Below are 41,156 nucleotides of genomic sequence, written 5' to 3' on the forward strand. Positions count from 1 at the left end.
TAAATACAATAATACACTACAAAACATTTGTCCAACAAGCATCTTACTTGCGGGCGAATGCTGCGCACCAACCATTAACCAAGAGCATAGAATAAGAGTGAGAAAAACCCAAAGCTCTAAAAAACCCCATAAGAAGGAGGGGAGCCTCTTGGTACAGCCAAGTCATAACCCGAGAGACAGCCACTTTGATCCGTTTACTTACATGATGTTCGGCTCGCAAGTCCCGCCAATGCAGCAGCAACCGTACCAGCCGCCACAAGCATTCTATCAGAACGGCGGCTGGCAGGCAAGCAGTGGGCAACCGCAGATGCCGCCACCCGGTGCACCCATGCAACAACAGGCACCACATCCACCGGCAGGTTTTTTAAAGCCGTTTCTCGGACAGGATGGACATATTGACGTTGGGAAAATGATGAACGGTGCATCGCAGCTCGTCAATGTAATTAACCAGACTGCTCCAGCGATAAAGCAGCTGTCTCCTCTGCTTAACTTCTTTAAAAAATCATAAGCTGACCGCATAAATAAGGAAAGGACCGACAGGGTTCTTTCCTTATTACTGTATTTGGATCAGATAGGTTTCAAACGCAAAAAAAGAGATTATAGGAGTTTGTGGTAAGGAGGCGGAAGCAAGTGGCGCATTCCGCTGTTTATTGGGGCCTCTGCTCCCGCCTTGCTGCTGTAGGCAACGATATCAAGTCCAGCATGTTTGGCTTCAAGCATACCTAAAAATAAACCTGCAGCAGATTCACCGCCTTTTGTCGCCATTAATTCATTTAAATCGGTACGAAAGATGAGTGCATCTTTTTGCCCGATCTCTTTAAGGACTTGAATGAAAAACGCTTCTGTATCATTGGCTACCCGGCTGCCCGCCACAGCCTTCACTTTACTGTAATCATTCCGCTCTTGTACGGACTCAAGAGAAGATACGAAAATAAGCCGCTTAATCGGTCGAACCGTTTTAAGGAGCAGCGTAAGCTTTTCTTGTAGCGCGCGATTATACTCCGGATTAATCCGAAACGTGTCGGCAACGATAAGCGGTTTTCCTTCACATCGATCAAATCCTTTAGGGACATGGTGAAAAAGGGCATTGCGACCTAAATAAAGTTGGTTATCTTCTTCTTTTTCCTTTTCCTTTTTCGAAACCGCAGAGCTAATCGAGAGGACTTGATTGCCTGAATTCAGCATTGCTTCAGAGAGCGAAAAACCGGCAGCTGATAATCCGCCGAAAACCACAGTCTCCTGCATCCCCATCGCTCCTTCCTTCGATTCTACAGACCGCGCATTCAATTCACTTATTCATTAGACGTTATGCTTGATCGACCAAGATGATTCTTTTGATGCAAAGACAAAAGCCAATCTAAGTAATCGCTACGCAAGTGTAAGAAAATCCGGAGCAGAGGACAGTGCCCCGCTCCGGATTACATGATCACCTTTATTCAGAAAGCCCAAGTGCAATGCGCGCATAACGCGACATGCGTTCCTTCGTCCAAGGTGGATCCCAGACAAAATTAACTTCGACTTGATTGACTTCATCAATCTCACTAAGTGTACGTTTTACGTCATAGGATAGGGTCGCAGACAATGGACAACCCATGAACGTTAATGTCATCTCAATGATAACGTTATTCTCTTCATCTATATCGACACCATAGACGAGACCTAAATTAACGATATCGACACCTAATTCTGGATCGATAACATTTTCCAGTGCCTCAAGGATGCGATCTTTCAGTTCTTCATTGGTACTGTTTTCAGCCACCGTGATCCCCCTCCTTCCCTTTTCGGAATACATTTAGTATAACCGAATCGAGCACCTATTTCACCTCCAACGTTATAAATCAAGAGTCTTGAATAAACCAATACAATGAAATATGCTATATAATAGAGAAAATATTGTGCTATAGAGAAAGGAATTCGATTATGCATTTTACTGCTTCCTCAACGCCAAATCCAAACGCTATGAAATTCACCGCTGATCAGCCGCTATTTACCGATCGTATTGAAATTATAAAAAGTGACACACCCGCCTCTCCGATTTTAAATGGATTAATTCATATAGAGGGAATTGTCAGCTTGTTCGGCTATCATAACTTTTTAACGGTTTGTAAGACTCCGGACGCTGCATGGGACGGGCTATTGCCGAAAATCGAGAATCTATTGGCAGAAATCAGCAACCCGTTTTGAGATAACGAATATAAATGCCAGCCAGTATAAAGTTTTTCCTTCACCATGAAAACAACAAGCCTGCGCCGTGTCTCGGCGCAGGCTTGTTCCATTTATCGTTTGATTAAGCAAACGTAATGATATCGGACTCATTCTTAGCCACTTTACCACTTTTCTTTAAGACAACATGTTTCGCTGCATCAAGATTGGTAAAGATAATGGGTGTAACAAGGGAAGGAACTTTATTCTTAATGAGCGGAATATCAAAGGACATCAGTTTCTGACCTTTCACAACCGCATCTCCTTCGTTTACGTAATTGATAAATCCTTCTCCGCTCAATTTAACGGTATCCAAACCGACATGGATCAAAATTTCCAGACCATCGCTTCCGGTCAATCCAATGGCATGTTTGGTTGGGAATACGCCGCTTACTTTTCCGTCAACAGGCGATACAACTAGACCTTCATCCGGATCAATAGCAAAACCGTCACCCATCATCTTTTCAGAGAAAACCTTATCCGGAACATCGGTAATCGGAAGCAGCGTCCCTTGAATCGGTGCACAAACGGATTCGGCACCAACGGTCACCGTAGCCAATTCCACGGTTGATTCATCAGGGGCTTCATGTACATCATTTGGAAGCTCCGGAGCACCATGAGCAAGCTGTTGCCGCATTGAATCCGCAACAAATTCCACATCGGTACCAATAATAATCTGTAAATTCGTCTTGTTAAGCTTGATTACGCCATGTGCGCCATGCCGCTTGATTGCTGGGGCATCCGCAACACTCGAATCAACAACATTAAGCCGCAGCCGTGTTGTGCAGTGATCAATCGTTGTGATGTTTTGTTTTCCACCAATGTCATGAATCAATCGAGCGGCCATCACTTCGTACTTATCACCCGCATCAACCGCACTCATCGATTCTCCGCCATCTTCTATCAAATCATCATCTTCACGTCCAGGTGTCTTCAGATTGAACCATTTGATTGCGAAGTAAAAGACGACAAAATAGAGCGCAGCGAAGATCAAGCCGATAAAAAACAGCAGCAGCGGCTTCTGTGCAATCCGATAGTTGAGGATATAATCAATCGCACCTGCAGAGAATCCGAATCCATCATGAATCCCCAAAGAGTACGTGACCGCCATCGAAATCGCCGTTAACACTGCATGAAGGACATAAAGAACAGGCGCAAGGAACATGAACGAAAATTCAATCGGCTCAGTAACCCCGGTGACAAAGGAAGTCAGCGCAATCCCGGCCAGCATTCCGCTAACTGCCTTACGTTTCTCTTTTTTTGCCGCCGCAATCATGGCAAAGCACGCGGCCGGCAATCCGAACATCATGATCGGAAAATACCCGGAGAGCAGCAGCCCTGCTGACGGATCCCCATTGAGAAAACGGGTAATCTCTCCATGAAGTCCTTTATAAGTACCAAATTCAAACCAAACCAATGTATTGATTACATGATGCAGACCAAGCGGGAGCAGAAGCCGGTTCAGCAGACCATAGATTGCTGCACCGAAAACGCCGGCATCATAGATCCACGTTGCCAGATGAGACATACCCAGTTGCACGAATGGCCAGACATAGCCAAAAGCAAATCCAAGTACAAGCATGGCGCCGGACGTTACTATTGGAACAAAACGCCGTCCGCCGAAGAATGCAAGCCAGTCCGGTAATTTTATCGTATGATAGCGGTTATAGAGCATCCCGGCTACAATGCCTCCGAGTACGCCAAGATTAATCGTTTTATTCAATGAAGTCGCACAGGCACTCAGTACAAAAAAACCCATCGCCCCGGCAAGTGCGGCCGCGCCATTATTATCCTTGGCAAAACCTACTGCTATGCCAATCGCAAAAATTAGTGCGAGGTTGGTAAAAATTGCATTACCGGCAGCTGCAATAAACGGTATATTCAGCAGATCCGGCTGCCCCAAACGCAAGAGCAGTGCCGCTGCAGGCAGTGCCGCGATAGGAAGCATCAGTGACTTTCCTATTCTTTGCAGAAACCCTAACATGACTTTCTCCCCCATCATAAAAAGATTTATGAAATAAATGAAGACACTGAACAGGAACGGCAACGATCCTCCCTCGAAAATAATTTCCAACTACTATTCTGTCATTCTTACACAAATAGAGTATGATGTCTAGACAGCAGACACCATATGTCGTTAATAATAACATACTATGTAATATTTAATAACACCAAATTCTGCTATCCCATCTTTAACGCATCAAATGCGCCATTTTGCTTTGCATACGCGTGCATGCTCCACCTGACCAGCAAACGATAACCACAAAAAGAGTGGATCGGTTTTTTTGGAGCGATCGCATCACATTGCTTGAATTACTTTTGAGCAGTGCGATCTATAATCCGCACCTGGTTGCTCCATTTTTTCAATTCGTATGTAGATAAAATCCCTCAAGCGTTGGCCTGAGGGATTCTATTTTTTAGCGATCAAGGATATTGACATTATAGGTTTTCAACCATTCATTCATCTGCGCCATATGGGCAATCAACTGTGGACCGGACATCAGCTGCCCAAACCAAGGCGCCTTAAATGAATCGCCTTTCGAATCAATCAAGTCCTGAAGCTTCTGCTTGTCAACAAGTTCAAGCAAAGGCGAACTTGGTGTATCAATGACTTTTTGCAGCCATTCGGAAACGGCTTGCGTATACTTTGGATGATACGTTTTTGGATAAGGGCTTTTCTTACGATACAGTACATCATCAGGAAGATACCCCTTAAGTGCGGCACGCAGAATCCCTTTTTCATGACCGCCGAGCATTTTCATATCCCACGGCACGTTCCACAGATACTGCACGATTCGATGGTCGGCGAACGGCACGCGCACTTCTAAGCTCGCCCCCATACTCATGCGGTCTTTACGATCAAGAAGCGCCGTCATAAACCAATTCATATTGAGATAGAACAATTCGCGACGCTTGGCGTCAATTGCCGATTCACCCTCGAGCCGAGGTGTTTCGGCAATGGTTTCATTAAAGCGCTCCAGCTCGTATTCTTTTAAGTTGAGCCTGCTCCCCCATTTGCTGTTGAGCAAGTCTTGGCGGGCATCAATCGAACGCATCCACGGAAAGCCTTCCTTAGCAGACGTTTCCGGGCTGTGGAACCACGGATAGCCGCCAAAGATTTCATCGGCACACTCACCGGAAAGGGCAACCGTGAAATCTTTTCGGATTTGTTCACACAACCAAAGCAAAGAGGAATCCACATCCGCATAACCGGGCATATCGCGTACTTGAATCGCCCGTTTCAAATAAGAGACAAGATGCTCATTGTCGATGATCAGATTATGATGCACCGTCCCCAAATACTTGGAAACCTCGTCAATAAACGGTGCATCGCTGTTCGGCTGAAATTTACTTGTATGGAAATATTGGTCATTGCCTACATAATCAATCGAGAACGTATGAAGTGCCGGGCGTTTCTGTTCTTTAAAATATTCTGCAGCAATTGCTGAGATTCCGCTTGAATCAAGACCTCCGGATAGAAATGTTGCCACCGGTACATCTGCATAAAGCTGCCTTCTCACTGCATCAGTGACCAAATAGCGGATATGGGCGATCGTCTCTTCAAGACTGTCCGTATGCTCATGACTTACCACATTCCAGTACCGCCATATTTTCATTCCATTTCTCGTGTACGTAAACGCATGGGCCGGACGTAAATCATGAATGCCTACATAGACGCCATGACCGGGCGTCCGTGACGGTCCAAGACCGAAAACCTCGCATAACCCTTCACGATCAATTTCCGCCTTCATATCCGGATGAGCTAAAATCGCTTTTATTTCCGACCCATAAATCAGCCTGCCGCCGGACTCAGCGTAAAAGAACGGTTTTACGCCCATGCGATCACGTGCGCCGAACAGCAAGTCACGTGCTGTATCCCAAATTGCGAAGGCAAAAATGCCATTGAAATGATCCACACACTGCTCGCGCCATTCAATATAAGCGGTTAGCAGTACCTCCGTATCGGAATGCCCTTTAAAGGTGTATCCTTTTTCAAGCAGATCCGATCGAATCTCCTCCGTATTGTAGAGCTCGCCATTGTAAACCAAAACATAGTCCTGTCCGTTAACCGTCTTTTTCATTGGCTGACATCCGCCCTTAGGATCAACAACAACCAGACGCGCGTGGCCGAGCGCCGCATGCGGCGCAAGCCATGTATTTAAATCATCCGGACCGCGATGATCCAAGGTATGAGCCATATGGGCAATCGTATCTTGCTGGCTGCTTAAATCCCGATGCCAATCAATCCAGCCTGTAATTCCGCACATTCATCATGTCATCCTTTCCTGCCGTGGTTAGGCATTGACCTCTTTTTCATCTTATGCAGCAACGAAAAGCATGTGAGTCATTCGCCTAAGATGTACGCGTTCAATGAATCATCAATTAAGTTTCTTTCACTTAGACGGTCGAAAAGCGGCGTATTTCATTGAACTTTATAGTAAGTAAAGAGAAGAAAAGGCAGAGAAGTTCATGATACGTCAAACGCTAAAAATAATTCTATCCTCATCTCTGCTCATTGCGATTTCCTTTGTTCTGCTGTACATTGTTTCAAGTTTGTACAGTCCGCAAGCGGATCATGTTCCGCTGTTAAATGACAAACGTGTGATTAGTGATGACGTCAAAGCTTATCGGCCGACGATTACCCAAGTTGCAAAAGAATATGGGATCGGCGATTATACCGATCTGATTATGGCGATTGTGATGCAGGAATCTAAAGGGAAAGCCGTCGATGTGATGCAGGCATCGGAAAGCTTGGGGAAACCGCGCAATTCAATTGCTACTCCTGAGAAGAGTATTCGCGCAGGCATCCAATATTTTAAAAGAGCACTGAACCGTTCCGATAATGACCCTTCGCTTGCGCTTCAGAGCTATAATTTTGGGCTTGGATTTGCTGATTATGTCAAAGCGCATGGTGGAAAATTCAGCCCGCAGCTTGCCCATCACTATGCTGATCAGAAAGCGCGTGAACTCCAATGGAGCAGTTATGGCGACCCGGACTATGTAGCGCATGTCATGCGTTATTATAACAACGAGAAGCAGAAACGTGCGCTCGCCAAAAATACGGAGTAATAGCAAAAGCCATCGTATCTTTTCAGAGTACGATGGCTTTTGCTGTCTCTTCGTGTTAATGGTCGAATTGCGAGAAGTGTCTTTCCTTATTCAAATGGCCATTTTGCAGCCAATAGATCTCGTTAAAACAGTTCGTCAAAAAGTAACGATCATGACTGACCGCAAGTACGGTGCCGCTGAATTGGTTTACCGCTTCCTCGAGTACTTCGCGCGAATCGATATCCAAATGATTCGTTGGTTCGTCGAGTACGAGCACATTGATCTTCTTCATCATTAAATCAGCCAATCGGATTCTGACGCGTTCGCCGCCGCTGAGCGTGCCAATTTTTCGAAACACGTCCGATCCGTAAAACATGAATTTAGCCAGCTCATGACGCGCTTCACCTTCAGTCAGTCGGGCATGTTCACGAAACACATCAATCACGCGGCGATCACGCTCGTCCTTGCTTTCGAAGACATGCTGTGATAAAAAGCCAATATTTAAATTTGTTCCATGACGCACCTCGCCTTCATCAGCTTTTCTTTTGCCGAGCATACAGTGGATCAAGGTCGTTTTTCCGGAACCATTGGGGCCGCAGATTGCGACGCGCTCGTGATAACGAATAGCCAAAGACACATGATCGAGCAATTGGACCCCATGGTAAGCAATGGACAAATTGCGGCAGCTGAGCACGCGGTCTCCTGTTCGCGTATTCGCGGCAAAATCTAGGGCCATTTGATCTTGTCCCATTTTTGGACGTTTCAGTCGTTCCATGCGATCAAGTGCTTTTTCCATGCTCTTCGCGCGGCGATGCATTCCAGCATTGGGCGGCTTCGCTTGATTCGCCCATTCCTTGAGCCGTTTGATTGTCTCTTTCATTTTCTTGATTTTTTTCTGTTGATCTGTGTAAGCTGCAAAGGCAAGCATGAGCCTTTTTTGTTTCTCTTTAACGTAACTGGAATAATTTCCCGTATAACATACTGCAACACCAGCATCAAGCTCCAGCACTTTACTTACCGTGCGGTCAAGAAAAAATCGATCATGGGAAACCAGCAAAATCGTTCCTTTGTATTGCCGAATAAACGATTCCAGCCATTCAAGCGAAATAATGTCCAAATGGTTTGTTGGTTCATCAAGCAGCAGAAAATCCGGCTCAGACAACAATTGAAGCGCAAGACCGACCTTCGTGCGTTCGCCGCCGCTGAGCGAATCAAACGGGTGATCCAGCAATTCCTGAATGCCAAGACCGCCGGCGATCTGATCCATTTTATACTCCATTTCATAACCGCCTGATTTCTGAAATTCATCCTGAAGCCGTGCATAACGGTCGAGCATCCGCTTCAGTTGGTTTGGTAAACATCGCGCAAGCATTTGTTCCAATTCCTTCACTTTTTTCTCGATGCTGAGACAGTCGGCAAAAGCTTTCATCAAAAACTGACGAACGGACTGCCCATCCCCGTTCGGAAGCTGCTGTAAATAGCCGACTGTAGCACCGTTCTTTATCGCGACTGCCCCTCGGTCCGCAACGTCGCGTCCGGCGATCAGATTAAGTAGTGTCGTTTTCCCGCTTCCATTTGCTCCGACAAGTGCAACCTTTTCACGATCGTTTACTGAGAAACAAACATCGCGTAAAATCTCATTCCCAGCTATATTTTTATGGATATGATCCGCATGACAAATCATCATGATACGCACGTCCCCTTAACTTAAGATTGTCGCAAAAACTGCTTACTTTTCGCGGACAACCGCGCAGACGGACTGCCTATTAGGGAGCATTATTTAAATCATCATTTTCTATAAAACAATTGCGATCAAAGCAAAAAAATCCACAGGCGTACATCCACCCGTGGATTTCATTCCATAAAGCAATAAATAAGCCGCTGTGCGGGTCCGCGTACGTTCATGAACTGCTATTGTTTTCTAAAAAAGGGCAGACTTGTCCCTTGAAGAAAACAACCGCAAAAATCGCGCGAACGATATAGAGAAAAGACTCTAACTGAGCGCGACACTTCATGAACATCAACCGACCCACCTCCTTATCATTGTTACAAAAAGTGTACCAAATTGAGAAAAAAAGAACAAGTCTTTCACTAATCCTCACGATTCTTTCTTGCGCACGAACAATCCATAAACGTCCGTGGTTTCAACAATGTTGGTGAATGCGCGCGGATCAATTTCCTTAATAATTCGCTTAAGCAGATAAAGCTCATAGCGGGTCAGCACAATCATAAGCACATCTTTATCTTGATTGGTGTAGCCGCCTTTTGCGGGTATTTTGGTTACCCCGCGATACATTTGCGTTGCAATTGCCCGCTGCAATTCCGACGCCTTCGATGTAACCACCCATGCGGTCAACTTCACATAACTTGTGTGAATCGCGTCAATAACCCGAATGCTGACATAGAGCTGAAGCAACGTGTACAGCGCGCGCCGCCAACCGAATAGGAATCCGGCAGACACAATAATTAAACTGTTCAACGCAAACATGTAAAAACCGATCGGACGGTCTTTCATGCGTGTCAGAATCATGGCGATAATGTCCATGCCTCCGGTTGACGCGCCGAATTTCAACGTTAGGCCAACGCCGATTGCCTGAACAACCCCGCCAAAAACCGCATTCAGCAAAATATCGTTTGTTAATGGATGAAGCGGAATTACTGCCATAAACAGCGTCGTCAGCACAACACTGATTGAACTGTATAAAGTGAAGCGGTGTCCAACCTTAATCCATCCGGCATAGGCAACCGGAATATTTAAGAGCAGCAGCAGAACACCGGTACTCAAATGGAACGAGGTCGGCGCAAGCAGTGCCGAGATCAACTGGGCGATACCTGTAACTCCTCCGGCCAATACGTTTGCCGGGATGAGAAATAAGTTCATCGCAGCAGCGTTCAGCAACGCACCGATGGTTACAAGGGTCATTACTTTCAAATCTTGATAAAAAGTTTTTCCTTTCATCATGCCTGTCCTCTCACTTATTCTCAGTTAAGAACAAATCTGACTGAACGCCAAGGGCAGCCGGTCTGTTTCTTATTAGTACCAAATTAACACAGAGGACAATGATGCTCAAATTTTTTGTGAATCAAATTTTAAATACATGCCATGCGCGCTATGGCTCGACATTTCAGCCGCTCGCATCAATAGGGTGCGACCGCGAGTGCACCGCAAGGCAAAATCATATTTTTCATTAGAAAACTTGGCTACGCCTGGTCCTTAATCTCCAGCCATGTGTGATGGACTCGTGTCTTCTCGGTGCTGAAATCGTCGCTCCGGTTACTCGCTGGCACACATCAACTAAGGCAATCCCGCAGGCGCCAGAGACCTACGCTTTCAGCCAAGACACTGGTCTATTGGTTTGAAGATGGAACAAAATTATAATCATTCTTTACCTGCTAAAAAAAACTGCTTCGAGCAAATGCGTCGAAGCAGTTTTTGAATGCGGTTAGTCATGTACGGTTGTTTCTTCTTTATGTGTCATTTTACGTTTTAATTTCATCAATGCTTCATAGACAATCGGCACGATCAGTAAGGTCAAGAGTGTCGAACTCGTGATTCCGCCGATAACGGTAACCGCCAATCCTTTAGAGATCAAACCGCCGCTTCCTTCCATGCCGAATGCAAGTGGCAGCAGCGCGCAGATGGTGGCAATTGCTGTCATCAAAATGGGTCGGATACGCGTCCCGGCTGCTTCGAGCAATGCTTCGCGCGTACTTAACCCTGCTTTTTCCTTGTGGATGACGCGGTCAATTAAGACAACTGCGTTGGTAATAACAATACCGATCAGCATCAATGCGCCAATCATTGACGACACACTGATCGTCTCGCCACTAATCAGCAGGGCAACCAAACTTCCGATAATTGCGAAAGGCAGCGAGAACAGAATGGCGAATGGTGCCAATCCGCCGCCAAAGGTAACAACGAGTACGAAGTAGACAATGATCACCGCAGCGAGCATGGCGAAGCCGAGCTGACTGAAGGAGTCGTTCATCTGTTCGGTTACTCCCGAGAAAGATACGCTGGCGCCATCTGGAAGATCCAGTTTGTCAATCTGCTCTTGCAAATCGGCAGTTGCCCCGGATACATTCTTTGCCGTTACCTTTGCCGAAATCTCAGCGTAGAGCTTACCGTCACGTTTTGTGATCGTTTGCGGTGAGGATCCTTTTTCAACCTTTGCCAAATCACTGATCTTCACATTTTGACCCGTTGGTGATGCAACGGTTTGGTCGGTCAGTACGTCCAGCGACTTCACATTCGCATTGCCTGTGGTTTTCAAGTAAACCTTAAGGTCATCGCCATTCCGTTTGATTGTTGTTAGTGCCCGATTATTGGTCATGCCGCTTGATCCGAGCAGCGTTTGTGCAATTTGTCCGGCAGCAATACCATTCTGACCAAGTTTTGCTTGATCGGCTGTAATCGTGTATTGATCGTAAGCCTTTGAAAGACTGGAGTCCGCATCCGTGAAATTTTTATCCTTTTTCACGACATCTAAGACGTCGCTTGTTACCGGGCGAAGCTGATTCATTGAATCGCCATACACATAGAGCGTCAGCGTATTCGAGCTTGAACCGGAGCCAAAGTCTTGGAATTTAAACTGACCATGATCGGCACGGGCATTTAAGCCCTTCAGCACCTTTTGCTGGAAATCCTCGAAATTTGGGGTGCTTGTTTTGTAAGAAACAAAGAACAACCCCTGATTATCGGATGATTGGAACATTGCCGAAGAACTGTAGCCGCCAATCGAATATTGCACTTTATCCATATACTTGCTTGATTCTAAATAGCGTTCAGCTTCCTCTGCAGCCCTTTGCGTATCCTTGACGGTTTGTCCCGGATCCGGATTATACGTAATAATTAATTCTTTTTCCGAGTCGCTTGGCATGAAGCTTGCGCCGATATGCGGCACGAGGAACAAACTTGCTGCAAAGACAAGTACTGCAGCGCCAAAGACAAGAATCTTGTGGTTCAAAGCGCCGTTCAAGATTTTCCGATAGCCTGAGGCAATTTTTCCTGGTTTTTCCTCATGATTGATCTTTTTCTTCAAACCATTCTTAAAGAAACTGTTCGAAAGCATTGGAACGATCGTGATCGCGACAAGAAGCGAAGCGAGTAGGGAGAAGACGATCGTTAAGGCAAACGGCCAAAAGATCTGCCCGACAACGCCTGATACGAGAGCCATCGGCAAGAACACCGCAATCGTTACAATTGTCGAAGAAAGAATTGGAATGAACATTTCATGAGTTGCTTCGCGGATTAATTCCCTACCTCTTAGTTTTTCTGTAGACAGCGACATTCGCCGGTAAATATTCTCGATGACAACTATAGAGTCATCAACAACACGCCCGATCGCAATCGTCATCGCACCAAGTGTCATAACGTTCAACGTAATATCCATTTGTTTCAGCACAATCAAAGCAATCAGTAATGAAAGCGGGATGGAAATGACCGAGATTAAGGTCGTGCGGATATTTCTCAGGAAAAGCAAAATGATCAGCATTGCAAATAGCGCACCGTAAATCGCTTTTTCCACCATTGTTTTTACTGACTGCTCGATTGGTTGGCCCTGATCAAACATTGATTCCGTTTGAATGTCTGGGTAGGACTTGTTAAATGCTGCCACTTTCGCTTTGACGTCATTCACAACGTCAACCGTATTTGCATCTTGACCTTTTACAACAGACAAACCGATGGAGCGTTCACCGTTTGTACGGGAAATCGATTCAGCTTTCTTCTGGAGCGTTACACTTGCCACTTCAGAAAGTTTGACTGTCGGCAGTTTGATTGCTGCAGCTTGCTGGGCGCCTGAAGCTGAATCGGCTTGCGCGCTTGCATCCTGCTGAGTCTGGCCCGCGTTTTGCTGCGTGCTCGCTCCGGTCGCGGCTTGCTGCTGGGCAGCAGTGCCCGGTTGTGCCTGCCCGCTAAGCGCTGGTTGCGGTGTATAGGGGATCCGCATATCCTTCAGATCATTCACAGATTTAATATTTCCGCTGACAACAATTGATTTCTGACTCTGATCAATCGTGTAGAGGCCAAGCGGAGCCGACACGTTATTTCCTTTAATCAAATTTACGACTGTATCTTGAGAAAGTCCGTATTTCTTCAATTGATTTGCTTTAAAAGAGATTTGAACACTTTCTGTTTGCTGTCCAGACAACGTGACCGAAGAAATTCCGTCAACGCCTTGAATGGATGGAAGAAGATCCTTTTCGACACGGTCGCTCAACCGATCCAGCGACATGTCTTTGCCGGAAACACTTAAGCTGTAAACGGGCATCGAATCCATACTGATGCGCGCAACATTTGGCGTCGATACTTGATCAGGCAAGCTCACCTGGTCAACCGCTTCTTTAATATCGTCTGTTGCTTTGTCCATATCTTTACTATAATCGTATTCAACAACAACTGCAGACATACCGGTTGACGACGTTGCACTCACATTCTGAACGCCGGGCAGTGCCTGAAGCTTCTGCTCAATCGGCTCGGTCACACTGTTGTCAACTTCATCCGGCGATGCGCCCTGATACACTGTTGAAACACTGACGACAGGTATGATAAAATTCGGCATCGTTTCCATCTTCATATTTGTACCGGCATAGATCCCGCCGATAATGACAACGAGCGTCAGCAGCCATACCGCCAGCTTATTCTTCATTGAAAACGCGATTATTTTTCGCACCCACTCAATCCACCTTTTCCTGTATAATTATGGTACATGAATCAACCCTCATTCATTGTAAACAAACTCTGCGTTTGCCTACTAGATCCCTCAGACTTAAAGCCGCTACGCCTTAAGACCTAATCACGCCAATCTTTTATTTACCATACAAAACCAAAATGAACTGAAGATGAATTTTTTTTATCCTTTTATGAATCCTTTGCTGCATGTTAATTGGTAGCTTGCTGTCTTCTTCCAATGACCAGAGCGATAGCGATGAAGGCTCCGGTGAAAGCAAGCATGATTAACATGCTGTACAAAGACGGTGCCAGGTGGTCCCATGAGAAATGCGTTAATTTTGCGATCCTGGTGTTTGCTTGAACATACCAATAGGTCGGTGTGAAGCTGGCAATTTTGAGTACGGTGCTATTAAGAAATTCCTGTGGAACAAAAACACCGCTAATGAAACACGTGCCCAATGTGATCAAATTACATACCGCTGAGACGGCATTAAGACTCTTTAAGACCGTACTGATCAGATAACTGAGACTTGCGATGCATCCGGTAAACAAAAGCGAATTGATCAGGAAATAGAGCATATTCATTGTGACGATGCTCTGCGGATCAAGAAGGAAACAAAAACCGACCAATACCGCCCATGAAGCGCCGGCAAACAGCAAATTCGCTGCAAGAAGCTGCATCGTGACGTTTGCTTGCTTCAGCGGCGAGCAATAGTGACGCATTCGCAAATCGCGTCTTCGAAAGACCATCATCGCTGTCGAAATCCCCATAATCAGCACTGCGGACAATGTATAAGCAAGGAAATTAAAATAGAACATTGAGAAACTGTCTGACGTTTTCGCCGCGTTTTCTGTTTTCATGACTACCGGGGTAGTGCCGGATAAATTTGCTCTTAAGCGGCTGGCCAAGCCGTTCTGACTGATCCCCGGATCATGGGCCGCATAGAGGCGGGCAAGGTTCCAATACTGATCAACATTGAGGTCCACATAGGTGTTCTCAATCGAATTCGGTACAACCGTTTTTTCCAGCTGCATTTTTCCACCGCTGAGCACGCTCTCTGTAAATCCTTTAGGAATACGCAGGATATAAGTGACCTGGCGAAAATAGAGCGCATCCTGAAGCTTCTCGGATTGGTCCGGCAAGGCAACAATCGTCGTACTGCGCGAAAGTTCCTTGCGAAACCCTTTGACAAGCGGGGTCTGTTCTTCTGCAATGAAGGCAACTCGTGCTTTCTTTTGCGAGAATGTCGTTGGCCGTTCCGATACACTGGTTGCTGAAATCAAAAGCGCGATCGCCAGAAAGATAACGATATAGATCGAGACCGAGAGCCAATTTTTCCGGAAAATTTTCAAACACACTTTAAAGACGGGCATATTTTCGCCTCCTGATGATCAGATAGGTCCCCGCGCAGAAAACAATGATAAAAAGGACCATCATCCCCGCGTTTAATGCAAAGCGGTACAAGTTATCATAGTAATAGAGCGCGTAAAAAGCGTCCGTCAGTAAATTGACCGGATTAAGCCATGAAAGAAGCGGAACATGCTGAGAAACGATATATTTCATGTTCTGATACATCATCCCAGACAGGAAAGAACCAGCCATCGTCACGAAGATAAGACAAGCAATTTTCAACCCTTCTCCCGCCTTGACGACAGCACTGATAAAAGCTCCAAATGAGATACCGAGAATACTTCCTAACAGAGCGGTAAGCACCACGAATCCTGCACGCGGACCAAAATCAATCTTCAGTCCGAACCGCAAATAAGCAAGCAGAATAAGAATTTCTGTAAAAAGAATAAGCAATGCTGCCAGACTGCCGGCAATAAACGCCTTGAGTTTATGAATCGGTGCTGTATTGATTCGTGCGGCACGCTCCGTCTGGTCTGCCTGAATGTCCATGATTTCCTTCGATCCCCAGAAGCTTCCGTACAAACAAGCCATCGCGATCAAAACATAGAAGTAATTCAATACATTATTTGGTTCCGCACCGCTTCCGGAAACCTCTTTTACATAACTGCGACGATCGCTCAAGTCTTGCAGCAACCCGTTTTGCAGCGCATTCGGATTGTCCTTGGCAATCTGCGCTACCGCAGCGCTGTTTGTACGGTATTGATCAACGAAACTTTTCATAATACTCTGATTGAGTCCGGATTCATTCACCGTTAATTGAATCGTTTCGCCGCTTGAGAAATAACCGTCAATCTTCCCTGCCTTCAACCATCGATCAGCTTCTGCCTGACTGGCAGCTGTTTTCATCGTGAACAAACGATTTTTTCCTTTTGAGACGCTGCGCAGAACCTCTACAAACGATGCATCATAGTGGCTGTTGCCGCTCGGTACCACCGCGGCATGAATCGGATGAAACGATTCTTCATCGTTCAGGTTGCTGAAGGCCATGTAAAAGAAGGTTCCCAACAAAATAGGAAAAAGAAGCGTCCAAAATACCAGCTGCTTATCCCTGATTAGGCATTTAAAACGATAGAAAAAAATATGTGCGAACATGGCGTAACCTCCTCTTCAATCCCTGAGCTGTTTGCCGGTTATTTCAAGAAAGACGTCATTAAGTGTCGGCAGTTCCGAGTAAATACGTCCGAACCCGATCTCGTGTGTTTTTAGGAAATCAAGAACCGCTTCAAGACTTCCTGCTTTCTTTCCAGACTTAATGACCAGCCGTTTTTCAATCCATTGAACAGAGAGGACGCCAGGAAGCTCTCGCAGCTGTTGTAGTTCTTGCTCATTGATCGAGAAGGCTTCAATCGTAATTTTCTCGCCAAGCGTAATCATCGCTTTCAGCTCTTCCTGCGTCCCGGATGCAATCACCCGTCCTTTGTCCAAGATGGCAATTCGTGAACATAACTGCTCGACTTCCTCCATGTAGTGCGAGGTATAAACAATCGTTGCTCCCTGTTTATTTAAGCGTGCGATGCCTTCGAGTATTTTGTTGCGACTTTGTGGGTCGACCGCAACGGTTGGCTCGTCAAGGATAATCAGTTTTGGCCGGTGTGCAATCCCGCAGGCAATGTTTAGTCGACGCAGCAAACCGCCGCTTAATTTTTTGGGATGAAACTTTTTGAAGTTCCCCAGTTCAACAAAATCAATCGCCTCTTCCACAAGCCGCTTTCTTTCCGATTTATCGTGCACATACAGGCCGCAAAAATAATCGATATTTTCATAGACCGTTAACTCATCAAAAACAGCGACATTTTGCATCACAATACCAATGTTGCGCTTGCTTTCATAAGCATCCGGAGTCATTTTTTTGCCGAATATTTCGATTTCTCCTTTATCAAAGCTGAGCAGCGACAAAATACAATTAATGGCTGTACTTTTCCCCGATCCGTTGGGTCCAAGCAGGCCAAAGATTTCGCCTTCTTTTATATCCAGCGACAAGTGATCGAGCGCAACAAGATCTCCATACCTTTTCAGCAAATTTTTCACATGAATCATCATGAGGTAACCCCCTTCCGGTTTACTTTTAGTTTAAGTGATCGCTGCCGGCCACATCAGTGTCGCCAATCATCAATCGCTATGACATTTGTCATCATTCGGAAGCCGTGAATTGTTTGGACGCCTGAAACATGATTAAATAAAGGAAGTAAAAGAATAAATCAGGATGGATATGCGCGATGAATTCGATTATCGATAAACTGGTCTTGCTCCTAAGCTGCTCTATTCTGTTTCTGACAGGAAAACCCTTTGCTTATGATGTACTCCCATTTTTACTGGCCATTATTTTTTCTTGCTTTCTTAGCTATTTCCATCAAGAACGCCTCCACATGTTTCTTGTCGGCTTCTTTTTGCTCATAAGCCTGTTTTTGCCTTGGCTATGTGTGTTTCTGCCACTCGCACTGTACGACATGTTTTATTCGAGAAAGCAGTGGATCTGTCTGTTAGCTTTACTTCCCTTTCTGAAGTTCCGGCCGCTTGGCACGCTGCAGCTTGATTTAGGACTCTGCGTCTTATTTCTTTTCTCCATACTTCTGCGGTTTCGTACAAAGGCGTTGGCGCAGCTGATCCGCCGTCATTACTATTTGCGCGATACGACCAAAGAAATGGCTCGGAAGCTAAAGCGTCAGAATCAGAACCTGCTTAAAAAGCAAACGAACGAACTGACCATGGCAACTCTAGGAGAACGCAATCGCATCGCACGAGAGATTCATGACAACGTTGGCCATTTGCTGTCGCGCGCGTTGTTGCAAACCGGTGCCTTGCTCGCCGTCTCACAAAAGCCGCAAACAACCGCCGGACTGATCGAACTGAAAGACACTTTAGCAGAAGCAATGACAAGCATCCGCAAAAGCGTTCATGATCTTCATGATGAGTCAATCGATTTGCAGCATGAACTCGACAAGCTGATCCGAAAATTCACGTTCTGTCCGATGACCCTTGACCTTTCGGTGCAGCGCACTCCCGGGAGCAAACTCACTTATGCACTGATCTCAATTGTTAAAGAGGCCTTGTCCAACATTGTTCGGCATTCAAACGCCACTCATGCTGAAACAACGCTGCGTGAGCACCCGGCATTCTATCAGCTCATCATCCATGACAATGGGCAAGTGCCTGGCAATTGGCAGGACCAAGGAATGGGGTTGAAGAATATTCAAGAGCGCGTGGAGGCCTTTCACGGCATCTTCACGATCAACGAAAAAAATGGCTTTATGCTTTTTATCTCAATTCCTAAGGAGGAAAATAGATCATGAACGTGATCATTGTGGATGATGACCGACTGGTTGTTTCTTCGCTGAATACGATACTGGAGACTGATCCGGAGATTCGGGTTGTCGGTTCGGGATACTCAGGAGCTGAAGCCCTGCACCTCTGCCAGAGGCTATGTCCGGATCTGCTCTTAATTGATATTCGAATGGATGGCCTATCCGGAATTGAGGCTGCAAAACGTTTAATGAATCAAAACCCTAAGGCGAAAGTATTGTTTTTAACCACCTTTTCAGATGATGAATACATCATTGAAGCCCTGCGTATCGGCGCTAAGGGCTACATCCTCAAGCAAAATTTCGAAAGTATTATTCCAGCAATCAAGGCCGTTTTTAGCGGTCAGCGCGTCTTTGGTGACGCAATCATTGATAAGATACCGTCCCTGATGAAATCAAACGAGCAGCCAAACTTCAGCGATTATCATTTTAGCAGCCGCGAACTCGCGATGATCAAGCTGGTGGCAAATGGAAAATCAAATCGTGAAATTGCGCAAGAACTCTATCTGAGCGAGGGAACGGTGCGCAATTACATCAGTTCGATATTAGAAAAATTGGCTTTGCGTGATCGAACGCAGCTGGCTGTTTTCTATTACAAACAATCCTGAATCGTCGCTTGATCAAAGATGCACCGCTGCTTCCAGTTCAGCATGTGTTCAAAATCATAGATTTCCTTTACCTATGAGGAAAGGGTGTCTCAAAGTTAAGAGACACCCTCATGAAAAACAATTCTGTCGTTTCGATTGGCTGCTTCAAAAGATTACAGCATCTCCATGTGGACGCGGCTTCCTCGTCCAGACGGTACGGCGGGCGAAACAATGAGCCTTCTCGGCAGCCGTTCGCGCATTTCCGGCACATGACTAATGACGCCAATTGCTAAACGGCGCATATGCAGTTTCTCCAGTGCCGTAACCACGGTATCCAAGAGATCGGGATCAAGCGAACCGAAGCCTTCGTCCAGGAAGAAGAATTGCAGCGGCACATTGCCCCGCAGCTGAATCTGTTCCGAAAGTGAGAGGGCAAGTGCTAGCGAAGTTAAAAAGGTTTCTCCGCCAGATAAGGATGAGACGGGACGGTAAACGCCTCCGTTCCCATTATCGCGGATGATGAAGCCGCTCTGCTCATCGACCTCAAGGACATATCGATCATGCGTCAGCTCACCAAGCCGTCTTGATGCCGCAGCACAAACCTGCTGAAGCTGCTCCTCGGCGACAAATTCAACAAAAGCATTGCCTCGAAAAACACGCTGAAGTTTTTCAAATTGATCCAATTCTTTTTGATTAAGCTTTCGTTCCGATTCCAACGTGCGATACAACTCATGATTTTTTATCAAGGTTTCCTTTTCTTTATTCGCCGCTCCCAGCGCTTGACTGACTTCTTGACCTTTTTCTTTCCGTTCCGTCCATTTCTGCCGAATCTCATTGAGCTGTTCTTTTGAAACGTCTTCGCCGCCAATTCGCTCGGACAGCGCGTCAATTTCCGATACAAGCTTCCTGCTTTGCGCAACATAAGTCTCCCATTCATTTGCGCGATGCATGCGCTCTTCATCGTTCAGGTGAGCGTTCATCACCGCCTCGCGCGTGTCAAATTGAGAAGACTCCAGACGGTTCGACCACTTGCGCAACTTTTCCTGATGTATCTGCTCTGCACGTTCAAATCGCGATTTTGCATTCGCAGCGTTCTTATCCGCCAGATGGTAGGCTTCCCGTGCATGCTCTGCCGCACGGCTGCTCTCCTCAAACGCTTGCTTGATTCGTTTTATTTCTTGCTCGAGATCCAATGCCAGCTGCTCAAGGGGCATTTCTTCACTTAATTGCAAATCCTTCATCTGATTGCGACAACCCTGCAACGCTTTTTCGGCCGCCTCCATCCGCCCGCTGCTCTCGCTCCAGTTGCTCTCCAGTGCGCGCAGCGTTTGCAGATTTTTCTCAAGCATCAGCTCCAGTGGCTTTAGCTGATCTTTTAATTGACTAATTTCTTTGCGCAACTGCTCACTTTGCTTATCGGAAGATGCAATCTCCTGTTCCTCAGCTTGCATCTGCTCAGGAGAAGCATACTGCGCTGTCCATTTGTTCCAAAGTTGATCACGTAACGCGCGCTTTTCGGTGGCCTGCTCCTCCAGCAAACACATCTTTTCCTGATACATGGTAAACTGTGCCGCACAGGTTGACTGCAACGTATCACGTTTCAGCTGCTTATTCTGAGATGCAGCCGTTGCCTCATCCAAATGTAAAAGATCCTGTTTCAGTTCGCGAACGGAAAGCTCAATAGGGTCCACACACGTCTCCAACCCATCCTGTTCCCATTTTACAAAGTCAGCATGCTGATCTTCGCGGAGATCTCGATTGAGCGCATCTGCTTGCGCGGAAGATGCCGCCAATACTTTCGCCTGCTGTTCCAATTGCGCGCGATAAATACCGATTTTCTGTTGCGCTTGATTCAGCTGCTCCGCGGCCTTGTCAAATGCTAAGCGCTGCTTTTCGAAGGGTGCTTCTGAGATGGGTTGGTTAGGCGCAGGATGAGGGTGATGCAGCCCGCCGCATACCGGGCAGGGCTGACCGTCACGCAGCGCGTCCACTAATTGCCGTGACAGGTTTTGGCGGTGAATCTTCTCACGTTCCTGTTCCATTTTGTTTCGTTCATACTCGATATAGGCTCGAGCAGAGCGAATCATCTGAGAAACGTGTACCGCTCGATTATAGAGCGATTGATTCTGCTCATCGAGTACGGCAGCTTTTTGTTCGGCTTGCTTCTGTTCGCGCTTTAATTGATCCTGCTGTTCGGAAAGTTTGCGCAGTCGATCGCGCAGGCCGATCCATTCACTTCGCTTCTCTTCAAGATACAAATCCAGATTATCGATCTCTTTTTTCTCTTGGAGCGCATGCTGCACGCGCAATCGGCGCTCACTGTCCACGGTGAGTGCCAGTCGCTTCTCTTCATTGGTTTCTAGAATTTCTTTCAATTGCGCGCATTGCGCTTGCTGCTGCTGTACGGTGAGCCGTGCGCGGTCAATTTTCTGCCTCAATTCTGAACGCTTCCTCTTCAAAATCTCAACAGTGCTGAGCTCCTCTTGCAATTGCTTTTGAACAGAGACGCCTTGAAGCAGACGCTGCCTGTCACGCTCATGCTTCGGCAGCTGATCATCTAAAGCCCGTTTCGCTTGCGCTTGCTGCATTTCCGTCGCTTGCACAGCCGCTTTGGTCTGTTCATACCGGCCGCTTACTTCCGCCATGAGTCGTTTCGCCTCAGCTGTTTCTCGCTCTGCATCAACTAAGGCCTCCAAATAAGGCACCAACCGATCAGCAGCTTCGTCTTGATCAAGCTCGCGTTTGATCGTATGATAATGATCCTTTTCCTGTTTCAATTGTTCGAGCTTACGCGTTTTATTATCCTTCTCATCGATAAGACTGCGAACGTCCTCAAAATGTGCTTTTTGCCTTTCAATGTGTTCGAGTTCATCTAAAATCCGCTTTTGCTCGTTTGCAATCTGTGCGCATCGATCTTCGGCAGCCTTTACCGCTTCGTGCGAAGCATCGCCGAGCACCGCCTGTTTTTCAACGATAACCTGCAGGCGCTGCTTCCGTTCCTCTGCGGCATGTTTGAGTCGTGCGGACAATTCATCGCCGTATTTCTCTAAATGAAAAAGCCGCTGTAACATTTTGCGTCGTTCATTCCCCTTCAAGGTCAAAAATTCAGCGAATTTGCCTTGTGGCAAAACGACTGCACGCGTGAAATCGTCATGCGTTAAGCCAAGAATTTTTCGGATCGATTGAGTCAGATCGCGTTCTTTATCTGCAATGACCGCCTTATCCTTACCCAGTTTAATCAATCGGCAGCTTGCTTGGCGCAGTCCACCGTCCTTCATCCGTTTATAACTACGCTCCGCACGGTAACGAACGGTGCGTTCGCCGGAAAGTTCAAATGTAAAACCGACTGAAAGCTTTTGCTCCAATTGATTCAAAATGCCGCTCGTATTATTGGCCGCCCGCTCAACCGTACCATAGAGTGCGAGCGTCATCCCGTCAAGTATTGTCGATTTACCGCTTCCGGTCGGTCCAAAGATACCAAATAGTCCGTCCGCACAGAGTGCTTCAAAGTCAATTCGCTGTTCTTCGCGAAAACTATTCAGCCCGCTTATGGTCAATTCAATCGGTTTCATGCAAGTCACTCCCTGCTGCCGCTTCACGTTCCGCTTGATCGTCAATCAACTGCATAAACATGTGGATAAGCTCGCTTCCTGGAACCGCACCGTTCGTTTGCTGCTTGTAAAAGCGGACAAACAATTCATCAATGGGCAATTTGGAACGCGCTTGCTGATCATGTTCCACTAAGTTGTTTTGATAGATTGGTCGTATCGTTACAAGATGTGGCCGCGTTTTGCGCAGCGCCTGAATATCATGCATATCCATTGCCTCATTTAGACAAATCTCAAGATCAATCCATGCCTCTGCATCACGGCCTTCTTCAAGCCATTGATGCACTTCTTCAAGCCCCTTCTCCGCACGCCAGCGCACCAGCGGACGTCCGGAACTGAGTTCAATATGCTCCATCGCAATCGGCGAACCTGGAGACGCATCAAGAATCGTTACCGATTTGGCCTGTCCGGCTTCCGAAAAACTATAAGCAAGTGGGGCACCGGCGTAGCGGGCCGGCACCGCAGAATCGGCCAAAGTCTGCGGACGATGGAGATGCCCAAGCGCAACATACTGCGCCGATTTTGGAAATACTGATGAATGAACCGTGTAGGCGCCGCCGACCTGTATTGGCCGTTCGGAATCGGATTCCTTACCTCCCGCCGCAAAAAGATGAGTCATCAACATGTTGACCGTATCCGATTTAAACGCAGCGGCATGCTGTTGAAAAAGTTCGGCAAGGCGATCATTATAAGCGGTTTTGATTGATTCTTCATCATTTCGTTCACTCAGACACTCATTGAGCCGCGATTCCGAAGGATAGGGAATGCTGCCAAGCACAAGCGTCTCGCCAGTCGCCCCGATGGGTACAATTAATGGTTTCAAAACCGGTTTCCCGATAATGGTGATTGCTTGCCTTCCTGCCAGCGGCCGTGAAGCCTCCAAGCGCTCCGGACTGTCGTGGTTTCCCGCAATGATCAGTACCGGACGTTTTCCGTTATTTGACAACCGCAGTGCCGTCTCATAGAATAGCGCTTCACTGGCTGCCGGCGGATTAACCGTGTCAAAGACATCGCCGGCCATAAGCACAGCATCAACGTGTGCATCGTCCGCTATGGTGCAAATCTCATCCATGACCTGTTCCTGTTCTTCCTCTCGAGAGCGTCCCTCCAGCGTTCGCCCGAGATGCCAATCAGCCGTGTGCATCAGTCTCATCTGCTTGTGCCTCCTTTCGTCAAATCGACAAAACAGCCGATATCGAATGCATACAGCCCGGCACGCATTACTTTTCGTTTCCAAATTTGTTCAATCGCCCGTTGATACAAACGGATTTGCACCGTGTATCGTTGTTTTAATTCAGCGACGGCCGCCTCGGGCGTTGGGAATCGGCCAAGATGATCCGTTTTATAGTCGAGAAGAATTAATCCATCTTCGTCCTCAATCATAACGTCAATGACCCCTTGTACGAGCACCGTCTCTTGAGCTGCTTCTTTGTTCCATGCTGGATAGACTTCATCAGTTGGCAATGCAAGACTAAACGGCGATTCGCGGATCACTTTTGTTGCTTCCCTCATCTTCTTGCCAATGGCTGTGTCAAAAAATGCACGGACCGCTTGATAGTCAAAGCTTTGCTCCTGTGCTTCGGTGATGATTTCCTTTGCCACGAGTGCCGTCCCCTGCTCTTTAAGTTGCTCAAGGGTATCTGACTTTTTCAAATCAAGATGCTGCATAAATAAATGAAGCGCCGTTCCGCGTTCTGTTGCAGACAGAGCGGATTGTTGCAAAAATTGCGGCCGATCGTGCCCAATCGCTGAAAATCGTTCCGAACCGCTGAGCAGTGCATCATCATTACCGCTGCTAAAGTAATCCTGCTGCACTTTGATTTCTGTGACGGTTTGTTTTGCCATTGATGCTGCTGCGACAGCATGCGGATAGGTCCACGCCAATCGAGCAGCGACCTCATCCTGAACACCAGAGTGGGAACTCATCGATTTGCCTTGCTTCAGCAACTGCAGCCGTTCCTGATTGAGCTGCTTCTTCTCTGCGTCACTTTGGAGAAGTCCGGAAGCCGGGATAAGCTGCACCCTCCATTCCGATTGATCCAAAAATACCGAGGTTCGACTTGGTTCATCCTCCAGCAGCTCATGGAGTGCTTCTGCCGCCCGATGCCTGGCAACTGAAGGAAGGAGCCAATCAAAGTAGGTTGATGCTGATGAGCGACTGTCGGCAGGGAGCAGCCAATCCGTTTGATGCAACGTGTCTCGGCATTTTTCAACTTGTTTCAGTGCATCCTTAACCGTACCAATAAGGATTAGTTTTTCTCGCGCCCGCGTGACAGCGACATATAAAATGCGCAGTTCTTCAGCAACCGCATCGCGTTTCATACGCTCCTTAATCGCTAAATAAGGTAGGGTCGGACTGCTCATGCGAAATTCAGGATTGATCCATTTCGTACCGAAGCCCAAATCTTTATGGAGCAGTGCCGGCTCCGCTGTATCGCGTAAATTAAATCGTTTATTCATTCCGGCAACAAAAACGACGGGAAACTCCAAACCTTTGCTTTTATGAATCGTCATGATACGCACAACATCCGCCTGTTCGCTCAAGGCTCTTGCCTCACCAAGGTCGCCGCCATTTGCCCGCATCCGTTCAATAAAGCGAAGGAAACGAAATAAACCGCGGAATGTTGTCTTTTCATACTGACGCGCACGGTCATAGAACGCTTTTAAATTGGCTTGGCGCTGCGTCCCGCCGCTCAATCCGCCGACGTAGTCGTAATAACCGGTGTCTCGATAAATTTGCCAAATCAATTCAGAGACGGCATGATTCTTTGAAAAGTCGCGCCATTCCTCTAACTTCTCTAGAAAAACGAATAATCGTTGAACCGTTTTCGACTTGCCTTCGGTTAAATAGCTTTTCATCGCTTGATAGAATCCGGAACGGCGATCAGCCACTCGGATCGCCGCTAGTTCATCAGCATGTAACCCAATGATTGGCGAGCGCAACACGGCAGCCAGCGGAATATCCTGATCCGGATTATCAATCACCTGAAGCAAAGACAGCATAATGGATACCTCTACCGCATCGAAGTATCCCTTGGACAATTCTGCATAGGCCGGGATGCCGCGTTGATCGAGTACCTCCTTGATCACCGCCGCTGTTGTGCTGGCTGAGCGGAGCAGGATGGCTATATCACGAAATTGAATCGCACGCATCTGTCCCCGTGTACGGTCGAAAACTTGAAATGACGGTGACGATCCGTCATCGCCAATCATTGCAATGATCCGGTCGGCAATCGCCGCTGCTTCTAGTTCTGCTGAATCCAAATCGTCCGTGTCTCCGGCGGGTTCACTCTCTGTCGAGGCCCGATTAATGATCTCTAAATCAATCGGACGATTCTCCTCAGGGTACTTGGCACTGAAACACAGTTCGGCGGCAGAATCATAGGTCACGCCGCCAACCTTTTCATCCATTGTCTGGCGAAAGAGAAAATTAGCTCCATCGATGATTTCCTGTCTGCTTCTGAAATTGTTTGACAGATCAATCACCTGACCGTCTGTGTCTGGGCGGGAAAACTGCTTGTATTTCTCACGAAACAGACCGGGCTCCGCTAATCGAAAGCCGTAAATACTCTGCTTCACATCGCCGACCATAAACAGATTTCCACCAGTACGGTTGTCTTTCGTAATCAGCTGAAGGATTGCTTCTTGTACCCGGTTGGTATCTTGGTATTCATCAATCATGACTTCTTGAAAACGCGATCTGAATTGTTCGGCAACGATAGAAGGTCGCTCCTGTTCGGGCGAAGAATCCTTAGCGCGCAGAACCGCAAGGCATTCATGCTCCAGATCAGAAAAGTCCAGTACAGCTTTGCGTCTTTTCTCTTTTTTATATTGCCGGGTAAAGCTTTTGACCAGTTCAATAATCAGATCAACAGAAGGCGCCATATCGTTGAGATCCTTCAGACATTCATCTGCCGGCCGCGCGAACCATTGCTGTTGCAAATCGTTTATTTTCGCCTTTATCGTGTCGCGTATTTTTTTTACTTGATCCTTAAGTTGCGGAAGCACCTCTTTACCTCTGACCGGTTTCAATTTGCCGAATGAAACAGATAATACAGCTGCGCGCAGAACCTGCCATTCAGATCCGGCTGCTGCTTGAAGCTGCTCTAAGGCATGGAGTTCCTCAAGCAACGTTTCCGTATAGACGGACGGTCCCCCAGGCTCTCCGCAAAGCCGAACCGCCTCCCTCATTGCATGAACCGTTCCGTTAATTGTTTGAGCGAGCGCTTCTTTTAATTCGGACAGCCATTCGCATTGATCGAGCGATGTTTCGCTCGCAACGTGATAGGTTTCAGCCAAATGATCCAGCCATATTTCCGGCCATGGATGACTCATCGAAAATTCATAGATGCGCAGGAGCAGCTGATTCAATGCATCATCGCTTCGATCACCTGAATAACGATCAACGAGTTGGTAGAATTGCGGATCATTCGATGCATAGTACGTCTCTAAAAGTCCCTCCAGAACTTCCTCACGCATCAATTGTGCTTCTGTCTCATCAAGTAGTCGGAATCCCGGATCCAGATCAAGAAAATAATAGTAATGTTTCACAACCGACATACAAAACGCGTGAAGGGTCATAATCGACGCTTTGCCGAGCAGACCTTGCTGACGGCGCAAGAACAAATGATTCGGTTCGGCAACCAAACATTGATCGAGCGCCTTGCCGATACGCTCACGCATTTCTGATGCGGCCGCCTTTGTAAACGTCACAACGAGCAGATCATCGATATTCACCTGTTGATTCGGGTCGGTCAGTTTCTGGATAATTCGCGCAACAAGTACCGCCGTTTTGCCTGAACCGGCGGCAGCCGCGACAAGCAAGTCATGCCCTTGCTCTGTGATCGCACGCCATTGAGCGTCCGTCCACGTTACATTTTTTGGTTTAGTCCTCATCCGGCTTCTCCTCCAACTGCGCTAATTTTTCCAACACATCGCTGTCGTTCATTTTCTTTAGCATCCGATACTGATTGCCCGGCTGCGATTGATCAAAGCGGCAAACTGGCCGGAAGGGACAATAAGTACAAGGAACTTGTCCTTTTAGATTAAAAGGCTTGATCGCTACGTCGCCGTCGAGAATTTTACAGCCTACATCGGTCATGACTCGCCTTGTATAAGAGCGCAGCAGATCAAATTCTTCCTTGCCTGCTAGCGAGGACGCTTTATAAAAGTCTCCATTCTTCTTAACTCCAAACGGAACGATGTCCGACATTTTTCCTTGCGCCGTTTGATCCGATAAAAGCAGCGCTTCTTCATCTTCCAGAAGCAGCCCTTTCATTTTAAAATTTTTATAGAGTTCGCGTTCAAGCCGATCTTGTGGAAGCTTTTCGTTCACGTTCAGAAGCGGATTGTGTACATGAAAATAAAGAACACCGGCAGGTTCGGCTTGCGTGCCCAGCCACTTTTTCGAATGGGTGATAATCACGTCCAGATAGGTAAGCATCTGAAGAGCCAGACCATAATAGAGTTCCGAAAGATCAAGATTCTTAGCGCTCGATTTATAATCAATAATGCGAAGTAGCAGCCGTCCATGCTCATCCGTCGCCTGATCAATACGGTCAATTCGTCCGACTACTTCCATTTCCGCGCCTTGTTGTAAAGGGAAATGCAAGGCTGGGATCGGCTTGCCCGGGCCGAAAGGAAGCTCCAGACTGAGTGGTGAAAAGCCACTGGAACGCGCATGACGGCGAAGTACTCGGGCAACCCGGGCGACAACCTGCGTTAATTTATGCTGCAGATAGCGCAGTCGATTTGAGCTCGTCAAGATCTGTTTCTGTAAGTTCGGCGCAAGTGTATCTACCGTTTCGCTTGCCAGATGATCGCACTCTTCTGGTGACAAATCATCCCATTTACGCTTTTGCTTCATAACTTTCGCTGTCATCTGTTTAATCGCCATATGGAACAGTTGGCCAATATCGGGCGCGGCAAGCTGGAAGACATCGCGCTCTTTCAGGTTTAATCCGTAAGAGGCGAACTGAGAAAAGGGACAGGAATTAAATTTCTCCATTCGTGAAACACTGGTTTGAATGGTTTGTCCATATAGTGCACGTGCAGCATCGGAACTGAGCTGCTCATCGTTACGCGCGAATAATCCGGACAACGCCATCTTTGCCGCACTCCCCCATTCACGATGTACGGTAAACCAGTTATACGCGTCCCACCATAGTTCCGCGATTGGATACCCATTCTTCCACGCACGAATCTGAGCTGAAAGCGTACTGACCGTCTTGCGCGGTGTATTGATAAAAGCGAGCTGTTCCTGATCTGCGAGTTCCCTTGGCGATGCAGGAGCAACGTTTTGTTTCAGATTTGGGAAAAACCGCTGCAAACGTGCGATAAGTGGCGACGGCCGCAACGCTTCACCATCTTCAGAGGCCAACGGAAAGGACAGGAACAACCTTTTTTTTGCCAGCGTCAACGCGCGATAGATTAATTCGTTTTCCCCAGCCATCTGTTCCGATTCGCCGTCGGCAACCGTGACCCCTTCATCGTGCAGAAGCTCTCGATCTTTACTTGAGAAAAGGCCTTGTTCAACCGGTTTTGCCGGTAACACGCCTTCGTTGATGCCAAGCAGAAAAACATCATTAAGTTCTGAAGCGCGCATGCGATCAAGACTTCCCACCATAACTTGATCAAGCGCCGGCGGAACCATGGCAAACTCCAGTGCATCCAGTCCGGTGTCGATAATGTTGGCAAACAGCTGAAGCGATATGGGTTCATCGCCTCCGGTTGCCACGCATTGGTCAAGAAGATCGATCACCGCTTTCCAAGCTTGGCCATGTGTTTTTGCCTCATAGAGCCGGTGTTCCTGTTCTGCCTTTCTTGCCATCCGTTCCAACTTTTCAGGAACAGCGAGATCAATGAGAAAACGATAGAGCACACCGCAGCGTTCGGCTACCGTCGAGGCTTCCTTAAGCTCGGCTTCAAAGGCTGCCAGCGGCTGTACAATCAGCGCGCGATATTCATTAATCGTCTTTTCGGTTTCCAACTCTTGATCGGACTGGCTTCGTTCCTGTTCCTCCAAGCCGTGGTACGTTCGGTACGACCATTTCCCGTTATCGGTCCACTTTTTCCCGTAGTACCCGTGGGCGATCACATAATTTTCCAGTCGATCCATACCTTCGCGTGCGGTTTGCAGATCGTATTCAAATGGAATAAGAAAATCTGTTTTCACGCAGCGGAAAATAGGCTCATAACGCCAGTTCTGTAAAAGAGCCTCCAATGAAGAACGAATAAATTCAATAAGCGGATGATGCTTCATGGTGCGCTTTTGATCAATGAAAAATGGAATCCGATAATCTGCAAAAATCGTTTCGATGAGATCGCGATAGTCTGCAAGATTACGAACAAGTACCGTCATCTGCCGGTAACGGTCATGGTGCACTCGGGCACATTCGATAATTGCTCGTGCCGTCTGTTCCACTTCCTCGCGGCGATTTGCCGCTTCCGTCAAACGAACGCCATCGGTCTGCGCGCTCGTCTGCACGGGAAATTGTCCAAAATGCATGGTTAAATTTTTCAGTGCCTTAGATTCCGGACGAACGAGCGTTCTTTGCAAAACAATCGGCTCAATGGTCTGGCCATTCAGCTCCGCGCGTTCTTTTAATTGGAGAAACAGATGTGCCGGATGGCGAAAAACAGAAAATTCGTCCGGGAGCCGATCATAAATTTGATCTGTTCCCAAAACAATAGTGACCTGTTTACACAAACCCATCAGTTGTTCGACGGCCAGCAGTTCTTGTGGTGTCATTGTCTGGAACCCGTCAATCCACACTTCCGCTTGTTTCAGAAATTCAGCGTCATTCATTCGTTCAACCATTAAATACAAATAATCTTCACTGTCAATATAAGTTCCTTCCAGTGCCTGACTGAATGATTGATAGATTAGTGACAGATCATGAAGCTTGTCCTTTAGCAGCTGCTGATCCGCATCGTCGGTTTTGATCTGCTGCCCCCTAAGGGCAATCTCTTCCGGCTCGAGACAGTACCGTTTGAATTCAATTAGTGTGTCGCCAAGCAAGTCATAAAAACCGCTTTGCTGTGCCGCCTTACGGAAGAGATGCAATTCATTCTTTCTATTCTCAACGATTTTGCGCAGGAGCATCGAGATACCGGCCGTATTCAAATGCTGCCGTGTCGCCCCTCCTGCCTGTTGCAAAACGCGCAATGCGAGACGCGGCAGACTGTATACATTCAATCGGGTCATTCCGCCGAGATCTGGAGTCGAAGCGAGTGTATCTTCCAGACTGAAGGTCATATGTTCCGGGACCAAATAAATTAGCGGCGCCCCATCCGGCTGCTCTTGCAGCTTGCGGCGAATATCCGTCAAACACGCTGACGTCTTTCCCGTCCCTGGGCGTCCTAAAATGAATCGAACAGACATTTTCTTCGCTCCAATCATCGTTTTGTTCTTGAACGTCTTATTGGATGCGTGCGTTTGGTTGTCCCTAATTATAGCATACGCAGAACATCCGTTCTATTTATTGCTTGCTGTTTACGGCACTCTGCAATACAGACAAAAACCGCAGAACAATCGCGCGCTGCGGTTTCTTGTTTCTTTTCAGTTTGCCTCAATCACTGATTTGATTTCCGGTATTTTCCTACCTTTTCTTCAATCGATGTTCCTTGAGGGCGAAAATGGATCTTCACTTCCGCCGCAACTTCATCGGCACCGGCTTCAACCGTTGCGTAGACTGTTTTTTTCACGACATCAAGCAGCTCGTCCAGTTCTCCTTCAAGTATCGTTTCGAGTGCAGTCACTTCATACTTGACTCCAGAATCCTGAATCACTTTAATCGCTTCATCTACCAGTCCGTATGTGTCTTTCTCCTTAGAAAACGGCAGAATCTGAAGCCCAACATTACTGATCGGCATCGGAAAGACCTCCTGATTTTTTGGGTTACTCTTTTCCCGAAAATTAAGGGTGTGTATCAATCATCGTTTCGCTCTTGCAGCATGATGATCTTCTCTTTAATCATACTCTGATCCGCGCCCCATCAAAAGAAAAAAGGGCCGCCCGTAAATCGACGAGTCGATCATGAGGACAGCCTCAGCATTTATTTTTTTATTTAGGCATCAAAGACTTCAACCTTATCCATCACATCTCCATTGTGCATCGCAAGCACAGGCTCGATGCCACTTGTGACTTGTCCAAAAACGGTGTGCACACCATCAAGATGGGGCTGCGGCTCATGGACAATAAAAAATTGACAGCTTCCTGTGTCTCTGCCTGCATGAGCCATCGAAAGGGCACCCTGAACATGCTTATGCGGGTTGCCGTCGGTCTCACATTTGATGGTATAGCCTGCATCGCCTGTGCCGTCACCTCTTGGGCATCCGCCTTGACTGACAAAACCCGGAATAACTCGATGGAACGTCAGACCGTTGTAGAATCCTGAATTTGCAAGCTTCTCAAAGTTTGCTACCGTGTTCGGTGCTTCATCAGGAAACAGATCAAATGCAATCTGCTTACCATTCGCTAATAATATCGATCCTTTTTTACCCATGAACTTCACTCCAGTACACCATTCGATTAGACATTCATTCTACCATATTGCTGCTCTGCTGAGAACTAAAAGCCTGATGCACCGAAACAGTCCTGCTTTCTGCGCGCTATCATTCGCGACGCCGCTTCACCCCGTTCGTCTTTTTGTTCCAATAAATCAAAAACATTGCCGACAGCCCGACAAAGAAACCACCTGCGCAGTATCCGGCAAGGATATCGGTAAAGTAATGAACCCGAAGAAGCGGGCGGCTGAATCCAACCAGCAAAATCATGCTAAACCCGAGCACGACCCACAACACCCGGATCCATCTGCGTTTGATGAGCGGGAGAACCAATAAAATGAGCAATCCATATACGGTTGACGCATTCATGGCATGACCGCTCGGAAAACTATAGCCGCTCTCATGAACCAGATGGTGCATCGGCGGACGATCCCGAATCACCCAATCCTTCAACACTACATTTGTCCGGCGCTCCAACAGGAAAAAAAGCGGTAGAATAATGACCGACAGATAGCGCTTGTACAATAGCAGATACACCATAAAAACAGCAATAATGACCGACAACAGTTTGCCCGTAGCAAAATCAGTAAATCTGGAAAAAAAAGCAACCATTGACGGCGTTCGGATTGGATCGAGACTTTTAATCAATGCCTGATCTAAGGCTTGAACAGCCGGCTGGCGCACAGCGATAACCAAAATTAAAAAAAATAAAACGCAAGTCAAAGACAGCCACAGCCATGGTGTGATGGTATTGGATTGAAGCTCCTTTTTTCTAGCTGACACAAGCCTTTCCCCCTGCTTCCAAATGAATCGATTTATGGTACGATAACGTTAAAAATAATACATGTCTCTTTTCTCATTTTAAGTTGGGAGCTGAACTTTATGACAGATTTTCACTTTAACCTTAAGGGAACGTGGAACGGATCATGGGATGGCAGCGGACAAATCAAAACAAACGGTCTCTCAACCGTTGTTTCCGTTGATCAATCGATGTCTGGAAAAGGAATCGGGACCAATCCCGATGAACTGCTACTCGGTGCACTCGCCTCTTGTTTTTTGATCACGCTGGGCATTCGCCTCGATAAAGAAAAGATCGCTTATGACCATATCGCTATTCAAACACAAGGTGTTGTGACCAAGCGCGGCGGTCTCCATTTTGAAAAAGTGATTCACCAGCCGACCATCTACCTGTTAAAACCGTTCGATGAAACCGGCACTGACCGTCTTGAGTACTGTATCCATAGAGCGGAACAGGATTGCATGATCGCAAAAGCAGTTAAGGGCAATGTTCAGATCGACATCGAACCTAAATTTATCGCTGTACCCTAGAAGCGCGAATGGTGTTATAAATTGATTTTCCCTTGCAAACGGCAACTTGAACACTTAGGATTGATTGCTTCGCTTGATTTACAGTGTCTTGAACTTTTCCCTTCTTTTGCATGATATCCGATTGAATGCGGGAAAGGTTCACCGTCAATGCTTCACTTTCTTTCACAACCTTTGCGGATTGATCCTGAAGTTTTGCACCGGTCTTTGATATTTTCGCAAGTGATCCATTCATTAAATGCGCTGTTTTCATCATAGAAATGACAAAAAAGATAATCGCAGCGGCAATCAGCACAAGGCTTAGATAGACAATAACCATCGATTGGGCCCCTTTCTTGACGAAAAAGATTCTAATCGTATCATACCCTATTCCAGACAAAAGATCATGACTTCAAGCGTTCATTCATGTATTTTTTCTTGTCCTTATTCGAAACCTTTTGCTATACTTGATTCGATTTGTACGACGTAAGCTCAATTTAAAGGAGATTAACATGGTGAATAAAGTGGCTTTGATTACCGGCGGAACTCGTGGTATCGGCAAGTCCATTGCTGAGAAGTTTGCCCAAAACGGTTACGATCTGGTACTAAATTACGCCCGTAAAAGTACCAATGCGGAAACAGCCAAGCAAGCAATTGAACATCAATATGGTGTTTCGGTGCAACTTGTCAAGGCAAATATCGGTGAACTGGCACAGATTGATCAACTGTTTGCGGCAGTAGAATCTGCATTTGGACGCCTTGATGTCTTTATCAGCAATGCTGCATCCGGTGTTCAGCGTCCCTTGATGGAAATCACGGAAAAGCATTGGGACTGGACGCAGGATATTAATGCAAAAGCGTATCTGTTCGCCGCCCAGCGCGCTGCAAAATTAATGGACAAAAGCGGCGGTGGACACATTGTCGCACTTTCTAGTCTCGGAGCAGTGCGTGCACTTCCAAACTACGTTGTCGTCGGCGTGTCCAAAGCTGCTGTCGAGTCATTGACCCGTTATCTTGCCGTTGCCCTCGCCCCAATGAACATCACGGTGAATACGGTGTCCGGCGGTGCGGTAGATACCGACGCGCTCAAGCATTTTCCAAATCGCGAGGAACTGCTCGAGCAAGCAGCAAAGCACAATCCGGCCGGCCGGATTGTTAAGCCTGAAGATCTGGCTGAAGCCGTCTACTTTTTGTGCACTCCGGCTGCATTTATGATTCGCGGCCAAACAATTACTGTCGACGGCGGACTGTCCTTACTGGCCGACTAAGAAAAACCAAGCATCGCCCAGCCTCTATACATTTATTCGACAAAAAAAGATGAATCGATCGTTGCGGTCGATTCATCTTTTTTGTTTTTACTTAATGACGCCGCACAAGATCCTGTCCCCTGAGTTTCCAGAAGGATCAGTGACTTGATCGTCACCTTTTTCATGAATAATTAACGCTGAACCATCAGCATCACGCAAAGAATTGGGTTCCCCTTCTTTTAAGGTAACCATCGAATTGAAAAGAACCGTTTTCACATGACCGTGACGATCCGCAAAGATGTTGACCATATCGCCTGCATGCGGACCCATTGGATTCTTTAATCCATGTTTCTTATTTTCCGGATTAAAATGAGCACCGGCAGACATGAAGTCAGGAGGCGTACAACTTCCGTATTCATGGAAGTGAATGGCATGAATGCCGGGTGTTAATCCCTCTGCTTCCAGCTCGATACGTACCCCTTTTGCTGTTTCACTAAGTTTTGCCGTACCCATTTCTTCATTTTTGGCATTGATCAATGAAACAATCAGTTTGCCGTTCTGAGCATCTTTTGCATTAGCGCTTAAATGCGGATGGTGCACAAAGGCAATGACGATCAGTGCAAGCATTGCACATAGGGCATAAATCAGCTTTTGATACTTCACCCGAATCAACCTCCTGAGCATAGAATGCGCCGATTGAACCGATTTTACTCATCTAAACGTGGAATTCTTTTAATAAAATGTCGAAAATGCTATGATTTACGTTATATTACTGATCTGGGTGGGTGGATATGAAGACATTAGATGAATTTAAAAAGTTTCTTACACGAGGAAATGTGATCGATCTTGCGATTGGGGTAATTATTGGGACCGCGTTTGGCAAGATCGTCAGCTCGCTTGTCACAGATGTGATCATGCCGCCAATCGGGCTGTTGCTTGGCAAAGTTGATTTCAGCAGTCTATACATCAATTTATCGGGACACACGTACGGCAGTTTAGAAGCAGCAAAAAAAGCCGGTGCACCAACGATAAATTATGGTCTTTTTATCAATAATGTGATTAACTTCATCATTATCGCATTTGTCATTTTCTGCGCCATTAAAATGTTGCAAAAAGCGACTCCAAAAAAGGAAGCTGCTGCGACAACAAAGACTTGTCCGTACTGCTTCTCCTCGATCCCGATCAAGGCAACGAAATGTGCGCACTGTACTGCAGATCTTCCTGATGAATCAAATCAGCAGCCGATTCACACAGATTAACCTGTTGAATAAGGGTGTCTCAAAAGTCCGTTTTTTACTTTGAGACGCCCTTTTTGGCATAAATGCTGAATCAAGTGCTCCGTGGGAACCCGCGAGCGAAGAAGAGTTCCGCAGCTCAGGAGGCTCCTGGAGCGCAGTATACGTTTATTCGAGCGCCCCTTGCGAGACGGCCAATTTTTATATAAAAATTAGCTCTGTTTTCTCAATTTCTTCTAAAGCTTATGTATAATGAATAGGAAGAATGAAATTGATACAAAGGATGTTCATCAGACATGGATAAATGGGTTATGATCGGTCTTCTTTTTTTATCGTGCAGCATCGCTCTCTATTGTTTCCGCAAAAAAGCATTTTTGATACGACTCGGCTTGCAGTACATGAATAAGCCTATACGATTTCTCACGACTGTGAGTATTATCCTGTTCATTGCCGGTGTTTATACCGTACTTTCCCCTCTACTTACCGTCATGATGGGCGCCGATTACTGGATCCTTTTTATCATCGGCATACTTGGTTGTCTGATGCTGCTCATTCTGCTTTTGCTTCCTTAACGAAGGACTGCTTCGTGAAGTGGGCGAACTTCTGTGCGGACAATTTCGTCTCCGTCAAAGACACAGTGGTAATCTACCGGGCGGTTTGTTTCGTCAAGCGTATGTTTCAGAAAGAAACGGATGGACGGAACAATTCCAAAGTTATCCTCAGAAAGAATCCAAGAAATATCCTTTAATGCCAATATCCCCTCACGTGTCGCGCGTGGTAAATCCATAACCTCTTGCGCTGAGATATTGGCAAGGAACACATACATTCCTTGTATCGGTTCTTTGTCTGGTTCCCAGGTGACAATCCCTCGAAACTGCTGATCATGAACGACAATGCCGGTTTCTTCCCAAATCTCACGTATCACACACGCTTCAGGCGTTTCTCCCGGTTCCAATTTTCCTCCAACACCGTTCCATGCCCCCTGCCACGGCGCTTTCTGCCGATTAATCATTAATAGCTTCTCATGAATTTTCAAAAAAGCGATGGTGTATTTTAACACGGGCTCACAACTCCTCGATGCGGATTCTAAATATAAAGGTTTCTTGCACTAATTATAACAGAACGTACCAAGATCAACTTTGAAAAATTTCAGATAAACAGTTGACAGAACGTTTGTTTGCTTTTACAATAATATCAGAACATTTGTTCAAATCATTTAAAGAGGTGATTATAAGATGGCAGATTCAAATTCAGAAGTAACATTCGCTATTGTTGAGCACTATGGCGTGCTTGCAACGGAAAGCAGCGGTTGGACTAAGGAGTTTAATTTAGTCAGCTGGAACCAGCGCGAAGCAAAATACGATATACGCAGCTGGGCCCCCGACAAGAAAAAAATGCGTCGAGGTATTACGTTGACCGGCCTTGAGTGCGACACGCTTAAACGTTTATTAAACCGCCACCCCCTTGCTTCGTCCGCTTCAAACACTTCTAACGGAACACCCGTCCAAATTTCCCAGTCCTGATGTTCATTGAGCCGACTTCGGTATCCGGTCCCTCGATCTTCAAATTCAAGAGTGCAACACAAATTTCTCAAATTATACGAATCATTCCCCTCTTCATATTGACACCTGCTTCTCGATTCCATAAACTAAAAAAGAACAAGAGTATGTCAATTTAGTGACAATTACCAGCGTTTTTCGTGCATGAAATCTATGAACCTGCTAAATTGTCGCATAACAGTATCTTTTAATTGTGGGAGAGATTGATGATGGGGGAACGAGCACTCGAAAAAAATACCGGCTTTAAAAAATGGTGGTTAATGCTCCGACCGCATACCTTATCTGCTTCATTTGTACCGGTAGCCCTTGGAACAGCACTTGTATTACCAGTAAAAAGCCCCAATATACGTTTATTTGTTGCAATGCTGATCGCCTCAATGCTGATTCAGATCGCAACAAATCTGTTCAATGAATATTTTGATTATAAGCGCGGATTGGATGATGAGCATTCTGTAGGGATTGGCGGCAGCATCGTGCGTGACGGCTTTCATCCAAAAACGATTCTCAGACTCGCTTTTGCACTCTGTTTTACCGCGATGCTTATTGGTGTTTATATTTGCGCCAACAGCAGTTGGTGGATTGCCTTGGTTGGTTCAATCTGCATCCTAACCGGATATCTCTACTCCGGAGGTCCTTATCCGATCGCCTATACGCCTTTTGGCGAACTCGTTTCCGGTTTATTCATGGGGGTGTTTATTATCTGGATTTCATTTTTCATCCAGACGGGAACACTCACGCTTAACTGCATCCTGATTTCGATTCCGATTGGCCTGTTAGTTGGTGGCATTAACATGGCAAACAATATTCGTGATCTGGAAGGCGATCAAGCAAAAGGCCGGTTGACGTTGCCGATCTTGCTTGGTCGAGAAAAAGCGATCAAAGTGCTGGCAGGTGTATTCGCTTTTTCCTATGCTTGGATTATCGGTCTCATGGTCTTTCGTGTGGAGTCGGCTTGGCTGCTGATTGTTTTTGCCAGCCTGCCTAAAGCCATTCAAGCTGCCAAACGTTTTCAGATGAAGACAAAAGCAATTCAGATGATGCCCGCGATGAAGGCAACCGCCCAAATGCAGACCTTGTTCGGTATCCTTCTTTCCTTAGGGGTTGTGCTTGACCATTATATTTAATTCACCCTTTCGAAACTAAAGTACTGCAGCAAATGTTTCCACGTGTGTTCGGCAGACCATAATTGTGTGTTTGATCGTTCACGTTAAGACAGTGAATGCTAACTATTGTTGTTTCATCGGTTTTGTTGTATACTGATTTTGTAATTGAATAGTGTTCCTTCAGGGCAGGGTGGAATTCCCGACCGGCGGTAATGGCAAACGTCAGAGTCCGCGAGCCGAAAGGCAGATCCGGTGCGAATCCGGAACCGACAGTAAAGTCTGGATGGAAGAAGGATGATGTGACGCGTTTATTTGTTGTTGTGCGTATCTTTTGCGTACGCTTTTGAACCGTTGAATTTATTGAGCCCAAAGGAACTCCCTTTGGGCTCTTTTGACGTTAAAGTTCTTTAAAAGCGTGCGGATGGCACAGTGTAAATTCTGTCGCATGATCCCCAAATTGTAAACTTATATGGGGGTATTTTGATGAACACATCTTTGAAAAAAATGGTGCTTGTCTCATTGTTGTCTGCACTTGGCTTTTTAATTATGCTGATTGCCTTTCCAATTCCGCTTTTTCCTGTCTTCCTTACCATGGATTTCAGTGATCTGCCTGCACTCATTGGCGCAATCATTTTAGGACCGGGAGCCGGAATCGCAATTGAAGCGATTAAGAATATTCTCCATGTCCTGCTTACGGGATCGCTTACCGTCGTTCCTGTTGGCGAATTTGCCAACTTTGCTGCCGGAACCATTTTTATCTTGGTTACTTGGAGCTTCTACCGAAAAAAAAGAACAGCACGCTCGCTTTTGTTCGGCATGATTACGGCCACACTGTCCATGACCGTGATCATGGCAGTCATCAATTATTACTTTATTTTCCCAAGTTATGCTCTGTTTCTCGGATACAGCATTGACGCAATGGTTGGCATGTCACAATCGGCAAATCGCGGCATCCACAGCCTTCTGACCTTAATCGTGTATGGAGTTATGCCATTTAATCTACTAAAAGGTGCCGTCCTCACGTTAATCATGATTCCGGTCAGTGCACGGTTGAAACGATTTATTAATAAGCACCTCGCAGCTTGAAGAAAATGATTTTACTTCATATATAATAGAAAGAAAAGTTTTGTTGGTCACATAGCCATTGAAAGTCCATACAAATTAGAACACCCGCGGCATGCCGCGGGTGTTCTTCATCAATACATTAATGAGCATCAGTCATTAATAAACGTAAGCTGTACCCACAATGATCAGCAAAATGAACAGAACAACGATTAACGCAAAACTGCCGCTGTATCCACCAGTAGAAGCACCCATATCGTCACTCGCCCCTTCATTTAAAATTATTGAGCTTGTGTCCTTACTCAACACTACATGTTATGCAGAAACCTTTATTTCGTGTGAATGCCAGTGGAAAACCGGGCAATCACTCATGCCCAAGGCTTGTTCAGTGAGAGTCGCTCTGTAAACGCTTTTGCTTGCCCGCGACGGTTTTTCCTTTGCGTATAGCGCTTTTCGGCACTCGAATACAGCATCTTCTCTTCTTCACTCTCTGGAATTATTTTCGGTACGATTGTCGGTTTACCCTGATCATCAAGCGCAACAAAAGTTAAAAAGCAGGTCGTGCACAGCATCCGCACGCCCGTTCGTAGATTTTCAGCAATAACCTTTACGAAAACCTCCATTGATGTATTGTGGGTCCATGTAACGAACGCTTCCAAACATACCGATGATTGAGTATCAATTGGCCGCAAAAAGTCAACGGAGTCAATAGAAGCAGTCACAACGAGCTCCCGAGCATGTCGATTTGCCGCAATGGCTGCAATATTATCAACATACATCATTAATTTTCCTCCGAACAATGTTCCGTGATTATTTGTGTCATTCGGCATAACCTGAGATGAAAGTACTGCGAATGAATCTCGTGCTCTTTTCGCTTCCATGACTGTCCTCCAATTTTTAGAAAACTTGGCTTTGCCAAGCCTTTGGCGAAGGCAAAGGCTTAGCTGCACTTACACTCGTTTCCTTAAATCTTTTATTTTTTGTACTTTCTTACCAGTGTTAATAAAACGCGACGTATTCATCATTACATTGGAACGCGTTTTGTGTCGCCATCATTCTTTTTTTTATCATTTATTTCTCTCATTAACCAGTATAGGTGAACAAGGAGCAGACCGCAAAATTTGCGATTCAATGAAGATGCAACGTGAGGAAAATAGTGGACAAAAGTCGCCTCGTCCGTCTCTATTTCACAAAAATATATGCAGAAAACAGCAAAAAATGTATTGACAAAGTGAACACTATTGATCTCATGTTACAGAACTGTAATCTCGCTAAAACACGGCTGAGACATTAAACCCTTAGAATAGCC

35 protein-coding genes and 1 riboswitch are annotated in these 41,156 nt (G+C 46.4%); of the genes, 12 read left to right on the forward strand and 23 right to left on the reverse strand.

Annotation, left to right across the window (positions count from 1 at the left end; translation table 11 throughout):
* The first annotated feature begins 148 nt into the window (after positions 1-148).
* Positions 149-508, forward strand: a complete 360-nt coding sequence (locus SIN01_RS06385; protein WP_010026299.1) for a YppG family protein — start codon at positions 149-151, stop codon at positions 506-508.
* Between the two features lie 89 nt (positions 509-597).
* Here SIN01_RS06385 and SIN01_RS06390 read toward each other — a convergent pair whose 3' ends face one another.
* The gene (locus tag SIN01_RS06390; protein ID WP_010026298.1) at positions 598-1,245 is read right to left on the reverse strand and encodes a hypothetical protein; all 648 of its coding nucleotides are present in this window, start codon (positions 1,243-1,245) and stop codon (positions 598-600) included.
* Positions 1,246-1,432: 187 nt separating this feature from the next.
* Complete coding sequence (locus SIN01_RS06395; protein ID WP_010026297.1) at positions 1,433-1,759, reverse strand: metal-sulfur cluster assembly factor; 327 nt, start codon at positions 1,757-1,759, stop codon at positions 1,433-1,435.
* Between the two features lie 161 nt (positions 1,760-1,920).
* Between SIN01_RS06395 and SIN01_RS06400 the strand changes: the two genes are divergently transcribed.
* A complete protein-coding gene (locus SIN01_RS06400) occupies positions 1,921-2,184 on the forward strand; it encodes a NifU N-terminal domain-containing protein (RefSeq protein WP_010026296.1) in 264 nt (87 codons plus the stop codon).
* A 103-nt stretch (positions 2,185-2,287) separates the two neighbouring features.
* On the opposite strand, the gene nagE is transcribed toward SIN01_RS06400, so the two are convergent.
* Together nagE and asnB are read right to left on the reverse strand one after the other, a co-directional pair.
* Positions 2,288-4,186: an N-acetylglucosamine-specific PTS transporter subunit IIBC gene (gene nagE / locus SIN01_RS06405; protein ID WP_141306021.1), complete on the reverse strand. Its 1,899-nt coding sequence runs from the start codon at positions 4,184-4,186 to the stop codon at positions 2,288-2,290.
* Between the two features lie 433 nt (positions 4,187-4,619).
* Positions 4,620-6,470, reverse strand: coding sequence for an asparagine synthase (glutamine-hydrolyzing) (asnB, locus tag SIN01_RS06410; RefSeq protein WP_010026293.1), 1,851 nt, complete (start codon positions 6,468-6,470; stop codon positions 4,620-4,622).
* Positions 6,471-6,672: 202 nt separating this feature from the next.
* Here asnB and SIN01_RS06415 point away from each other — a divergent pair, with 202 nt between their 5' ends.
* The gene (locus SIN01_RS06415; protein WP_010026292.1) at positions 6,673-7,272 is read left to right on the forward strand and encodes a lysozyme family protein; all 600 of its coding nucleotides are present in this window, start codon (positions 6,673-6,675) and stop codon (positions 7,270-7,272) included.
* 55 nt (positions 7,273-7,327) lie between these two features.
* Here SIN01_RS06415 and abc-f read toward each other — a convergent pair whose 3' ends face one another.
* From abc-f to SIN01_RS06445, 7 genes are all read right to left on the reverse strand, one after another.
* Entirely contained in the window at positions 7,328-8,938 is a 1,611-nt protein-coding gene (gene abc-f / locus SIN01_RS06420; RefSeq protein ID WP_047034729.1) for a ribosomal protection-like ABC-F family protein, read from the reverse strand.
* A 214-nt stretch (positions 8,939-9,152) separates the two neighbouring features.
* The gene (locus SIN01_RS15655) at positions 9,153-9,272 is read right to left on the reverse strand and encodes an RAxF-45 family protein (protein WP_373864399.1); all 120 of its coding nucleotides are present in this window, start codon (positions 9,270-9,272) and stop codon (positions 9,153-9,155) included.
* A 77-nt stretch (positions 9,273-9,349) separates the two neighbouring features.
* Positions 9,350-10,210, reverse strand: a complete 861-nt coding sequence (locus tag SIN01_RS06425; protein ID WP_010027034.1) for a YitT family protein — start codon at positions 10,208-10,210, stop codon at positions 9,350-9,352.
* A 484-nt stretch (positions 10,211-10,694) separates the two neighbouring features.
* Positions 10,695-13,925, reverse strand: coding sequence for an efflux RND transporter permease subunit (locus SIN01_RS06430; protein WP_010023507.1), 3,231 nt, complete (start codon positions 13,923-13,925; stop codon positions 10,695-10,697).
* Positions 13,926-14,134: 209 nt separating this feature from the next.
* Entirely contained in the window at positions 14,135-15,298 is a 1,164-nt protein-coding gene (locus SIN01_RS06435; RefSeq protein ID WP_010023508.1) for an ABC transporter permease, read from the reverse strand.
* Entirely contained in the window at positions 15,285-16,427 is a 1,143-nt protein-coding gene (locus SIN01_RS06440) for an ABC transporter permease (RefSeq protein ID WP_010023509.1), read from the reverse strand. The genes SIN01_RS06435 and SIN01_RS06440 overlap by 14 nt, the downstream gene beginning before the upstream one ends.
* A 15-nt stretch (positions 16,428-16,442) precedes the next feature.
* A complete protein-coding gene (locus SIN01_RS06445; RefSeq protein WP_010023510.1) occupies positions 16,443-17,375 on the reverse strand; it encodes an ABC transporter ATP-binding protein in 933 nt (310 codons plus the stop codon).
* 176 nt (positions 17,376-17,551) lie between these two features.
* Between SIN01_RS06445 and SIN01_RS06450 the strand changes: the two genes are divergently transcribed.
* Both SIN01_RS06450 and SIN01_RS06455 read left to right on the forward strand, forming a co-directional pair.
* A complete protein-coding gene (locus SIN01_RS06450; protein WP_010023512.1) occupies positions 17,552-18,625 on the forward strand; it encodes a sensor histidine kinase in 1,074 nt (357 codons plus the stop codon).
* Positions 18,622-19,242 carry a response regulator gene (locus SIN01_RS06455; RefSeq protein WP_010023513.1) on the forward strand — a complete coding sequence of 207 codons (621 nt, stop codon included), beginning with the start codon at positions 18,622-18,624 and terminating at the stop codon, positions 19,240-19,242. Before SIN01_RS06450 ends, SIN01_RS06455 begins: the two co-directional genes overlap by 4 nt.
* A gap of 152 nt (positions 19,243-19,394) precedes the next feature.
* Here SIN01_RS06455 and SIN01_RS06460 read toward each other — a convergent pair whose 3' ends face one another.
* From SIN01_RS06460 to SIN01_RS06490, 7 genes are all read right to left on the reverse strand, one after another.
* Positions 19,395-22,793 (reverse strand): AAA family ATPase, encoded by a 3,399-nt coding sequence (locus tag SIN01_RS06460; RefSeq protein ID WP_052766804.1) that lies wholly within the window; start codon positions 22,791-22,793, stop codon positions 19,395-19,397.
* On the reverse strand, positions 22,780-23,982 hold the full coding sequence (locus SIN01_RS06465; protein ID WP_047034728.1) for an exonuclease SbcCD subunit D: 1,203 nt from the start codon (positions 23,980-23,982) through the stop codon (positions 22,780-22,782). The genes SIN01_RS06460 and SIN01_RS06465 overlap by 14 nt, the downstream gene beginning before the upstream one ends.
* A complete protein-coding gene (gene addA, locus SIN01_RS06470; protein ID WP_010024756.1) occupies positions 23,979-27,725 on the reverse strand; it encodes a helicase-exonuclease AddAB subunit AddA in 3,747 nt (1,248 codons plus the stop codon). Before addA ends, SIN01_RS06465 begins: the two co-directional genes overlap by 4 nt.
* A complete protein-coding gene (gene addB / locus SIN01_RS06475) occupies positions 27,715-31,212 on the reverse strand; it encodes a helicase-exonuclease AddAB subunit AddB (RefSeq protein ID WP_010024758.1) in 3,498 nt (1,165 codons plus the stop codon). The genes addA and addB overlap by 11 nt, the downstream gene beginning before the upstream one ends.
* 191 nt (positions 31,213-31,403) lie before the next feature.
* Positions 31,404-31,703, reverse strand: coding sequence for a thiamine-binding protein (locus tag SIN01_RS06480; protein WP_010024759.1), 300 nt, complete (start codon positions 31,701-31,703; stop codon positions 31,404-31,406).
* A 194-nt stretch (positions 31,704-31,897) separates the two neighbouring features.
* A complete protein-coding gene (locus SIN01_RS06485; protein ID WP_010024760.1) occupies positions 31,898-32,335 on the reverse strand; it encodes a peptidylprolyl isomerase in 438 nt (145 codons plus the stop codon).
* Positions 32,336-32,444: 109 nt separating this feature from the next.
* Entirely contained in the window at positions 32,445-33,119 is a 675-nt protein-coding gene (locus tag SIN01_RS06490) for a phosphatase PAP2 family protein (protein WP_237760101.1), read from the reverse strand.
* A gap of 99 nt (positions 33,120-33,218) precedes the next feature.
* Between SIN01_RS06490 and SIN01_RS06495 the strand changes: the two genes are divergently transcribed.
* Complete coding sequence (locus SIN01_RS06495; RefSeq protein ID WP_010027431.1) at positions 33,219-33,665, forward strand: OsmC family protein; 447 nt, start codon at positions 33,219-33,221, stop codon at positions 33,663-33,665.
* Here SIN01_RS06495 and SIN01_RS06500 read toward each other — a convergent pair.
* Positions 33,649-33,981, reverse strand: a complete 333-nt coding sequence (locus SIN01_RS06500; RefSeq protein ID WP_010027430.1) for a hypothetical protein — start codon at positions 33,979-33,981, stop codon at positions 33,649-33,651. The genes SIN01_RS06495 and SIN01_RS06500 overlap by 17 nt on opposite strands.
* A 172-nt stretch (positions 33,982-34,153) precedes the next feature.
* Here SIN01_RS06500 and fabL point away from each other — a divergent pair, with 172 nt between their 5' ends.
* Positions 34,154-34,909: an enoyl-[acyl-carrier-protein] reductase FabL gene (fabL, locus tag SIN01_RS06505; protein WP_047034727.1), complete on the forward strand. Its 756-nt coding sequence runs from the start codon at positions 34,154-34,156 to the stop codon at positions 34,907-34,909.
* A gap of 87 nt (positions 34,910-34,996) precedes the next feature.
* Here fabL and SIN01_RS06510 read toward each other — a convergent pair whose 3' ends face one another.
* Positions 34,997-35,551: a superoxide dismutase family protein gene (locus tag SIN01_RS06510; RefSeq protein WP_010024888.1), complete on the reverse strand. Its 555-nt coding sequence runs from the start codon at positions 35,549-35,551 to the stop codon at positions 34,997-34,999.
* Positions 35,552-35,679: 128 nt separating this feature from the next.
* Here SIN01_RS06510 and mscL point away from each other — a divergent pair, with 128 nt between their 5' ends.
* Both mscL and SIN01_RS06520 read left to right on the forward strand, forming a co-directional pair.
* On the forward strand, positions 35,680-36,147 hold the full coding sequence (mscL, locus tag SIN01_RS06515; protein WP_010024887.1) for a large-conductance mechanosensitive channel protein MscL: 468 nt from the start codon (positions 35,680-35,682) through the stop codon (positions 36,145-36,147).
* 272 nt (positions 36,148-36,419) lie between these two features.
* A complete protein-coding gene (locus tag SIN01_RS06520; protein WP_010024886.1) occupies positions 36,420-36,695 on the forward strand; it encodes a hypothetical protein in 276 nt (91 codons plus the stop codon).
* Here SIN01_RS06520 and SIN01_RS06525 read toward each other — a convergent pair.
* Positions 36,692-37,183: an NUDIX hydrolase gene (locus SIN01_RS06525; RefSeq protein WP_010024885.1), complete on the reverse strand. Its 492-nt coding sequence runs from the start codon at positions 37,181-37,183 to the stop codon at positions 36,692-36,694. The genes SIN01_RS06520 and SIN01_RS06525 overlap by 4 nt on opposite strands.
* Positions 37,184-37,358: 175 nt before the next feature.
* On the opposite strand from SIN01_RS06525, the gene SIN01_RS06530 reads away from it, so the two are divergent.
* The 3 genes from SIN01_RS06530 to SIN01_RS06540 all read left to right on the forward strand — a co-directional run bounded on the left by SIN01_RS06530 (position 37,359) and on the right by SIN01_RS06540 (position 39,871).
* Entirely contained in the window at positions 37,359-37,646 is a 288-nt protein-coding gene (locus tag SIN01_RS06530; protein ID WP_010024884.1) for a YdbC family protein, read from the forward strand.
* 245 nt (positions 37,647-37,891) lie between these two features.
* Positions 37,892-38,806, forward strand: a complete 915-nt coding sequence (locus SIN01_RS06535; protein ID WP_010024883.1) for a 1,4-dihydroxy-2-naphthoate polyprenyltransferase — start codon at positions 37,892-37,894, stop codon at positions 38,804-38,806.
* 151 nt (positions 38,807-38,957) lie between these two features.
* Positions 38,958-39,084: riboswitch (FMN riboswitch) on the forward strand.
* Positions 39,085-39,268: 184 nt separating this feature from the next.
* On the forward strand, positions 39,269-39,871 hold the full coding sequence (locus tag SIN01_RS06540; RefSeq protein WP_010024879.1) for an ECF transporter S component: 603 nt from the start codon (positions 39,269-39,271) through the stop codon (positions 39,869-39,871).
* A gap of 135 nt (positions 39,872-40,006) precedes the next feature.
* Here SIN01_RS06540 and SIN01_RS06545 read toward each other — a convergent pair whose 3' ends face one another.
* Positions 40,007-40,102 (reverse strand): YjcZ family sporulation protein, encoded by a 96-nt coding sequence (locus tag SIN01_RS06545; protein WP_037562872.1) that lies wholly within the window; start codon positions 40,100-40,102, stop codon positions 40,007-40,009.
* Between the two features lie 113 nt (positions 40,103-40,215).
* The gene (locus SIN01_RS06550) at positions 40,216-40,728 is read right to left on the reverse strand and encodes an acyl-CoA thioesterase (RefSeq protein ID WP_010027861.1); all 513 of its coding nucleotides are present in this window, start codon (positions 40,726-40,728) and stop codon (positions 40,216-40,218) included.
* Positions 40,729-41,156: the final 428 nt, after the last annotated feature.

Origin of the sequence: Sporolactobacillus inulinus (genome assembly GCF_006539285.1) — a bacterium.
In the GTDB taxonomy this organism is placed as follows: domain Bacteria; phylum Bacillota; class Bacilli; order Bacillales; family Sporolactobacillaceae; genus Sporolactobacillus; species Sporolactobacillus inulinus.

Coding starts and splice junctions, on each gene's coding strand:
- SIN01_RS06535 (WP_010024883.1), top strand. CDS start 37,892: ATGGGGGAACGAGCACTCGAAAAAAATACCGGCTTTAAAAAATGGTGG.
- SIN01_RS06450 (WP_010023512.1), top strand. CDS start 17,552: ATGAATTCGATTATCGATAAACTGGTCTTGCTCCTAAGCTGCTCTATT.
- nagE (WP_141306021.1), bottom strand. CDS start 4,186: ATGTTAGGGTTTCTGCAAAGAATAGGAAAGTCACTGATGCTTCCTATC.
- SIN01_RS06455 (WP_010023513.1), top strand. CDS start 18,622: ATGAACGTGATCATTGTGGATGATGACCGACTGGTTGTTTCTTCGCTG.
- mscL (WP_010024887.1), top strand. CDS start 35,680: ATGAAGACATTAGATGAATTTAAAAAGTTTCTTACACGAGGAAATGTG.
- SIN01_RS06545 (WP_037562872.1), bottom strand. CDS start 40,102: ATGGGTGCTTCTACTGGTGGATACAGCGGCAGTTTTGCGTTAATCGTT.
- SIN01_RS06465 (WP_047034728.1), bottom strand. CDS start 23,982: ATGAGACTGATGCACACGGCTGATTGGCATCTCGGGCGAACGCTGGAG.
- SIN01_RS06480 (WP_010024759.1), bottom strand. CDS start 31,703: ATGCCGATCAGTAATGTTGGGCTTCAGATTCTGCCGTTTTCTAAGGAG.
- addA (WP_010024756.1), bottom strand. CDS start 27,725: ATGAGGACTAAACCAAAAAATGTAACGTGGACGGACGCTCAATGGCGT.
- SIN01_RS06495 (WP_010027431.1), top strand. CDS start 33,219: ATGACAGATTTTCACTTTAACCTTAAGGGAACGTGGAACGGATCATGG.
- SIN01_RS06460 (WP_052766804.1), bottom strand. CDS start 22,793: ATGAAACCGATTGAATTGACCATAAGCGGGCTGAATAGTTTTCGCGAA.
- SIN01_RS06485 (WP_010024760.1), bottom strand. CDS start 32,335: ATGGGTAAAAAAGGATCGATATTATTAGCGAATGGTAAGCAGATTGCA.
- SIN01_RS06425 (WP_010027034.1), bottom strand. CDS start 10,210: ATGAAAGGAAAAACTTTTTATCAAGATTTGAAAGTAATGACCCTTGTA.
- SIN01_RS15655 (WP_373864399.1), bottom strand. CDS start 9,272: ATGTTCATGAAGTGTCGCGCTCAGTTAGAGTCTTTTCTCTATATCGTT.
- SIN01_RS06390 (WP_010026298.1), bottom strand. CDS start 1,245: ATGCAGGAGACTGTGGTTTTCGGCGGATTATCAGCTGCCGGTTTTTCG.
- SIN01_RS06445 (WP_010023510.1), bottom strand. CDS start 17,375: ATGATGATTCATGTGAAAAATTTGCTGAAAAGGTATGGAGATCTTGTT.
- SIN01_RS06550 (WP_010027861.1), bottom strand. CDS start 40,728: ATGGAAGCGAAAAGAGCACGAGATTCATTCGCAGTACTTTCATCTCAG.
- fabL (WP_047034727.1), top strand. CDS start 34,154: ATGGTGAATAAAGTGGCTTTGATTACCGGCGGAACTCGTGGTATCGGC.
- abc-f (WP_047034729.1), bottom strand. CDS start 8,938: ATGATGATTTGTCATGCGGATCATATCCATAAAAATATAGCTGGGAAT.
- asnB (WP_010026293.1), bottom strand. CDS start 6,470: ATGTGCGGAATTACAGGCTGGATTGATTGGCATCGGGATTTAAGCAGC.
- SIN01_RS06540 (WP_010024879.1), top strand. CDS start 39,269: ATGAACACATCTTTGAAAAAAATGGTGCTTGTCTCATTGTTGTCTGCA.
- SIN01_RS06400 (WP_010026296.1), top strand. CDS start 1,921: ATGCATTTTACTGCTTCCTCAACGCCAAATCCAAACGCTATGAAATTC.
- SIN01_RS06500 (WP_010027430.1), bottom strand. CDS start 33,981: ATGGTTATTGTCTATCTAAGCCTTGTGCTGATTGCCGCTGCGATTATC.
- SIN01_RS06435 (WP_010023508.1), bottom strand. CDS start 15,298: ATGCCCGTCTTTAAAGTGTGTTTGAAAATTTTCCGGAAAAATTGGCTC.
- SIN01_RS06415 (WP_010026292.1), top strand. CDS start 6,673: ATGATACGTCAAACGCTAAAAATAATTCTATCCTCATCTCTGCTCATT.
- SIN01_RS06440 (WP_010023509.1), bottom strand. CDS start 16,427: ATGTTCGCACATATTTTTTTCTATCGTTTTAAATGCCTAATCAGGGAT.
- SIN01_RS06530 (WP_010024884.1), top strand. CDS start 37,359: ATGGCAGATTCAAATTCAGAAGTAACATTCGCTATTGTTGAGCACTAT.
- addB (WP_010024758.1), bottom strand. CDS start 31,212: ATGTCTGTTCGATTCATTTTAGGACGCCCAGGGACGGGAAAGACGTCA.
- SIN01_RS06520 (WP_010024886.1), top strand. CDS start 36,420: ATGGATAAATGGGTTATGATCGGTCTTCTTTTTTTATCGTGCAGCATC.